55 protein-coding genes (1 of these 55 only partly in view) are annotated in these 55,350 nt (G+C 67.5%); 28 read left to right on the top strand and 27 right to left on the bottom strand.

The annotated features are described in order from the left end of the window. The 4 genes from AC1D2F_RS20045 to AC1D2F_RS20030 all read right to left on the bottom strand — a co-directional run. Nucleotides 1-713 carry the 5' portion of an asparaginase gene (locus tag AC1D2F_RS20045; protein ID WP_476967552.1) on the bottom strand. Its footprint begins 349 nt before the window's first position, so the window shows 713 of its 1,062 coding nt (coding positions 1-713); the start codon lies at nt 711-713; its stop codon lies beyond the left edge, outside the window. A gap of 89 nt (nt 714-802) precedes the next feature. After that, the gene (locus tag AC1D2F_RS20040; RefSeq protein WP_229996198.1) at nt 803-1,498 is read right to left on the bottom strand and encodes a FadR/GntR family transcriptional regulator; all 696 of its coding nucleotides are present in this window, start codon (nt 1,496-1,498) and stop codon (nt 803-805) included. Nucleotides 1,499-1,611: 113 nt separating this feature from the next. Then, complete coding sequence (locus AC1D2F_RS20035; RefSeq protein WP_476967551.1) at nt 1,612-2,373, bottom strand: YcnI family copper-binding membrane protein; 762 nt, start codon at nt 2,371-2,373, stop codon at nt 1,612-1,614. A gap of 115 nt (nt 2,374-2,488) precedes the next feature. Continuing rightward, entirely contained in the window at nt 2,489-3,100 is a 612-nt protein-coding gene (locus AC1D2F_RS20030) for a hypothetical protein (protein WP_364744772.1), read from the bottom strand. Between the two features lie 313 nt (nt 3,101-3,413). Between AC1D2F_RS20030 and AC1D2F_RS20025 the strand changes: the two genes are divergently transcribed. Further along, complete coding sequence (locus AC1D2F_RS20025; RefSeq protein WP_229996151.1) at nt 3,414-3,716, top strand: helix-turn-helix transcriptional regulator; 303 nt, start codon at nt 3,414-3,416, stop codon at nt 3,714-3,716. Continuing rightward, nucleotides 3,713-4,951, top strand: a complete 1,239-nt coding sequence (locus tag AC1D2F_RS20020) for a type II toxin-antitoxin system HipA family toxin (protein ID WP_229996150.1) — start codon at nt 3,713-3,715, stop codon at nt 4,949-4,951. Before AC1D2F_RS20025 ends, AC1D2F_RS20020 begins: the two co-directional genes overlap by 4 nt. A gap of 49 nt (nt 4,952-5,000) precedes the next feature. Here the strand turns inward: AC1D2F_RS20020 and AC1D2F_RS20015 are convergent, their stop codons facing one another. After that, entirely contained in the window at nt 5,001-5,618 is a 618-nt protein-coding gene (locus tag AC1D2F_RS20015; RefSeq protein ID WP_091564911.1) for a uracil-DNA glycosylase family protein, read from the bottom strand. Nucleotides 5,619-6,072: 454 nt separating this feature from the next. On the opposite strand from AC1D2F_RS20015, the gene AC1D2F_RS20010 reads away from it, so the two are divergent. Then, a complete protein-coding gene (locus AC1D2F_RS20010) occupies nt 6,073-6,288 on the top strand; it encodes a hypothetical protein (RefSeq protein WP_229996148.1) in 216 nt (71 codons plus the stop codon). A gap of 120 nt (nt 6,289-6,408) precedes the next feature. On the opposite strand, the gene AC1D2F_RS20005 is transcribed toward AC1D2F_RS20010, so the two are convergent. Then, nucleotides 6,409-8,064, bottom strand: a complete 1,656-nt coding sequence (locus tag AC1D2F_RS20005) for an HNH endonuclease (RefSeq protein WP_476967550.1) — start codon at nt 8,062-8,064, stop codon at nt 6,409-6,411. Between the two features lie 532 nt (nt 8,065-8,596). Between AC1D2F_RS20005 and AC1D2F_RS20000 the strand changes: the two genes are divergently transcribed. Both AC1D2F_RS20000 and AC1D2F_RS19995 read left to right on the top strand, forming a co-directional pair. Further along, the gene (locus AC1D2F_RS20000; protein ID WP_476967549.1) at nt 8,597-10,300 is read left to right on the top strand and encodes a serine hydrolase; all 1,704 of its coding nucleotides are present in this window, start codon (nt 8,597-8,599) and stop codon (nt 10,298-10,300) included. Nucleotides 10,301-10,364: 64 nt separating this feature from the next. Further along, nucleotides 10,365-10,874, top strand: a complete 510-nt coding sequence (locus tag AC1D2F_RS19995) for a hypothetical protein (protein WP_476967548.1) — start codon at nt 10,365-10,367, stop codon at nt 10,872-10,874. Between the two features lie 38 nt (nt 10,875-10,912). On the opposite strand, the gene AC1D2F_RS19990 is transcribed toward AC1D2F_RS19995, so the two are convergent. Continuing rightward, complete coding sequence (locus tag AC1D2F_RS19990) at nt 10,913-12,475, bottom strand: amidohydrolase (RefSeq protein ID WP_476967547.1); 1,563 nt, start codon at nt 12,473-12,475, stop codon at nt 10,913-10,915. 276 nt (nt 12,476-12,751) lie between these two features. Between AC1D2F_RS19990 and AC1D2F_RS19985 the strand changes: the two genes are divergently transcribed. The 3 genes from AC1D2F_RS19985 (at nt 12,752) to AC1D2F_RS19975 (ending at nt 15,877) form a co-directional block, all read left to right on the top strand. Next, a complete protein-coding gene (locus AC1D2F_RS19985) occupies nt 12,752-13,087 on the top strand; it encodes a hypothetical protein (protein ID WP_229994238.1) in 336 nt (111 codons plus the stop codon). After that, a complete protein-coding gene (locus tag AC1D2F_RS19980) occupies nt 13,084-14,139 on the top strand; it encodes a zinc-dependent alcohol dehydrogenase family protein (RefSeq protein ID WP_229994237.1) in 1,056 nt (351 codons plus the stop codon). Before AC1D2F_RS19985 ends, AC1D2F_RS19980 begins: the two co-directional genes overlap by 4 nt. 109 nt (nt 14,140-14,248) lie before the next feature. After that, nucleotides 14,249-15,877 (top strand): DUF4389 domain-containing protein, encoded by a 1,629-nt coding sequence (locus AC1D2F_RS19975; protein ID WP_476967546.1) that lies wholly within the window; start codon nt 14,249-14,251, stop codon nt 15,875-15,877. A 13-nt stretch (nt 15,878-15,890) separates the two neighbouring features. Here AC1D2F_RS19975 and AC1D2F_RS19970 read toward each other — a convergent pair whose 3' ends face one another. From AC1D2F_RS19970 to AC1D2F_RS19955, 4 genes are all read right to left on the bottom strand, one after another. Continuing rightward, nucleotides 15,891-16,778, bottom strand: a complete 888-nt coding sequence (locus AC1D2F_RS19970; protein WP_476967545.1) for an oxygenase MpaB family protein — start codon at nt 16,776-16,778, stop codon at nt 15,891-15,893. Then, on the bottom strand, nt 16,775-17,725 hold the full coding sequence (locus AC1D2F_RS19965; protein ID WP_476967544.1) for a hypothetical protein: 951 nt from the start codon (nt 17,723-17,725) through the stop codon (nt 16,775-16,777). The genes AC1D2F_RS19970 and AC1D2F_RS19965 overlap by 4 nt, the downstream gene beginning before the upstream one ends. Beyond that, a complete protein-coding gene (locus AC1D2F_RS19960) occupies nt 17,722-18,204 on the bottom strand; it encodes a hypothetical protein (RefSeq protein ID WP_476967543.1) in 483 nt (160 codons plus the stop codon). The genes AC1D2F_RS19965 and AC1D2F_RS19960 overlap by 4 nt, the downstream gene beginning before the upstream one ends. A 116-nt stretch (nt 18,205-18,320) precedes the next feature. Continuing rightward, nucleotides 18,321-18,773: a hypothetical protein gene (locus AC1D2F_RS19955; RefSeq protein WP_476967542.1), complete on the bottom strand. Its 453-nt coding sequence runs from the start codon at nt 18,771-18,773 to the stop codon at nt 18,321-18,323. Between the two features lie 335 nt (nt 18,774-19,108). On the opposite strand from AC1D2F_RS19955, the gene AC1D2F_RS19950 reads away from it, so the two are divergent. Continuing rightward, a complete protein-coding gene (locus AC1D2F_RS19950; protein WP_229994231.1) occupies nt 19,109-19,888 on the top strand; it encodes an SDR family NAD(P)-dependent oxidoreductase in 780 nt (259 codons plus the stop codon). Nucleotides 19,889-19,894: 6 nt separating this feature from the next. Here the strand turns inward: AC1D2F_RS19950 and AC1D2F_RS19945 are convergent, their stop codons facing one another. From AC1D2F_RS19945 to AC1D2F_RS19930, 4 genes are all read right to left on the bottom strand, one after another. Then, nucleotides 19,895-20,554 (bottom strand): GntR family transcriptional regulator, encoded by a 660-nt coding sequence (locus AC1D2F_RS19945; protein WP_476967541.1) that lies wholly within the window; start codon nt 20,552-20,554, stop codon nt 19,895-19,897. 102 nt (nt 20,555-20,656) lie between these two features. Further along, nucleotides 20,657-21,649, bottom strand: a complete 993-nt coding sequence (locus tag AC1D2F_RS19940) for a transketolase family protein (RefSeq protein WP_364744804.1) — start codon at nt 21,647-21,649, stop codon at nt 20,657-20,659. Beyond that, on the bottom strand, nt 21,646-22,548 hold the full coding sequence (locus tag AC1D2F_RS19935) for a transketolase (protein ID WP_364744807.1): 903 nt from the start codon (nt 22,546-22,548) through the stop codon (nt 21,646-21,648). The genes AC1D2F_RS19940 and AC1D2F_RS19935 overlap by 4 nt, the downstream gene beginning before the upstream one ends. Next, on the bottom strand, nt 22,548-23,885 hold the full coding sequence (locus AC1D2F_RS19930) for an MFS transporter (RefSeq protein WP_364744810.1): 1,338 nt from the start codon (nt 23,883-23,885) through the stop codon (nt 22,548-22,550). Before AC1D2F_RS19930 ends, AC1D2F_RS19935 begins: the two co-directional genes overlap by 1 nt. A gap of 192 nt (nt 23,886-24,077) precedes the next feature. Here AC1D2F_RS19930 and AC1D2F_RS19925 point away from each other — a divergent pair, with 192 nt between their 5' ends. The 4 genes from AC1D2F_RS19925 to AC1D2F_RS19910 all read left to right on the top strand — a co-directional run bounded on the left by AC1D2F_RS19925 (nt 24,078) and on the right by AC1D2F_RS19910 (nt 28,042). Then, nucleotides 24,078-24,902 (top strand): sugar phosphate isomerase/epimerase family protein, encoded by an 825-nt coding sequence (locus AC1D2F_RS19925; RefSeq protein WP_229994227.1) that lies wholly within the window; start codon nt 24,078-24,080, stop codon nt 24,900-24,902. 99 nt (nt 24,903-25,001) lie between these two features. Further along, nucleotides 25,002-25,775, top strand: a complete 774-nt coding sequence (locus AC1D2F_RS19920) for an SDR family NAD(P)-dependent oxidoreductase (RefSeq protein WP_229994226.1) — start codon at nt 25,002-25,004, stop codon at nt 25,773-25,775. Nucleotides 25,776-25,820: 45 nt separating this feature from the next. Next, nucleotides 25,821-27,563: a dihydroxyacetone kinase family protein gene (locus AC1D2F_RS19915; protein ID WP_476967540.1), complete on the top strand. Its 1,743-nt coding sequence runs from the start codon at nt 25,821-25,823 to the stop codon at nt 27,561-27,563. Beyond that, nucleotides 27,560-28,042 (top strand): RpiB/LacA/LacB family sugar-phosphate isomerase, encoded by a 483-nt coding sequence (locus AC1D2F_RS19910; protein WP_229994224.1) that lies wholly within the window; start codon nt 27,560-27,562, stop codon nt 28,040-28,042. Before AC1D2F_RS19915 ends, AC1D2F_RS19910 begins: the two co-directional genes overlap by 4 nt. 7 nt (nt 28,043-28,049) lie before the next feature. On the opposite strand, the gene AC1D2F_RS19905 is transcribed toward AC1D2F_RS19910, so the two are convergent. The 4 genes from AC1D2F_RS19905 to AC1D2F_RS19890 all read right to left on the bottom strand — a co-directional run bounded on the left by AC1D2F_RS19905 (nt 28,050) and on the right by AC1D2F_RS19890 (nt 31,814). Continuing rightward, the gene (locus AC1D2F_RS19905) at nt 28,050-29,183 is read right to left on the bottom strand and encodes a sulfite oxidase (RefSeq protein WP_414645475.1); all 1,134 of its coding nucleotides are present in this window, start codon (nt 29,181-29,183) and stop codon (nt 28,050-28,052) included. 92 nt (nt 29,184-29,275) lie between these two features. Next, nucleotides 29,276-30,130 (bottom strand): SDR family oxidoreductase, encoded by an 855-nt coding sequence (locus AC1D2F_RS19900; RefSeq protein WP_229994223.1) that lies wholly within the window; start codon nt 30,128-30,130, stop codon nt 29,276-29,278. Between the two features lie 3 nt (nt 30,131-30,133). After that, the gene (locus tag AC1D2F_RS19895; protein ID WP_229994222.1) at nt 30,134-31,138 is read right to left on the bottom strand and encodes an aldo/keto reductase family protein; all 1,005 of its coding nucleotides are present in this window, start codon (nt 31,136-31,138) and stop codon (nt 30,134-30,136) included. Between the two features lie 40 nt (nt 31,139-31,178). Then, a complete protein-coding gene (locus tag AC1D2F_RS19890) occupies nt 31,179-31,814 on the bottom strand; it encodes a hypothetical protein (protein WP_229994221.1) in 636 nt (211 codons plus the stop codon). Nucleotides 31,815-32,103: 289 nt separating this feature from the next. On the opposite strand from AC1D2F_RS19890, the gene AC1D2F_RS19885 reads away from it, so the two are divergent. Continuing rightward, nucleotides 32,104-32,508, top strand: coding sequence for a YchJ family protein (locus AC1D2F_RS19885; protein ID WP_229994245.1), 405 nt, complete (start codon nt 32,104-32,106; stop codon nt 32,506-32,508). Between the two features lie 24 nt (nt 32,509-32,532). Here AC1D2F_RS19885 and AC1D2F_RS19880 read toward each other — a convergent pair whose 3' ends face one another. The 4 genes from AC1D2F_RS19880 to AC1D2F_RS19865 all read right to left on the bottom strand — a co-directional run bounded on the left by AC1D2F_RS19880 (nt 32,533) and on the right by AC1D2F_RS19865 (nt 36,459). Then, the gene (locus AC1D2F_RS19880) at nt 32,533-33,315 is read right to left on the bottom strand and encodes a hypothetical protein (RefSeq protein WP_229994220.1); all 783 of its coding nucleotides are present in this window, start codon (nt 33,313-33,315) and stop codon (nt 32,533-32,535) included. A gap of 114 nt (nt 33,316-33,429) precedes the next feature. Next, nucleotides 33,430-35,361 carry an acyl-CoA dehydrogenase family protein gene (locus tag AC1D2F_RS19875; protein WP_229994244.1) on the bottom strand — a complete coding sequence of 644 codons (1,932 nt, stop codon included), beginning with the start codon at nt 35,359-35,361 and terminating at the stop codon, nt 33,430-33,432. A gap of 168 nt (nt 35,362-35,529) precedes the next feature. Continuing rightward, entirely contained in the window at nt 35,530-35,868 is a 339-nt protein-coding gene (locus tag AC1D2F_RS19870) for a hypothetical protein (protein ID WP_229994219.1), read from the bottom strand. A 204-nt stretch (nt 35,869-36,072) separates the two neighbouring features. Further along, nucleotides 36,073-36,459, bottom strand: a complete 387-nt coding sequence (locus AC1D2F_RS19865) for a PepSY domain-containing protein (RefSeq protein ID WP_476967539.1) — start codon at nt 36,457-36,459, stop codon at nt 36,073-36,075. Nucleotides 36,460-36,623: 164 nt separating this feature from the next. Between AC1D2F_RS19865 and AC1D2F_RS19860 the strand changes: the two genes are divergently transcribed. From AC1D2F_RS19860 to AC1D2F_RS19820, 9 genes are all read left to right on the top strand, one after another. Continuing rightward, nucleotides 36,624-38,096: a DUF3375 family protein gene (locus AC1D2F_RS19860; protein ID WP_364744821.1), complete on the top strand. Its 1,473-nt coding sequence runs from the start codon at nt 36,624-36,626 to the stop codon at nt 38,094-38,096. A gap of 2 nt (nt 38,097-38,098) precedes the next feature. Further along, on the top strand, nt 38,099-39,067 hold the full coding sequence (locus tag AC1D2F_RS19855; protein WP_476967538.1) for a DUF4194 domain-containing protein: 969 nt from the start codon (nt 38,099-38,101) through the stop codon (nt 39,065-39,067). Next, nucleotides 39,064-42,579 (top strand): ATP-binding protein, encoded by a 3,516-nt coding sequence (locus tag AC1D2F_RS19850; RefSeq protein WP_476967537.1) that lies wholly within the window; start codon nt 39,064-39,066, stop codon nt 42,577-42,579. Before AC1D2F_RS19855 ends, AC1D2F_RS19850 begins: the two co-directional genes overlap by 4 nt. A 145-nt stretch (nt 42,580-42,724) precedes the next feature. After that, nucleotides 42,725-43,831, top strand: coding sequence for an iron-siderophore ABC transporter substrate-binding protein (locus AC1D2F_RS19845; RefSeq protein ID WP_476967536.1), 1,107 nt, complete (start codon nt 42,725-42,727; stop codon nt 43,829-43,831). 11 nt (nt 43,832-43,842) lie between these two features. Then, nucleotides 43,843-44,910, top strand: coding sequence for a FecCD family ABC transporter permease (locus tag AC1D2F_RS19840; protein ID WP_476967535.1), 1,068 nt, complete (start codon nt 43,843-43,845; stop codon nt 44,908-44,910). An 83-nt stretch (nt 44,911-44,993) separates the two neighbouring features. Next, nucleotides 44,994-46,016 (top strand): FecCD family ABC transporter permease, encoded by a 1,023-nt coding sequence (locus AC1D2F_RS19835; protein ID WP_476967556.1) that lies wholly within the window; start codon nt 44,994-44,996, stop codon nt 46,014-46,016. A gap of 1 nt (nt 46,017) precedes the next feature. Beyond that, nucleotides 46,018-46,848, top strand: a complete 831-nt coding sequence (locus AC1D2F_RS19830) for an ABC transporter ATP-binding protein (RefSeq protein ID WP_476967534.1) — start codon at nt 46,018-46,020, stop codon at nt 46,846-46,848. Between the two features lie 104 nt (nt 46,849-46,952). After that, a complete protein-coding gene (locus AC1D2F_RS19825; RefSeq protein WP_476967555.1) occupies nt 46,953-47,960 on the top strand; it encodes a siderophore-interacting protein in 1,008 nt (335 codons plus the stop codon). Nucleotides 47,961-48,338: 378 nt separating this feature from the next. After that, entirely contained in the window at nt 48,339-49,193 is an 855-nt protein-coding gene (locus tag AC1D2F_RS19820; protein ID WP_476967533.1) for an SGNH/GDSL hydrolase family protein, read from the top strand. Nucleotides 49,194-49,203: 10 nt separating this feature from the next. Here the strand turns inward: AC1D2F_RS19820 and AC1D2F_RS19815 are convergent, their stop codons facing one another. Next, a complete protein-coding gene (locus AC1D2F_RS19815) occupies nt 49,204-49,491 on the bottom strand; it encodes a YciI family protein (RefSeq protein ID WP_229996064.1) in 288 nt (95 codons plus the stop codon). 103 nt (nt 49,492-49,594) lie between these two features. On the opposite strand from AC1D2F_RS19815, the gene AC1D2F_RS19810 reads away from it, so the two are divergent. Together AC1D2F_RS19810 and AC1D2F_RS19805 are read left to right on the top strand one after the other, a co-directional pair. Beyond that, nucleotides 49,595-50,074 carry a MarR family winged helix-turn-helix transcriptional regulator gene (locus AC1D2F_RS19810; RefSeq protein ID WP_229996065.1) on the top strand — a complete coding sequence of 160 codons (480 nt, stop codon included), beginning with the start codon at nt 49,595-49,597 and terminating at the stop codon, nt 50,072-50,074. A 74-nt stretch (nt 50,075-50,148) separates the two neighbouring features. After that, complete coding sequence (locus AC1D2F_RS19805) at nt 50,149-50,910, top strand: SGNH/GDSL hydrolase family protein (protein WP_476967532.1); 762 nt, start codon at nt 50,149-50,151, stop codon at nt 50,908-50,910. 9 nt (nt 50,911-50,919) lie between these two features. Here AC1D2F_RS19805 and AC1D2F_RS19800 read toward each other — a convergent pair whose 3' ends face one another. Genes AC1D2F_RS19800 through AC1D2F_RS19790 form a run of 3 tightly spaced genes read right to left on the bottom strand, consistent with a single transcriptional unit; the run spans nt 50,920 to nt 53,655 of the window. Beyond that, the gene (locus tag AC1D2F_RS19800; RefSeq protein WP_476967554.1) at nt 50,920-51,672 is read right to left on the bottom strand and encodes an FAD:protein FMN transferase; all 753 of its coding nucleotides are present in this window, start codon (nt 51,670-51,672) and stop codon (nt 50,920-50,922) included. Nucleotides 51,673-51,712: 40 nt separating this feature from the next. Beyond that, entirely contained in the window at nt 51,713-52,216 is a 504-nt protein-coding gene (locus AC1D2F_RS19795) for an FMN-binding protein (RefSeq protein WP_476967531.1), read from the bottom strand. After that, on the bottom strand, nt 52,213-53,655 hold the full coding sequence (locus AC1D2F_RS19790) for a ferredoxin reductase family protein (protein ID WP_476967530.1): 1,443 nt from the start codon (nt 53,653-53,655) through the stop codon (nt 52,213-52,215). Before AC1D2F_RS19790 ends, AC1D2F_RS19795 begins: the two co-directional genes overlap by 4 nt. A gap of 505 nt (nt 53,656-54,160) precedes the next feature. Here AC1D2F_RS19790 and rpmB point away from each other — a divergent pair. The 3 genes from rpmB to rpsN are packed head-to-tail and all read left to right on the top strand — an operon-like array spanning nt 54,161 to nt 54,874. Further along, nucleotides 54,161-54,397, top strand: coding sequence for a 50S ribosomal protein L28 (rpmB, locus tag AC1D2F_RS19785; protein ID WP_011693744.1), 237 nt, complete (start codon nt 54,161-54,163; stop codon nt 54,395-54,397). After that, a complete protein-coding gene (gene rpmG, locus AC1D2F_RS19780) occupies nt 54,397-54,564 on the top strand; it encodes a 50S ribosomal protein L33 (RefSeq protein ID WP_003798558.1) in 168 nt (55 codons plus the stop codon). Before rpmB ends, rpmG begins: the two co-directional genes overlap by 1 nt. Before the next feature lie 4 nt (nt 54,565-54,568). Next, entirely contained in the window at nt 54,569-54,874 is a 306-nt protein-coding gene (gene rpsN, locus AC1D2F_RS19775; protein ID WP_026266887.1) for a 30S ribosomal protein S14, read from the top strand. The last annotated feature ends 476 nt before the right edge of the window (nt 54,875-55,350 follow it).

Genomic DNA, 55,350 nt, shown 5'->3' with positions numbered 1-55,350 from the left:
GCGGCTTCCGCACTGGATCCCGCTACTGCACTGCCGCCGGCTCCGGCGGCCGCGGCCAGGCGGCCGAAGGCCCGTGCCATGCCGCGGAGGGTGAGTGCGAACAGCGGGGTGCCGCAGCCGTCAGTGGTGGTGGCCTGAGGGTCCTCGCCGGTCAGGTCCACCACGGTTTGGGCCACGAGTTGCTGGAGCGGGTGCGCCGGGTCAAGGTAACCCTGGACCGGCCAGCCGTTGATGACGCAGGTGGCAGCCATCGCGGCGTGCTTTCCGGAGCAGTTTTGCGCCAGCTGGGTCGCCTGGCCGCCGTCCCCGAGCCAGTCCTCTCGCTCGCGGGCGCCGTAGGGCAGGTCAGTACTGTTCTCGAGGTCCGCGGGCGTCAGGCCATGCAGGTCCAGGATGCGCCGCGCGCCGTCACGGTGGGTGGCGGCTCCGGAATGGCTGGCGGCTGCGAGGGCGAGGAGATCGTCCGGGAGCTCCAGCCCGGCACGGACCATGGCGACGGCCTGCAGGGGCTTCAGGGCGGACCGCGGGTAGAACGGGGCGAGGGGATCGCCGGCGGCCAGGAGGATCCGGCCGTCCGCTGCGGTGGCTATGACCGAGCCGTAGTGGACGCTTTCGACGATGCCGTCCCGGGTCTGGACCGCGAGCGGGGCGTGCTGCGGGAGCCGCTCCGGGGCCAGCGGCGTCGGGGCGTGCGCGAGAGCAGGGGAAATCATTGCGTCCTTTGGTGGCGGTCGGTGTGGTTGTGGTGGCTGGTCACTCTGTTGGTGCTTTTGGTGCTGACAACGGCGTCAGGAATCTGCCGTCAGGCGTTGAGGATCGAGTCGAGGGCGATGCCAACGGCATGGAGGTGCTGGCTCATGGCGATGCGCGCCGTCGCCGCGTCGCCGGCTTCGATCGCGGCCAGGATGCGCCGGTGCTCCTCGTCGGAAGCGTGCTGGCGGTCCGCCACCATGTTCAGGGTTTCGGACTGGTGGGCGAGGGCATCCCGGATGTCCGCGACGACGTTTTCGAACACCTTGTTCCCGCTGGCCCGCGCGATCATCGCGTGGAAGCTGGAGTCCAGGCCCACCCACACTTCCGGGTCGTCCTCGCCGCTCATCGCGGCAACGATCTCCCGCATGGTGTCCAGCTCCTCGGGTGAACGGCGTTCCGCGGCCAGTCCGGCGGCAGGAACCTCGATATGGGGACGGGCCTCGGTGAGGTCTCGTGCGGAGTATTGGCCCAGGACCAGGTCCTTGGCCACGTGGTTGGCGACGACGAACGTGCCCCGCCCGGTCTTGGTGACGGTCAGGCCCAGGGCGGTGCAGGAGCGCAATGCCTCGCGGACCACGGAGCGGCTCACGCCGTACTGCTGGGCGAGGCTGGCCTCGGAGCTCAGCTTGGCGCCGACGCCGAGCTTGCCGGATTCGATTTCGGAGCGGAGGACGTTGAAAACGGCTTCGGCGGCACTGAGGCGGGCCAAAGGCTGTCCTGCTGTCCGGCTGTCTGACAGGTTCACCCTTAAAACATGGCAGGGATCACACCGCGGTGTCAATTGTGACGGCGGCCCCGGATGTCCGGGGCCGCCGTCGTCTCTCGCGCCGGAGGTCCGGGGCAGGTTACTTAACTGCGTTACTTGCCTGAGTTACTTGACCCGGACGGGCGGGTGCGGGCCAGGGCCGTCAGGCCCGCGGCGAGTCCGAGCAGGCCTGCGGCCAGGCCGATCCAGCCGGCCACGGAGCCGGCATCACCGGATGTGCTTGCTTCCGCGACCGGGGCGGCGGACGGCGAGGGGGCCGTCGTAGTCGTGGCTGCGGCGGGGGCTGCGGCGTGGGCATCGGCGTCCTTGGCCGTGGTCACGAACGAGGGCGCCGGGTGCTCGGGTTCCGCCTGCCCCTCTACCGTCTTCTCGTCCCATTTCACGACAGTCCCGTCGGTGTAGGTCTGGGCCGTCGGCAGCGTCACCGTGGTTCCCGCGTCCGGCAGGACGCCGACGGAGAGGGAGAAGGCCTGGTATTCGTCTGGCCCGATCTGGTGGGCCTCGTCGGCCGTCCAGACCACGGAACTCGGAGCCTTGGTGACCGTGGCGCCGGCGATCGTGATCGGCTTCGGCAGCTCGCTCGTGGTGATTACGGCTTTCCAGCCCTCGACAGGCTTCACCGACACCGAAGTGAACGGCGTGCCCGTGGGCAGCGTGACTTCGAGCTTGCTGGTCTTGGCCGAGTCGGACTCATTGGGGACATTGAACGTCAGGTGGCTGTAGCCGCCCGCGGCCGGGTCGTCGGAGTCGACGTGGACGTGGGCGGAGGCGGCTGCAGCGCCGGCGGCGAGCAGGCCGGCGGTCATCGTGGCGGCCGCGGCGGTCTTGAGGGTGCGGCGGAGGGAGGATTTCATGGCAAAGGGGCCTTTCACTAACGAATAAACGGTGGGAACCGGCCGGTCCGGTGTTCGTCCGGCGGTAGCAGCGGGTGGCCGCCCGTGGCCCCCGTCCGTGTGTGAAAGGGGTTGGTCAGGCGGCGGGCAGCGGTTCCGGAGGTCCGCGCCGGGTCGGCAGGCGGAGGCCAACCCGGATTTTGGGGAGGGCCAGGTTGACTGTGCAGGGGCCGGGAGCGCGCATCGGCATTGCGGGGCAGGGGCGGGGCAGCTGCACGAGTGGGCGCAGCCAGGAGGCCAGTGCGGACAGTGCCCGCTCACCGCGGGCGAGCAGCAGCGCCGTGCCGAGGGTAGCCACCGCGTGGGCGGCGAACATGGCTCCGCCCATATCGGCCGCGGACACCGCCATGGACGGGTCGAGCATCTCCGGGGAAATGGCAGCCGCCGCATGGCCCGGATGGCCCTCGACCATCCGCGCCCGGCCGGCCGCGGGCGCCCCTGCGGACAGAGCGCCGAACGACCAGTGCAGCCACAATTGGCCCACTCCCAGCAGCCCGGCAAGGGCAGGAAAGGACAGTCGGAAGCGGGTCAGGATGGCCACCGGGACGATTGCCACGGCACACAGCGCCGTCACGATCACCGGCTCGGGCAGCCGCCCCCCGCCGGCCAGGTGGCCGCCGGCCGCCAGTGCCACGATGATGGATCCGATCAGCCCGGTGCGGAATAGCCGGAAGGAAGCGTGCGTCATGCTGAGCAGTCCTTTCCGGATTCCCTGGGCGGGCTGGTTTTCTTGGGCCCCTTAAATCCTAAGGGTCATTGTGCACCGCTACGCCCCCACCCGGCAGAGCCGTCCGTTCTGTGACTGCGGGCGCCATGAATCCCAGGCCTGCATCCCCAGCAGGCTGTCCCTGCCATTTGCACCCGCGCCGGTACGAACGTGCCGGAATAGCACTGTGCAGGCGCATTTGTTCGCTCTATACTGAAAATGCACGCAAAACGGCACGTTCGTACCTATGGGGGCAGGGTGGCTCGGGCGTATTTTGATCAACGGGGAGGCGGCCATGGAGAACTCGTTTCCGGACGAGCTCGCAGCCGACGTCCGGGCCCGGCGCGGGTCGCTCCGGTTGAGCCAGCGCGAATTGGCCGAACTGGCCGGGGTCTCAGAGCGCTTCGTCCGGTTTGTCGAACAGGGCAAACGCACGGTGCAGTTGGATTCCCTGCTGGCGCTCATTGACACGTTGGGGCTGGAGCTCCGGGTCCAGACCCGCACCAGCGCCGCCGCCCGGAGCCTCGCCGGCCCTCGGGACAACGACGAACTTCGGGCCCACAGCGAACTGCGGAACGGCCCGGAAGTCCGGCCATGAGGCACCGCATCGCAGACATCTACAAGGCCGGCGTGCTGGCGGCACGGCTGGAACGGCACGACGGCGGCACCAGGTTCAGCTACTTGCCGGCCTATCTGGCTTCCGGGGGACCAGCTGTCGCGAGTTCCCTGCCGCTGGCTCCGGACCCGGTGCTGTCCGCGGCGGGGGCAGCCCCGCCGTATTTCACCGGGCTCCTGCCGGAGGGCCGGCGGCTGAATGCACTGCGCCGCTCCATCAAGACCAGCGTGGACGATGAGCTGTCCCTGCTCATCGCGGCCGGTGCCAACCCGGTGGGTGACGTGCAAATCGTTGGCCATGGCGAGAAGCTGGACCCGGACGAGCACGCCGTCGAGCTTGACCCCGGGACGCCCCTGGATTTCGAGGCCCTTCTGGGGGATTCCGGGCTGATCGACCCGGTGGCGTTGGCCGGCGTGCAGGACAAGCTGTCCGCAGGCATGATCTCCATGCCGGTGGCCAGCGCCGGCCGACGGTACATCCTCAAACTCAATGCGCCCGAGTTCCCGCACGTCGTCGAAAACGAATTTGTGATGTTCCGCTACGCGGCCCGGCTGCGGATCCCCTTGAGCCGGGTCCAGCTGATCCGCGACGTCGCTGGCCGGCCGGGGTTGCTCGTGGAGCGCTTCGACCGGGTGCCTGTATCCGGTGCGCCCAAGGCGGCGGCCGGGGCGGTGCAGCGGCTCGCCGTCGAGGACGGGGCACAGGTGCTGGGGCTTTACCCTGCGGACAAGTACAACGTGGGATACGGGCAGGTGTGCCATGCGCTTGCGGCGTATTGCGCGGCGCCGCTGCCCGCGCTGCGGAATTTGGCCCTCCAGGCGGCATTTGCGTGGCTTACGGGCAACGGTGACCTGCACGCAAAAAACGTTTCCATGGTGCAGCAACCGGCCGGCGAGTGGTCCATTGCGCCGGTGTACGACATCCCCTCCACTGTGGTCTACGGGGACAAGACACTGGCCCTGACCCTGGACGGCAAACGGACGGGGATCTCCCGGAAGCACTTCCTGGGCTGGGCCGCGGGGATGGGGCTGACCGAGCGTGCGGCTGTCCAGGTGCTGGAACTCGCGCTGAGGGCGTCGGAGCCGCTGCTGGCGGACCTTCAGGCGGGCACGGCGTTCCGCTCCATGACCGACGACGGCGCCTCGCCGTTTTCGGCGCTAGTCACCCGCGACTGGGTCAAGGAACTCAAGCACCGGCGCAGGCTGCTGGCGGGCTGAGGCCGCCGGCGTCGGTTGTTGCCAGCGTCGGATGCTGCTGCGTGAAGCCTCAGAGGTGCTGGATGCCGGCCCGCTGCATGGCGTCTTTGTAGACTTCAACGTTCTTGGCGAGCAGCTCTTCCTGCTTGGCCGGAGAGACTGCGAAGGCGCGGCCGCCGAGCGCGGTGGCCTTGTAGATCTTGACGCCATGGTTCTTCAGCGAGGAATGGTAGGTCTTCTCGAAGAGCGTCAGGAAGGAGTGGGCGTCCGCGCCATGGGCAATAACGGCCGAGACGCGCTTGTTGATCTTGAGGAACTGGCGGAAGGGCCGAAGGCCGTCCGTCTTCTCCTGGACGTTCAGGGCCGAGGAAGCGTCCGGATCGCGGATCCACGGGTACGCGTTCCACGGCATCACATAGCGGGGATCGAGCTCTGCGGCCTCGTAGATGGAGGTGGCGCGGCGTGCGGCTTCATCGTCGTTGAAGTGCGAAACAAAGCCCGATTCTGTGCCCTTGCCGGGGCTGATATGCAGGCTGACGATCCGGCATTCGTCCTCATCATGGATGGGGTCGATGTACGGGACCACCGATCCAGGCTTCTTCTCCATGAGTTCGTCGCACAGTTGCGTCACGGCGGCGATGTTCGGCTCCTGCAGCAGGGTCTTTTTTTCGTCCCAGTCAATCGTCACGATTTCTCCCTCAGCACTTGGCGTCCAGAATCAGGCGGCTTCCTCCACTCTACGCTTTTGCGGCGGGGGGTGTTTCGGCCGGGGCCTTTGTGGCCGGGCCTCCATAGTGGGGTTGTCACGATGGTCTTCGTGGTGGGGCCGGTGGCTTTCGGCCTCTGGTGATGGAGTTGAGGCGGGCGTAGGCTTAAAGCGCCTGCAGGTAACCAACTGATGACGCCGGGTTGTTCGGGACATGGAAGTGTCCGAGCCGTCTCATAGCGAGATCGCGAAGGTACCTGCAGGCCTGACGTCAGCCCGCCACCCGGGGTGGGAGGGCGTTTTTCTTTGTCGCCGTCGCCGTCGCCGTCGCCGGGTCAAATTTGTCAGCGCGGCCAGAGGCTGGGACCGGTCGCTTTCCAACCGAACGTGGAGCCCCCGTCGCGGGCAGCTCCCCGTCCCAGCAAGGAGCATCGCCATGGCACTTTCCGTGGTTTTTCATAAGGTTGCCGACTACGACGAATGGCGCAAAGTCTACGATTCCGTGGCCGAACTGCAGTCCAGCAGCGGCGTTACCCAGCAGTCCGTCCACCAGTTGGCAGGCGACCCAACGCCGTCCTCGTGCTTCACTACTTCGATTCCGTCGACAAGGCGCGGTTTTTCTTTGCCAACCCAGAACTGCTGGACGCCATGAAGCGTGGCGGAGTCCAAGGCGAGCCGCGAATCGAGTTCTTCGAGTAGCGGCCCGTCGCCCGACCTCCGGTGGCCCGGCCAGCGTCAGCCGGGTCCCGCACGGCAGCCAGCTGACTGGTCCCTAGGCTGCAGCAACCACATTGAACCTCCCGCGCTTCAGCGTTTTGGCCTGGTGACGGAGCTGGCGCCGGTCGCGGGAGCCCGGCTGATCCGTGGCTGATCGGCGGAGCGGCGTGCCCGGCAGGGGTGGCGCGGTGGAGTGGTAGGTGTGGCTCGTGGGGGTGGTGAGTTCGAATGTGTGCCTGTCGCCGCTGTGCGCGGCCGCGGGTTCGTGTCCGGGCACGGGGTCTGCCTGTTCTCCGTTTGCGGGGCGGGCGGTCCAGCCGGGCGTTTCTTTGGTGTGGTTGCAGGCTTCGCAGAGTCCGGCGCCGTTGGCCAGGGCGGTGGGGCCGCCGTCGCGGTGGGGGATGATGTGGTCCAGGTGGCGGATGGGGGCGTCGCAGTACGGGGTGCGGCAGGTTTCGTCGCGGGTCTGGATGAGGCGGCGGAGTCCGGGCGGGAAGATCCGGGCGCGGGAGTCCATCGCGACGAGCCCGCCGGTGCCGGGGTGGGTGTAGAGCCGGCGGATCCACACGCCGAACGCGGTGTCATCGGCAGCCCCGTCCGTGCCACCGGATATTGGGGGACTGCCGGGTCCCGGGAAACCGCCGGCTATGCCGCCGGGGCTTGTGCCCGGGTCGGGACTGCCGCCGATGCCATGTCCTGTCTCCGTGTCCGTGTTCTGGGCCGCGCCGCCGCCGGGTTCCGGGGAACTGCCTGCCGAGCCACCGGGTGTAGGGGATCCGGCGGTTTCTGTGGCCGCTGTGCCGTTGATGAGGCTGCGGGCCCAGCCGGCGGGGACGGTGCCGTAGCCGGGGAGCCGGGCCGGTTCGGCGTCGGCCTGGAAGAGGGTGCGGTCGGTCATGACGAGCTGGATTTCGACTCCGGTGATCCCGCCGGGGGTGCCGGTGCTGCGTTCGACCAGGGTGTCGGCCATCAGCTGCCCGCGGCCCCTCTGGTCCCCGCTGTTCCTGAGGGTGTCGGCGTGCCGGGTCAGGGCGGTGTAGACGCCGACGCCGGCGGTGACCGGGAGCAGGGCGGTSAGATRGCACATGGTGTCCGGGGCSGGGCGGAGGCTGACRTGCCGCTCGGTGGCGGCGTGCGCGGCGCGTTCGGTGACGGTGCGCGCATCCAGCYGGTACGCGGCGGCACGGGCGGTGGCCACCAGCCGCCGGTCACCCACCCCGKCGARSGTGCCSGTGTCCGCGGCGAGKTCCGCGTCCACGGCGGACCGGTCAACCGTGGCCAGGCACGCGGTTTCGCGCACGAGCAGGGTGGCGCGCCATTCGTTCAGCTGTCCGGTCTGCAGCGCGGCGAGGGTGTGCGGCATCTCGGTGACCAGGGCTTTGGCCAGGCCCAGGAGCCGGCCGCCCTTGGCGGGGGATTCGCGCCGGGCGAGGGCGATCTGCGCGCCAATCCCGGCACCGAGTTTCGCGGCCGGGACCCCGGCGGCGGTCTGCTCGTGGCGTTGGAGCAGGTCGAAGGCGACGGCGTGCCGGGCCTGCCGGGCTGCCATGGCGGACTTCAGGTCCTCCAGGTCCAGGATCTCGTCGATCAGTGCGGCGGCGCTGTCCGGAGCCGGGAGGAAGGCCAGGATCCGGGCCAGTGCAGCGACCGTCACAGCATTTGCCGGTGCCGAGTCTGCCGGAACCACTTCGGGCCCCTTATTGCCGTCCATGAATCAAGTCTCCCAAGGGGGTCTGACATTAATAGGCACAGCCGGAGGAGCCCGCGAGGTTCGCGCCATACGTGGTTTCGCGGGCGGGTGTCGAGGTGGGGACGTGTGGGTCCTGCGGATGCCGGGACACCGCGGGGCGCCAGAATGATGCTGAGTCCAGAGCCAGAGGCGGAACCAGAGCCGGAGCCGGAGCCGGAGCCAGAGCCAGAGCCGGAGCCGGAGCCGGAGCCAGCGGCGGAACCGGAGCCGGAGCCGGAGCCGGAGCCAGAGCCAGCGGCGGAACTGGCGAGGGTGAAAATGTCTGAGTTTCCTACGGGCTGGCAGACCCGCAGAACGGCCGGCCGGCCCGAGTGCCCCCGCCTTCCGTCGGCCGGCCCGAGTGCCCCGCCTTCCGTGCCCAGCCTCGATGCCGCCCCGAGCACCCCGATAGTCCCTCGGACCCGACATCCCCTGTCTCAAACACCGGCGCGGGTCCATCATGGGAGAGGGCGTCAGCTCGACGCCCCAGGCGGTATCGGGCGGAGGGTTGTCCATGAAACAAAGGGAATCTATCGCGATGAGGGTCGGCTCGCTGCCCTCGGACCGCCGCTCGCTACTTAAGGCGGTCGGCGTCGGGGCCGCGGGCATAGCGGGGATGCCGCTGCTGGCCGCCTGCACGGCCCAAACTGCCCCCGCCGGTGCCGCAAGCAGTGGCCCCGGCGCCTCCGGTACGCCGTCGGCATCGTTGCTTCCGGCGCCGGAACCGCAGGTCAAACCACTCCTGGACCAACAGAAGGTCAACGACGCCTTGGCCAAGCTGGACGGGATGGTCCAGGGCGCGATGGAAAGTACCGGTGTTCCCGGGGTCGCCGTTGCCGTGGTCTACAGGGACCAGATGGTGTACGCCAAGGGATTCGGCGTGCGGGAGTCGGGCAGGCCCGAAACGGTGGACGCGGACACCGTCTTTCAGTTGGCCTCGGTGTCCAAACCCCTGGCCTCCACAGTGGCGGCCGTGGCCGTGGGCCGCAAGGCCATCTCCTGGACGGAGCCGGTGATCAACCACAGCCCCGGCTTTGCGTTGAAAGACCCCTACGTCACGCGAAACGCCACGGTCGCCGACTTGTTGTCGCATCAAGGCGGCCTAAGCACGGGGGCGGGCGATCTGCTCGAGGACCTCGGATTCGACCAGTCCTACATTCTCAGCCACCTTAACCAGGAGCCGCTGGACTCCTTCCGCTCGAGCTATAACTACAGCAACTTCGGCTACACGGCTGGCGCATTGGCAGTTGCCGATGCCATGAAACTGCCCTGGGCAGACCTCGCCGACGAAGTCTTGTTCAAGCCTCTGGGGATGACATCCACGAGCTATCGCCACGCGGACTACCAAAAGGCGTTGAACAGGGCATTGATCCACGTGCCCGCTGGTAATAAGACGTGGGTGGCCAAATACACCCGGAACGCCGACGCCGAAGCACCCGCCGGCGGGGCCAGCTCCTCCGTGCATGACCTGGCCCGCTGGATCCGCCTGCAGCTCGCCAACGGCAGCTTTGAGGGCAAAGAGGTTATCGCCACGGACGCGCTGGGTGTCACGCATGTCCCGCACGCGGTATCGGGCCCTCCCGGGACACCGGCCGCCCGCACCCGCTTCTACGGCCTGGGCTGGAATGTCTCCTACGACGACCACGCCCGGCTCTCGCTCGGGCACTCGGGAGCCTTCGACCTTGGTGCAGCGACCGCCGTCTCGCTGCTCCCCGGTGAGCAGTTAGGCATTGTGGCCCTGACGAACGGCCGGCCGCAGGGCATCCCCGAAGCTATCTGCGCCGCATTCCTGGACACGGCCCAGAACGGCGCCCCGACAGTGGACTGGTTCGGATTCACCGCGGGCGTTTTCCAGAAGATCGATGAGGCGGAGAAGCCAAAAGTCGATTACTCCCAGGTGCCGCCGCAGGTCGAACCGGCACGCGGCAACGATTTCTACACCGGAAGCTACGCGAACTCCTACTACGGTCCGCTCAAAGTTTCGGTGGAGAGCGGCGTGCTGACCCTGGAGCTGGGCCCGGACGGCAGGGCCACCAGGTTCGCACTCAAGCACTTCGACGGCGACACCTTCAGCTTTGAATCCATCGGAGAGAACGGCAACGGCCTTGCGGGGGCAATCTTCGCCCCCGGTGCGGACGCTGCCCCCGGCGGCACGGCGTCGAGCGTCAGGCTCGATTTCTACGATCAGACCGGACTGGGCACTTTCACTCGCGGCTGAGCCCGGACTTCCGTGAGCTTCTTCCGTAAGCTTCTAGGGCGAACACCCCCAAGCCAAGGAACCTATGCCGATCAACAGACGCTCACTCAAGGAAGACGGGTTTACGGGTTTTAGGACTCTCGCCGCACTGGACATCAACCGGATCCCGCAGCGGACCGGGATCTTCGCCTTGCTGCAGCCCCCAGGCTATGAGCCGCGGTTCCTGCCCAAGAGCACGGCGGGGGTCTTCAAGAAAAAGGACCCTTCCGTCACGGAACCCGCGCTGACCGCCGAGTGGATTGACGGCGCCGACGTCGTGTATCTCGGCAAAGCGGGAGCCGGCAGCAAAGGCAACCGCGGCCTTCGCCGGCAAATCCAGGAGTTCATCGATTTCGGCAAGGGCAAGCCGCCTGGCCACTGGGACGGCAGGCTCATCTGGCAGCTCGCCGATCCCGGTTCCCTCCTGATTGCCTGGAAGGAGCTCCCAGCGGAGGCAGTCAACGAAGCGGAGGCCGGATACCACGCCCGATTCCGCGACGACTACGGCCGGCTGCCGTTCGCCAACCTCGTCCAGGCCCGGGTCAAAGGCAAATAAGTCAAAGGCAAATAGCTCAAAGGCAAAACAGCAGGCAGCTATTGACCACCGTGGGTGAACCGTCCCGCCACCAGTGTGGCGGCTACCGGCATCGCGGCGAACTCCGCGTCGGGAACAGTCAGCGGGTCGCCGTCGAGCACTGCAATATCGGCGGGATCCCCGACCCGGAGCCGGCCGCGGCCGCGGGTCGAGGCCGTCAGGGCCTCCTGCCGGGTGAGCGCCTGCTCGGCATGCCACGGCCCGCGGCCATCCTGCCGGGCCCGCGCCGTGGCAGCGGACATGGCAGTCCACGGGTCCAGCAGGGACACCGGAGCGTCGGAGCCAAGGGCCAGCGCCGCACCGGCGGCCAACAGTGAACGGAGCGGGAAGGACCGGTCCGTGCGCCCCGGCCAGTTCGCCTCGGCGGCGTCCCGGTCATCGAGGGCATGCGCCGGCTGGACGCTCGCGGTCACACCCAACCGGCCGAAGCGGGCGAAATCCTCGCTCCGGACAAATTGGGCATGTTCCACCCGCCCGGCAATGCCCGCCGCCTCAAACGCATCCAAGGCGACCCGATTGGCCGCGTCGCCAATCGCGTGGACAGCCGGCACAAAGCCTGCCTGCCGCGCCCGGACCAGCAGGGCGAGCAACTCCGGCTCGCTTACCGTCAGCAGGCCGTGCCCGCCGTTCGGATAAGGGTCAACGCAGTAGGCTGTGCGGGTATTGAGCGAGCCGTCGATCAGCACTTTCAACGGGCCCACGGTCAGGAGCCCGCCGCTGCCCGCCACTGCCAAACCTGTCCGCAGGCCCTCGGCCACGGCCCGGTCCAGATCCTGCGGGTAGACCCCCGCCTCAACCTTCAGGGCAGCGAAGCCGCCGGAGATCCGCCGCAGCCAGGCGTCGCGGTTCCATGTCATCTCGAAGTCCACGATCCCGACTACGCCCCGCGCCGCGGCAGCCTGCCCCGCCTGCTGCACCCACTTATCCACCACCGCATCCGGCAGCCGGCCGAGCGCGCGGGTCAGGGCAAACGCCGGATCTTCCCGGAGCAGCCCGTCCGCGTCCACCCGCACTCCGTAGCGTTGGGCCGCTGCGGAGTTTAGCCAGACACAGTGGAGGTCGTGGCTGATCAGCGCCGTCGGCCGGCCGCGCGTCACGCCGTCGAGGAGGCCAAGGCTGGGCAGGTCCGGCCAGACGGCGTCGCGGAAACCGACGCCCACCAGCGTTTGTACATCTCCCGGAGCCCCGGTGCCGCTGCTGACGCCAGTGCCGCCGGTGAATCCGTCGCCGGCCCCGGTGACGCGGGATCCGGCGATATGGGACCCGACGACGGCGGCCGCCTCGCGCGCCGAGCCGGCGTCGGAAAGGTCCATCCGGTTGGAGGCCAGCGCCCACTGCGTCATGTGGACATGCTCATCCCACAGCCCCGGAATGACATAGCGGCCGTCCAGGTCCACCACACGGGTAGCGGCGGGGACCGCTGGCGCGTCCTGGCGCGACGGGATGATCGCAGACACGGCACCGCCGCGTAGATGAACGTCGAAGCATATTTCGTCCCCGGGTTGCCGCGCCGAGGCCAGCACGAGGTCCGGCGCGAGGCAGGGATCGAGCGGAGCAGACATAGAAACAGGCTAGGCGTGCGCCGCTCTTGAACCTAACGAGGAGCACCTAAACCAGAAGGACCTAAAACGCACACAAGGGACTTTTGCCCCTTACCCCTCCCAGACGTGCCCACCAAGCTAAATGTGGGGAGGTTCCTGCACGGCCACTTGGGGGAGGTCGCAGTTGAGGGAGGAACCACTTCATGGAATGCGGCACGGGTCTCACCGCGACTTGGGGAAGGAAATGGCGTTTGCACTTTCCGGCTTCAGCAGGAAAAGGCAGGAGACCACGGCCACATGACTATGCACCACCATTCGGGGGACCCCAAACTCAAAGTTTTCATACGCCTGAACGCCGACGCCGAAACAGCTCGAATCGACGTGCATGGCGTGGTGACTGTAGCCAACGTGCGGGCACTGTACGTTGTTTGCCGACGCGTCACCAGCAAGCTCCCCAGTTTCGAGCTCGTGCTCGACCTCGCGCACGCCCGCGTGTCGGCCGCCGCGATCGAGGAACTCCGTGAGCGCGCCCGCGCCTCGTTGATGTATTCGGGGATCGATGGCACTGAGACTCCGTGCCGTCTGCGCCTCGTGGACCCGCTGGTCATCCTCAAAGCCAAGGAGCACGTATGAAAGCCCTCGTCTACGGTGGGCCCGGACAGAAGTCGTGGACCGATGTCCCCGATCCCACCATTCAGAGCCCCAGCGATGTGATCGTCAAGGTGGACACGACAACCATCTGCGGCACCGATCTGCACATCCTCAAGGGCGACGTCCCGACCGTGGCCAAGGGCCGCATCCTGGGCCACGAGGGGGTCGGCACCATCACGGAGATCGGCGCGTCCGTCACCAGCCTCAAGGTCGGGGACCGTGTCATCATTTCCTGCATCAAGTCCTGCGGGCACTGCGCCAACTGCAAGACAGGCCTCTACTCCCACTGCCTTGGGGAGGAAGGCACGTCCGGCATCGGCTGGGTTTTCGGGCATCTGATCGACGGCACCCAAGCCGAGTTCGTACGCGTCCCGTACGCCGAGAACTCCCTGCACCTCCTGCCTGAGGGAGTCAGCGACCAACAGGCCGTGATGCTCTCCGACATCCTTCCCACCGGCTTTGAGATCGGCGTGCAGTACGGCCGGGTCAAGCCCGGCGACACAGTCGCCGTGATCGGCGCAGGCCCGGTCGGACTCGCCGCGATCTGTACCGCCGGACTTTACGGCGCCGCGACGATCATCGCCGTCGACCTCGACGCGAACCGGCTCGAAAAATCCCGCGAATTCGGCGCCACTGATGTGGTCCTATCCAGCGCTGCCAACTGGAAGGAACAGGTGATGGTCCTGACCGACGGGCAGGGCGTGGACGTCGCGATCGAGGCCGTCGGCATCCCGGCCACGTTCACGATGTGTACAGATATCGTGCGGCCCGGCGGCAACGTGGCCAACGTGGGCGTGCACGGCAAAGCCGTGGAACTGCACGTCGAGGACCTCTGGATCCGGAACATCAACATCAGCATGGGCCTGGTGAACACCAATACCACCCCCATGCTGCTCAAGCTCGTGGCACAGCAAAAAATCCCTGCAGACAGTTTCGCCACCCACCACTTCATCTTCGACGAGTTCATGGAGGCGTACGACACCTTCGCCCACGCCGCGGAGACGAAGGCCCTCAAAGTGGTGATCACGGCGTGAAAGCGTTCTTCCTCTGACTTCGCTCGGGCGGTAGCGGCCCGGGCCGCCAGCTTCCGGAAGTCCTGCCCATCCGGGCGTGGCAAACGGACCATCTGAAAGGACGGCGGCCATGAAAGCAGGCCGGATTGTCATGCTGGTGATCGGCTCGCTTTGCGCGCTGGTCGGTCTGGGACTGCTGGCGGTCGCCGGCTTCGCGGGCTGGGTCAATTACCAGCAGCGCGACGGCAGGTACTTCATCACGCCGTCGGAGCAGTTCTCAGCCAATTCCTACGCGCTGACGACCCCCCGGCTGGATCTCATGACCGGAGGCGGCGTGAACGACGGCGTCCCGGTGGACTTTGCGGGGAGCGTGCTGCTCCGCGGTTCCACCACTGATCCCGGCAAGGAAATCTTCATCGGAATTGCCCCGCGGGCCGACGTCGCGGCATACCTGGCCGGTGTCCGGCGCACCGAAATCGTCGACGTCCGTTTCAACCCCTTCCGCGCGCTGTACCGCGAAGTGAACGGTGCCAGCATCCCGTCCGATCCGGCGCAGCAGAACTTCTGGGCCGCGACTGCCACGGGCCCGGGGGAACAGGAACTGACATGGGACCTTCGCTCCGGAGCTTGGGCCGCGGTGGTCATGAACGCCGACGCGAGTTCACCGGTAAGCGTGAATCTGCAGGCAGGGGCACGCACCGATCTGTTCTTGCCGATGTTCATTGGCCTGCTGATCGGCGGCCTCGTGATGCTGCTGATCGGAGTGCCGCTGATCGTGCTGGGCGCCGCAGGACTCGGCCGTGGTGGGCCGGGCCAAGGCGGGACCGGCAGCGGAGTCCCTCCCGGCTACCTGCCAGCCCAGCCCGGCCAGCCGTATCAGGCCGGACCCTACCCGCCCGGGGCCGCCCCCGGCCAGCAGAACACCGCAGCCCCGCCGGGTGCTGTAGCGGCCTACGCTGCCGCGCCGGGACCTCAGTATCCGGTGACCCCGGGAGCGACTACCCCGTACGTCTACCCGGCGCGCCTCCACGGCTACCTCGACCCGAATCTCTCACGGTGGATGTGGCTCGTGAAGTGGTTCCTGGCCATCCCGCACTGCATCATCCTGTTCTTCCTCTGGTTCGCCTTCGGAGTGGTCACGATCGTGGCTTGGTTCGCGATCCTGTTCACGGCGCGCTACCCGCGCTCGCTGTTCAATTTCAATGCCGGCGTGATCCGCTGGAACTGGCGCGTGGCCTTCTACGCCTTCAGCGCGATCGGAACGGACGCCTATCCGCCCTTCACGCTGGCTCGCACGGATTACCCGGCGGACTTCGACGTCGACTATCCCGAACGGCTATCCCGCGGCCTGGTGCTGGTGAAATCGTGGCTGCTGGCCATTCCGCATCTGCTGATCATCGGTGTCCTGACGGGGACCGCGAGGACGTGGGAGTACCGTGACGGCCAGTGGGAGCAGCATGGAGTGGGCATCTCCCTCCTGGGGCTGCTGGTCCTCATTGCCGGTGTGATCCTGTTGTTCACAGGTCAATACTGGCGGGGGATCTTCGACCTCCTGCTCGGTCTGAACCGCTGGATCTACCGCGTCATCGCCTACGTTGCCCTCATGCGGGACGAATATCCGCCGTTCCACCTCGATATGGGTCCCGTCGACCCGGGCGAGCTGCCGGTACCGGCTTACGCAGGGCCTGCGGGTGGTCCGGCCGTCGGACCCGCGGCGAGCCCCGGCGGTGGAGGCCCGGGAGGGCCGCCCAGAATCTAGGGCCGTGCAGAATCTAGGGCCGTGCAGCGTTGAGGCCGGCCTCGGGTCCGATCTGGCCCAGCGTGTATCCGCCCGGGTAGACGGCAATGTTTGCGGTGCCCGGGACAAACGAAGGACTCGTCGGCAGCGGCCTGGTCCGGACTTCGACGGCCCGTGCGCGCAGAACAGTGTTGAACGCGAGCCTCAGGGCAGCCGGTGCCCGCTTCAGCCCGAGGGCATCGGCCACCTGGGGCCTGTCCATCATCAGGGCCAGGACGAGCGGGGTAAAGCGGCGAAGCCAGGCGGGCAGCCGGTTCTCCAGTGCCGGAACCGTGGCGGCGAGAAGGGCTGCCCCCTCCGGGCTGGGGCCCAGATTCCGGGCCTCGTAGTCGTCCAGGAAGCGGCAGGCGGCCTCGTAGGACGCCGGGACAGGGCCGAGGCCCATCCGGCTGCCCAGCTCGGTGTAGAAGGCGGTTGCGGCTTCCTTCTCGAGGTCGGTCAGCCGCCGCCAGCCATGGGCGTCGGCCCATCTCAACGGCAGGACGAGAAGTGTCATGAGCACGTAGACGAAGTCCTCGGCGCTGCCCGGAACGCCCGCATGGACACGACGGAGCAGCCCGATCATGGCGCGGCTGCGTTCGTCGTCAAAGCCGTTGGCGATGATTTCGTGGATGACGATCCCGGTGTCGTAGGAGCGCTTCAGCGGGCGGGCCGCCATCTCGCCTGTCCCCGCCAGGGTCCGGGCGATCGAGGGGACCGCGAAGTTGCGGTAGTAGGAGACAAAGAACCCGGCGTGGATCTCGGCCTGGAAGTCGAACAGCACCATGTCCCGGTAGATCGTGTACGGGTCGGTGCCGGCGGGCCGCGGGCGCCGGGTCGGATGGGTGAAGCGCGTCCGGATGGCCGCAGCGGGACCCGTCACGGGAGCCGATTCAGGTCAAGCTGCTCTTCGGCAGCCAGGAGGAAGGCGCGCTCCTGCGGGGTCAGGGTCCCGCCGGACGCCAGCTCAGCGTCCCAGACCTCGACGATCATCCGGTGAAGCCGGTCCCGGGCTGGTGCGGCGGGGTCGCTTTCGAGGAGGCGTTCCGGGTCAACATCCTGCAGGATCCGTTCCCTGATGGGTTCGACGCCGGCGAGCGTGTCGGCCTCCCAGCGGGCCCGCCGTTTGCGCCCGGTCCGGCCTGCCAGGGCTGGTACCGTCAGGCCTGCCCCGACCAGGACGATGGTGACCATTTCCAAGACTCCAATGGCGGACTGGGAGGGCACCGGAAGGGCCAGGAGCGCCGGGATCGGGACGGAGAGCAGCCCGATCGTGAACGTGACCACCACGAGCATGCCGACGACACAGCCGACGCCGACCATGGTGAAGCCGACCCTGAAGGACCGGCGCATCCGCGGGATGTAGCGGAAGCACGTGGCCGCGACGCCGGCGCAGACCCACCCGACAAATACGATGAGCATGGCCGAGAACAGGGCGGCGGGCAGCCGCTCGTGGTAGAGGCCCCAGGTGCCTGTCGTGGTGGTGGGGCCGGTCAGGACGAAGAACAGCAGCTGCAGGATCAGGGTGGCGGTCAGCGGCAGCGTGCGGATCAGGGCCCGCCGCGTGTCCGGGGGCATGATTGCCTCGAGGACTGCGCACCGGAGATACCAGAGTCCGACGATCATTGAGGAGTGCAGGGCCAGCTTGACGACGTTGGTGCCGCCGATGACGGCATCGACCGTGGCGTACACGGCCGGCGACATCAGCACCGAAGCGATCCCGGCGAACACCGCCGCAAGGAACACGGTGTCCCGGCCGTTCCGGACCACGGCCGGGATGCGGACCGCGGCGAGAACGAAGAGGACCGCCGCCATCAGGAGCTGGATCATCCGAAGACCGAACTGAAGTTGCCCGGCTGGCCACCGGAGCGGTCCTGGGAGTTGCGGATTCGCGCGGCGAGGCGGTCAGCCAGGAGCTCGGCGGTGACTTCGAGCTCATCGAGGAAATCCGTCCGCTTGAGCGCCTTGACTACGCGCTCCGGGTCGAGGTCCGGGAAGAACGTGCCGGCGTATTCGACGGACACGATCTCCTGCTCGTGGCGCAGGACCATGTGGGCGAACTCGTGGAGGACAATCTGTTGCCGGTGGACTTCGGAGGCAGCCCGGGCGTGCATGATGAGGTCCATGTGATCAAGGCCGAACCAGAGCCCGCAGACTTTATCGGTTGCCCCTTCGATCGGCTTGATGACGATCTTCCGGCCCCTCTGCCGTTCAAGGTGCGCCTGGATTGATGCCAGCGAAACCGGCTCGCTGAGGCGGAGGCTGGCCTCTGCTTCCCGTGCCCGCGACCGGGYGGCGTCGTAATCCATGTTCCGAGTCCTTGGCTGTTGATAGAGCGTCAGCGTGGACACGCCACTTCCTGACGGCCAGACCTCGCCAGAATCGTATCAGTGCAGGTCAAAGCGTAGTTAAGGACTCGGGGGCGTCAGTGCTGGCCGGAATCCCCGCGGGAGAGTTGCTCGTCGATCAGGTCCCGGATCTGGAGCAGGGTTTCCGGGGAAAGGCCGTCCAGTTGGCGGGCGGCGAAGTTGCGCACCTTATTCGCCCGCATGGAGGCGAGCAAATCAAGCTGCGCCTCCACCCGGGGCGGAAGTTCGTCGTTGCCGTGGATCAGGTAGTTCTCGTTTACGCCGAAGAATTTGGCCAGGTTCTGCAGGAGTTCGACTTTTTTGACGGCCGGCCCCGAGCCCGATCGCATGTAATGCCACCTGGCCCGCGAGAGCGGCGTCCCCGCCGCGGACATGGCGTCCCGGACGTCATTGAAGGTAATTTTCCGGCCCTCGGCTTCGGCGGTATCCAAGAGGATGTTCAGCTTGCGGGCCAGGGCTAGACCCGGCGCTGAGGTCGGCTGGTCGTCGCTCACAGTGGCTTCTTTCATCGGACAAATTTCATCAGGCGCGGTTTGTCACAAAACGTCAGGTCGCCTGCGAGTGTAGCAGATTGGACATGTCTAATCTGTTCCGGGTACGCTCACACAGAGAATTGGACGTGTCCAATTCTCTGTGTGCTGGGGCGGCAACAGTCCGCCGGCACGTCGTGGTTCGGCCAGGAGTGTGCTTTGGGGGGACGCCTGGCCGGGTCCCGGCGTGGCAATCGGCCCCGCCACGCCGCGGGCCGGGACAGTCCGCGCGGCTCCCGGTCCTCTTGCCACCGGCCCTCCGCAAGAACATAGTTGAGGGAATTCACGAACTCCGCGGCACTAGGCAGGCGACCATGCTGAATATCGGGATTCCGGAAAACGGCTTGCTTCACGGCAAGACCGCCCTGATCTACGGCGGCGGAGGTGCGGTCGGCGGGGCGGTGGCGAGGGCTTTCGCGGCCGACGGCGCCACGGTCCACATTGCCGGGAGGACCGAATCGCGACTGGAAAAAGTAGCCCATGACATTCGCGAGGCCGGCGGCACAGCCGAGACCGCCGTTGTCGACGCCCTGGACGAGGAGCAGGTGGATGCCTTCGTAAGCCGGGTGGCGAAGAAGAGCAAGAGGATCGACATCTCCTTCAACGTGATCTCGTTCGGCGACGTCCAGGAGCCGCTCATGGAAATTGATGTGGATGACTTCACCCGGCCCATCACCCTGGCCGCCCGAACGCACTTCCTTACCACCCGCGCGGCCGCCGCCTACATGGTCAAGCAGCGCTCCGGCGTCGTGCTCATGTTCGGCGGCTCGGGCCCGCAGACCATACCCGGCCTGGGCGGCTTCAAGGTGGCGCTCGACGCCATGGAGGGGCTGCGCCGGCAGTGGGCCCTCGAGCTGGGAAAACACGGCATCAGGGTAGTCACCATGGTCACCGGCGGCATTATCGAAACCATCCCCTGGCAGGCCGAGGGCCGCGAGGAGATCGTGGTGGAGATTGCCAAGGCCGCGCACTTGAACCGCACGGCCACGCTGACGGACGTCGGAAACGTGGCTTCCTTCATCGTCTCGGACAAGGCCGCGGCCATCACGGACGCGACCGTCAACATCTCCGCCGGCGCGATCGTGGACTACTGACGCCGGCTAAGCCACCAGGTTGGCTGCGGCGACATCCATGTGTTCGAGGACCGTGGTGCGGGCCAGCGTCGCGTTGCCCGTCTCGATGGCCGCGACGATGTCGTGGTGACGGTCCACGCTCATGTTCTTGACGGCCCGCTCGATCCCGGCAAACATGATGGACATCCGAATGGAGCCCTCAAGCGACTCCCAGGAGTGCAGCAGGGTCTCGTTTCCGGTAAGCCGGCACAGTTTCCGGTGGAACTCGAGATCGGATTCAATCCTTTCCTCCAGGCCCGCCTCGGCGGCCGCGGCCATGGCATCCACGGCCGAGCGCAGGGATGCAATCACCGAGGCCCGGTCCGGCAATTCACACAGCGTCCGGACCGCTAGCGATTCGAGCGCCGCCCGGACGGCGAAGATGTCCCGGATTTCCTTGCCGTCCAGGTGCCGCACGGACAGTCGGCCGCGCGGTCCTGCCGACAGCAGTCCTTCCTGTTCCAGCTGGCGCAGGGCCTCGCGCAGTGTTCCCCGGCTGATCTGGAGCATGTCGGAAAGTTCGGTCTCCACCAGATGCCGGCCGGGCTCCAATTCACCGCTCGTGATGGCCGTGCGCAGGGCGGATAGCGCCTGCTCGCGGAGGCTCTTCTTTTCCAGTCCGAGAAGCGGGGCTGTTGCTCCGGCCATGGTGTGTCCTCACTGTCAGTGGTCAACTGTCTACAGTTGGTGTGTTAACAGTTGATGGTACGGCACGGACGCGGGACCGGCAGCTGCCGGCCCCGCGCATCCTCAGGCAAGCTCGGCGAGCACCTGGGCGACGATCCTCTGCACCGAGAGCCCGTACCGTTCGTGCAGGGTGGGCAGCGCGCCGGCGTCGAGGAACTCGTCCGGCAGCGCCACCGGCACCACCCGCTTGCCGAGTCCGGCCGTGACCACAGCCGAGGCGACGGTCTCGAAGAGGCCTCCCACCACGCTGTGGTTCTCCAGCGTGACCGCGAGGCGGTCGGTGTTCAGCTCGGCGAGGACCGTCGCGGTGTCGAACGGCTTGATGGTGGGGGCATGGACGACGGCGACATCCACGTGGTGTGCCGCCAGCGCCTCGGCCGCCTGAAGTGCCCGCATGGTCATGAGCCCGCTGGCGATGAAGACGACGTCATTGCCCCCGCGCAGAACTTTGGCCCTGCCGAGTTCGAACGTGTAGTCGTATTCGTCCAGCACGGTGGGGACGTTGCCGCGCAGCAGCCGCAGGTATGTGGGCCCCTCGCTGGCCGCCAGTTGCGGGACGGCCTGCTCGATGTCCAGGGAGTCGCAGGGGTCCACGATGGTCAGGTTGGGCATGCCCCGGAAGATCGCCATGTCCTCCGTCGCCTGGTGGCTGGGGCCGTAGCCGGTGGTCAGTCCAGGGAGGCCGCCGACGATGTTGACATTGAGGTTCGGCTCGGCGGCGTCCAGGCACAGGAAGTCGTAGGCGCGCCGGGCGGCGAACACCGAGTACGTGGAAGCGAACGGGACCAGGCCCGTCTCCGCCAGGCCGGCCGCGGCGCCGAAGAGCAGCTGCTCGGCCATGCCCATCTGGAAGAAGCGTTCCGGGAACGCCTGGGCGAAGATGTGCATGTCCGTGTACTTGCCTAGGTCCGCGGTCAGTCCCACGATCTTGTCGTTCTCCTGCGCGGCCTTGACCAGGGCGTGCCCGAACGGCGCGGATGTGGTCTTCTGGCCCGGATCCGCGAAGGACGCGATCATGGCCGACGTCTTCAGCTTGGGTGTAGTGGCGGTGCTCATCGGGCGGCCTTTCCTTCGAATCCTGCGGTCAGCTGCTCGCGGCAGAGCTGCCATTCGTGTTCTTCGATGCGCATGAAGTGCGCCTTTTCGCGGTCTTCGAGGAGCGGAACACCGCGGCCCACCTTCGTGTCGCACAGGATCACGGAGGGACGTCCGACGGCGGCGGCCTGGGCGGCCGCGTTGTCGAACGCGGCCAGCAGCGCGCCGACGTCGTTCCCGTCCACGCGCTGGGTGTACCAGCCGAAGGCTTCCCACTTTTCGGTGACGGGCTCGGTGCGCAGCACGGTGTCGGTCTTCCCGTCGGCCTGCAGGGCGTTGATGTCCACCATCGCGGTGAGGTTGCCGAGCTGATGGTGGTGCGCGCCCATTGCGGCCTCCCAGGTGGAGCCTTCGTCGAGTTCGCCGTCGGAGAGGAAGTTGTAGACCCGGGCGTCCGATCCCTGGTACCGCAGACCCAGGGCGGCACCGACGGCGATGGAGAGGCCGTGGCCGAGGGAGCCGCCGGAGATCTCCATCCCGGGCGTGTAGGTGGACATCCCGGACATCGGCAGCCGCGAATTGTCGGAGCCGTAGGTCTCCAGTTCCGTGACCGGGATGATCCCGGCCTCGGCGAGAGCCGCGTAGTGGCCGATCGCGTAGTGGCCGGTGGAGAGCAGGAACCGGTCGCGTTCCTCCCACGCGGGGTCGTCGGCGCGGAACCGGAGCTGGTCCGCGTAGACCGCGGCGAACATATCGGCTGCGCCGAGGGCCTGTCCCACATAGCCCTGGCCCTGGACCTCGCCCATGTTCAGGGCATGGTGCCGGATCCGGAACGCTGCCGCCTGGACCCGTGCGGTCCGCTCCGATGTTGATTCCCCGGAGATCTTGCCGGGCTGGTGCAGTTCGTCGACGGAGGCCATCAGGCGTTCACCGCCTGCGCAGTGTTTTTGGTGGCCTCGTCCGCGAGCTTGCGCTCGCGCTTGCCCCAGGTTTCGCGGGTGGCGACGGCGGCCCACAGGCCGATGGCGGCGTACGTGCCGAAGAGCAGCGCCGGTCCCATCCAGCCGAAGCTGACGAACAGCAGCGTGGTGATGAACGGGGTGAAGCCGGAAACCATGGCCGAGATCTGGTAGGCCAGCGAGGCGCCGGAGGCGCGGGTCTTGGCCTGGAAGAGCTCCGGGAACCAGGCGCCCTGGGCGCCGGCCAGGGAGTTCTGGCACACGGCGTAGGAGATCACGAGGGTGGCGATGATGAAGATGAACAGGCCGGTGTTGACCAGCAGGAACATCGGGACGGCGAACAGCACGGCGAAGGCGCAGGACCAGATGTAGAGCGGCCGGCGGCCGATCCTGTCCGTCAGCCGTGCCCAGGCCTGGGTGGCGAAGATGCCGATGGCGGAGGCGATGCACAAGGCCACGAGCGTCTGGGTCTTGTCGGCCAGGTGCTGGCTGTTCAGGTACGAAATCATGTACGTGACTGACACGGCGTAGCCTGCGGTCTCGGCGATGCGGAGGCCGATGCCTTTCACGATATTGCGCCAGTCGGTCTTGAGGACCTCGGTGATAGGTGACTTCACGATGGAGCCGCTGTCCTTGACTTCGTCAAAGACGGGGGACTCGGGAACCTTGGACCGGATGATCAGGCCGACGATCACCAGCACGATGCTGGCAAGGAAGGGAATGCGCCAGGCGAGTTCGCCGCCGAGCTGGACGCTGACGAGGAACACCAGGTTGGCCAGCAGGAGCCCCACCGGGAAGCCGGCCTGCACGATGCCGGTGTATTTGCCCTTTGACTTCCAGGGTGCGTGCTCGTAGCTCATCAGGATCGCGCCGCCCCATTCCGCGCCGAAAGCCAGGCCCTGGACAATGCGGACGAACACGAGCAAAGCGGGTGCGAGGAGGCCGACCTGGCTGTAGGTGGGGAGCAGGCCGATCAGGAAGGTGGCGACGCCCATCAGGATCAGCGAGGCCACGAGGACGGGCTTGCGGCCGAGCTTGTCGCCGAGGTGGCCGCCGATGATGCCGCCGATCGGGCGGGCCGCAAACCCCACGCCAAGTGTGGCGAACGCGGCCAGTGTTCCCGTCACCGGATCGCCGGTGGGGAAGAACGCCGTGCCGAAGTACAGGGCGGCAGCCGTACCGAAACCAATGAAGTCATAAGTTTCGATGACGGCGCCGACGCCGGAGCCGATCGCGACGCGCCGGGCTTCCTTCGTGCCGTGCACCGGGCCCCGCATGGTGAGAGCTTCGTTGCTCATGTCAATCCCTTTCGAAGAGAGCTGCCGACGCTTACGCACCGACACTGTCGACTGTTAACAGATGATATGCCAGTGTGACCCGCGCCATAGGGAATGTCAACAGTCAACTTCAAAGGTTGACTGTTGACAGTCAAATTTGTAGTGTGGTCCATATCACCACCGCCTCAGGGCGCGACCAGAGGATCAACAACGATGTTCAATTCCCGACTCGGCTGCTCGTCCATCAGCTTCCGCCACCAGGACCTGCCTGAGGCCCTGCGCACCATCGCATGCCTCGGCTTCGAGGAAATAGATCTCGGCGCCCTCCCCGGAGTGTGCGACCACGTTCCCTACGCCCTCGATGCCGAGGCCGTAACCGCCGTGACGGCCGAGGTCGTTGCCTCCGGGCTGCGTGTCCGGTCGGTCAACGGGGACATTGGGGACCTGAACGCCGTGCTCGACGCCGACGCACAGTCCGCCCGGAACCGGCACCTTGACGCGCTCCTCACCTTGGCAGCCGGCACCGGCGCCAAGGCCCTGGTCCTGCCCTGCGGCGCCCTCGGCCACGAGCCCGTCCGCAGTCTCGACGAGGACCTGGACACCATTGCAGCTCAACTCATCGGGGCCAGGCGGCGGGCGGACGGGTTCGGCGTCGAACTCTGGACCGAGTCACTCCACTTCCTGCGGTTCTGCTGGAACCTGGAGCGCGCGGAACTGCTGGCCCGGCGGCTGGCCGACTCCGGCGTCGGGATCGTCATGGACTTCAGCCATATCGTGGCCGCCGGCGAGGACCCGCTGGACTACCTCAAGCGCCATCAGGGCCGGATCGCCCACGTTCACCTGCGCGATGCCGTGCCGGGGAACATTAACCTCAGCATCGGCAACGGCCAGGCCGATTTCGCCGCCGGCCTGGGCGCCCTCGCAGCCGTTGGCTACACCGGCCACTTCTCCCTGGAGTTGGAGACCCGGGACGTCACCCACGGGGAACGCCCGGCCGCGGCCGCCAAGGCCGCCAGCTTCATCACAGACCTTCTCTGACCGTCGATTGCTCCGTAACGGCCCTTTTGGACCCTCAAAACGGCGCTTGTGGAGCAATCGATTCCATCCACAGACACAACCAAGCAATCAAGGAGCATTATGAGCACCATCCAGCGCACCGCCGTCCTCACCGGGGCAACCTCGGACCGAGGCATCGGCATCACCACCGCACGCCGCTACGCCAGCCGGGGCTGGGCCGTGGTGATCCTGGACCTCGACGGCGAGAAGTCCGCCAAGGTCGCTACGGAGATCGGCAACGAGTTCAACGTTCCCGCGTTTGGCTACGAGGTCGACGTAGCCAGCGAGGACTCCGTCATCGCCGCCTACCAGGCTGTGGCGGCCGAGGTCCGCTCCGGCAACCTCCCCGCCGTCGGTGCTTTGGCGAACATCGCCGGCATCACCTCGCCGGTGCCGTTCCTGGAGACCACGCTGGAGCTGTGGAACAAGGTCATGGCCGTGAACTCGACCGGCACGTACCTGGTCACCAAGGCGTTCCTGCCGGATATGATCGCCAGCGGCTGGGGCCGGATCGTTAACATGTCCTCCGTCTCCGCACAGCGCGGCGGCGGCGTCTTCGGCAAGGTCCCGTACTCCGCAGCCAAGGCGGCCATCCTGGGCTTCACCAAGGCCCTGGCCCGCGAAATCGGCAGCACCGGCGTGACCGTCAATGCCATCACCCCCGGCGCCGTGGACACGAACATCCGCGTGGGCAGCACCGAGGAGCAGGAAGCCGCCATCAACGCCGGTATTCCGCTGGGGCGCAACGCCAGTACCGAGGAAATCGCGGCCGTCATCACGTTCCTGTCCTCCGAGGAATCCGCCTACCTCACCGGAACCACCATCGATATCAACGGCGGAAGCCACATCCACTAGCAGTCTCGCCGCTTAGAAGACCGAGAGCAGCTGAAAGAGCCCACGATGACCAGAATATTCAACGACCCGTCCGATTTCGCCGAGGAAGCCCTCGCCGGCTTCTGCGACGTCCATGCGAACCTGGTGCGCCAGGTGCCCGGCGGCGCCGTCCGCCGGCGCCGGCCCCGCCAACCGAAGGTGGCCGTGCTGGCTGGCGGCGGCTCGGGGCATTACCCGGCCTTCGCCGGGCTCATCGGCACCGGACTGGCCGACGGCGCCGTCGTCGGAAATATCTTTACCTCGCCGTCCGCGCAGCAGGCGTACTCCGTTGCGAAGGCCGCGGACAGCGGCGCCGGAGTGGTCGTCGCCTATGGCAACTACGCCGGCGACGTCATGAACTTCGGCCTGGCCAGCGAGCGGCTGGCCGCCGAGGGGATCCAGGTGGACAACGTGCTGGTGATGGACGACATCGCCAGCGCACCGCCGTCGGAAGCCGGCAAGCGCCGCGGCATCGCCGGTGACTTCACCGTCTTCAAGATCATGGGCGCGGCCGCCGAGGCCGGCGAGACACTGCCCGAGGTGGTTCGCCTGGGCCGGAAGGCCAACGATTTGACCCGCAGCATCGGCAGCGCCTTCAGCGGCTGCACCTTTCCCGGCGCCGACGCTCCGCTGTTCACGCTCGGGGACAAGATGATGGGGCTCGGCCTGGGCATCCACGGCGAGCCCGGACTGTTCGACACCGAGCTGCCGCCCGCGCGGAAGCTGGGACAGGAACTCGTAGCCCGTGTGCTGGCGGAGACGCCCCATGGTGCCGGCCGGCGGATCGCCGTGCTCCTGAACGGGCTCGGCTCCACGAAACAGGAAGAGCTGTTCGTTCTGTGGCTCAGCGTCGCACCGCTGCTTCGCGCCGCCGGCTACACGCTGGTGATGCCGGAAGTCGGCGAACTCGTCACAAGCCTGGACATGGCCGGCGTTTCCTTGACCGTGACGTGGCTCGATGACGAACTTGAGCCGCTCTGGACCGCTCCCGCCGAGACCCCCGCCTACCGGCGGGGGAATGCCGCCCTCCCCGACGGCGAGGCCGACGAGTCGACGCCGGCCGAGGACACTGCGGTGCCGGAGGCCTTCGCCGCGGCAAACCCTTCACGTGAGTACGCCGGGCAATGTGTCGCTGCCCTGCTGGCGGCCCGCGAGGCACTCCACGACGCCGAGAAAACCCTCGGCGACCTCGACGCCATCGCCGGCGACGGCGACCACGGACGGGGCATGGTCCGCGGCATTGATGCGGCCTGGGCCGCCGCCACCGGGGCCGCGTCCCGCGGCGCCGGTGCCGGGGCCGTCCTGGTCACCGCTGGCGACGCCTGGGCGGACAACGCCGGTGGCACCTCCGGCGTGCTGTGGGGCGCCGGCCTGCGGGCCTTCGGCGAGTCCCTCGGCGACGACCACGTGCCCGGAGCGGCCGAACTGGCGGCGGCCGTGACTGCCTTTGCCGCCCGGATCGCCGAGCTCGGCAAGGCCGACGTCGGCGACAAGACCATGGTGGACGCGCTAGTCCCGTTTGCCGAGACCTTCAGCCGGCTCGCCAGCGAAGGGGCGGGGGCGGATGCCGGCTGGGCGGAAGCGGCGAGCGAGGCTGCCTCCGCGGCGCAGGCCACCGCGGCCCTGCGTCCACTGAAGGGACGGGCGCGGCCCCTGGCGGAAAAGAGCATCGGCACACCTGACCCCGGAGCCACGTCCCTGGCGATGGTGTTCAATGTGTTCGGTCCACACCTTGCCGGTGTACGGCAGCCCGCGGGGGCACGCCCGTGAGCCCGGGGGCTGGGCTCCGGCTCATTGTGGGCGCGGACGAAGCCGGTGTGGACTACAAGGACCAGATCCTGGCGGACCTCCGGGCGGATCCGAGGGTCGCGAAAGTCATCGACATTGGGGTCAACCGTGGCGACGCCCCGGAGCACTTCGCCAAGCCTTACCCGTACGTGGGCATCGCCGCGGGGGAACTGATCCGGGACGGGCAGGCGGACCGGGCCATCCTGTTCTGCGGTACCGGGATCGGCGTCGCCATTGCCGCCAACAAGGTGGACGGCATCCGGGCTGCGACCGCCCATGACTCCTTCAGCGTGGAACGCTCCGTGCTCTCCAACGACTGCCAGGTCCTCACGATGGGCCAGCGCGTTGTGGGGCTGGAGCTGGCGCGGCGGCTCGCGCGGGAATGGATCGGCTACAGCTTCGATCCCTCGTCCGCCTCCGCGGATAAAGTCAAGGTGCTCACGGACTTCGAGGGCTGCTGAACCCCGGCTAGTCCACACTGACCATGATCCGCTGCACCACGTTGTTGCCCATGCCCTGGTAGTTCCACGCCGGTTCCAGCGGCTGCACCGCGCCGCTGGCGTCGGTGGCACGGCAGGAGAGCTCATGTTCGCCGGGATCAGCCACCCACGGCATCGACCACGCGCACCAGGCGAACGGCGCGGCCGGGTGCTCCAGATGGGCCGCGGCCCACTTCCCGTCGATCCCGACGTCGACGCGCTGCACGGCGCCCTCCCCGGACCACGCCCGGCCGGTCAGCATCACCGGTCCGCGGGGCAGGACCCGGCGCCGGGTGAAGAAATCCGGGACGCCCGGGGGAACCATGAGCGAGCGGACCTTTATCCACGTGACCGGGGTGCCGGGATCGTCAGCATCCTGCTGGTAGCGGTAGGCCACGGACTGCTGGAAACCGTCGTAGGGCTTGGTCAGTACCCTGATCGAGGACAGCCACTTCACGCTCGCCATGCCGTACCAGCCGGGCACCACCAGCCGGAGCGGATAGCCGTGCTGCGGCGGCAGGTCCGCGCCGTTCATCCGGTAGGCGAGCACGACGTCGGGCCGCAGGGCCTCGTCGATCGGCAGGCTCCGGGCGAACTGCTGGGCGACGCCGCCCTGGATGCCGCTGTCTGCCCCCGTGAAGAGCACCTCGACGGCGTCGTCCTCCACGCCGGCCTGGGTCAGGAGGTAGGCGAGCGGGACGCCGGTCCACGCCGCGGTGCCGACACCTTCCAGGACCCACGGCTGGCTCAACGGGCGGGGCCGCAGCAGGGACCGGCCGTTGCCGGCGCACTCCAGGGTGACCGGGAGGGTAATGCTCGGTGCCCGGCGCAGGGCCCGCATGCTCAGCTCCACGGCCCGCTGCACCGCGCCGCCGATCTGCAGATGCCAGTGCTCGACGTCGATGAACGGGATGTCGAAGTGCGTGAGCACATAGTGCAGCCCGGGCGGAGTGGTGTCGATCTGCAGGGCCTCGAGCGGCATGGAATGATTCCGCACGGCGAGCTGTAGCTCGTCCGCTGTCAGCGGGCCGTGGCTGGGCTCGCCGGAATGCGGCGCGAGTCTCCGGTCCTGCCGTCGCGGACTCTTCAGGACGCCGGAGCGTCTGGACATTTGCTTTGGCATGGCGTTGCGATTCTTCTCCGCACCGGCCCGTTTCTGGCCGATGTCACCTGAAATCAGGTCTACGCCGCAGCCCGGAAACCGTCAACACCGGGCTACAGCGTGTGCGCCTCGGCCAGGAACTGTTCCAGGCTCAGCGGTTCCCGCCCCGTCAGCTCATGCACTGCCGACGTCGGGCCCGCCAGCTCTCCGGCCGCGATGGCCGTGTACGTGCTCACCCAGGCGTCCACCTGCCACGGCGGCGCACCGAAGGAGGCGCGCGACGCGTAAGCCTCCTCGAGGGTCTCGTTGTGGAACGTGATGGCCCGGCCGGTTCCGGCGGTCAGCAGTTCCGCGCCGCGGGCCAGCGAGATGTTCTCCGGGCCCGTCAGATCATAGGTCCGTCGCACGTGCAGGGCCGGGTCCCGCAGCACGGTGACGGCCGAGCGGGCAACGTCCGCCCGCGCCACGGCCGCCATCACGCCATCCCCGGCCGGGCCGCGGATGACGCCGTCTTCCCCGGCCAGCAGGGGCAGGAAGTCCAGATAGAAGTTGTCCCGCAGGAACGTGTAGTCCATACCGGAGGCCTTGATGCGCTCCTCCGTCGCGAAGTGGTCCCGGCCCAGCGTGAACGTGGAGTCCGGCGCCGCGCCGAAGAACGAGGTGTACACGATGTGCCGGACGCCCGCCGCGGCCGCTGCGTCGACGAAAGCGTAGTGCTGCTGCAGCCGGTCCTCGGCCTCGGCGGCGGAGACCATGAACAGCGTTGTCGCCCCGACCAGCGCCGCCTTCGTCCGCTCCTGATCGGCGTAGGTGGTCACAAAGGGGACGGCACCTTCGAGGTCAGGCGCCCGGGCGGAGTCCCGCACCAGGAGCCGTTGTCGGCTTCCGGCCGCGGCCAGCAGCCTGGCCACCAGGCCGCCCAGGTGGCCGGTGGACCCGGTGACGGCGAGTTCGGGCGCGTTGGGCATGGCCTAGGCCTCGCGGGATGCGGGTGATTTGGTCTGCGCGGGGTCGCGTTCGGCCAGCGGGCCGATGACGGCGTCGATCTTGTCCATGATCACCGGGTCCAGCTTCACGCCCGCGGCGGCCACGTTTTTCGCGATCTGCTCCGGCCGGGACGCGCCCATGATCGCCGAGGCCACGTTCTTGTTCTGCAGCACCCAGGCGATGCTGAGCTGCGCCATGGTCAGCCCGGCCTCCTCCGCGATCGGTTTGAGCTGCTGGACGCCGGTGAGGACCTCGTTGGACATCCAGCGCTCGATCATCCGCGAACCGCCCTTTGAATCCGTGGCGCGGCTGCCCTCGGGGGCCGGCCTGCCGGGGTGGTACTTGCCGCTCAGCACGCCCTGCGCGATCGGGGACCAGACGATCTGGGACAGGCCCAGCTCGGCCGACGCCGGAATCACCTCGGCCTCGATCACCCGCCACAGCATGGAGTACTGCGGCTGGTTGGAGATCAGCTGGAAGCCCAGTTCCTTGGCGAGGGCATGGCCGTCGCGGATCTGGTTGGCCGTCCACTCGCTGACCCCGATGTACAGGGCCTTGCCCTGCCGCACGATGTCCGCGAAGGCCTGCATGGTCTCTTCCAGCGGCGTCTCGTAGTCGTAGCGGTGGGCCTGGTAGAGGTCCACGTAGTCGGTCTGCAGCCGCCTGAGGGAGCCGTTGATGGATTCCATGATGTGCTTGCGGGACAGGCCAAGATCGTTGTGGCCCTTGGGCCCGGTGGGGCCGAACACCTTCGTGAAGACTTCCAGCGACTCCCGGCGCTCGTCCTTCAAGGCTGCGCCGAGGACCGTCTCCGCCGCGGTGTTGGCGTAGACGTCGGCCGTGTCGAAGGTGCTGATACCGGCGTCGAGCGCCGCCCGCACGCACTGGGTGGCGACGTCGTTCTCCACCTGGGAGCCATGGGTCAGCCAGTTGCCAAACGTAATTTCTGAAATCTTGAAGCCGCTGTTCCCGAGGTATCTGAATTCCATGGGTTCCAACGTAGCGGACTTGCCTGCCCGGGGTAAGGGCTCAGCCGGCCTTGCGCTCCTGGGCCGGCTGTTTAGCCTTCCCGGCCGGAAGAGTGCCGCGCAACGACACCAGGGAGCCGGTATCCAGTAGAGACTTCGCCGCGGGCATGGGCGGCTTTTTGAACGCCCGCGGGACGACGCCAAGCGTTCCATTGGTGTCCGTGGCCGACTGCACGAGGGCTGAGACTTCCTTGATGTCCCGTGCCGGTGCCATGGGGTTGGGCAGGTCCCGGACGGTGACACGGACGGCCGGGCCGGCTTCGGCCCTGGCCCTTGCGGCGGCGCGGGCATCTGCCCGGGCCACGGCGGCCGCCCACTCCGGCGACAACGCCGGCTCCTTCTTGCCTGTATTCCGGGCAGGGCGGCGCGGTTTCATCGTCGCGGCCGGGCGCGCGGGCTTTGCGGTCTTGGCCGGCTCGTTACGAATCCGCTCTTCCCGTACTGCATGTTCCCGTGCTGCGGGGATTCCGCGGAGGAGCCCGGCGGCGGCCAGGACCACGACAGCAGCCAGCCGGCCGATGCCTGCGAGCACGAGGGTGGCGGCGAAGACCATGAAGAGACCGAGGAACATGAAGAACGCCACGCCGAGGGTCCCGAAAAAAGTCAGGTTCAGCGCAATGGTTGTTGGATCTTCCATGTCACCTCTCCTTGCCGGCCTGCTGCAGCGTGGTCCCTGCCGCAAGCACGTGGCAGGCAGGAGCCCCCTTAACAATACGTACTTTTCGCCGGCTCCGTGCCGCCCCGGGCGGTCCCGGCGAAGATGTGTCGAAGCCGTTATCCGCGGGCGGGGCACGGCCCTGCCGCCCCGGCGTCTATAGTCAAAGACAGCCCCGCCGGCGTCGTCCGGCCCGCCGGAAGGACACCTTGTGACGCACGCCGCAGCAGCCGATTCCGAGCGCGCCGGCGCGTCTGGCGCGGACCGGTCCGTGAACCGTCCGGCCGCGCTGTATGAGGGGAACTGCCCGTGCCTGTCCGGCGAACAGTATGTGCACTGCTGCGGGCGGTTCCATCGCGGAGATGCCGAGGCGGCGACGGCGGAGCAGCTCATGCGCTCCCGGTACAGCGCCTTCGTGGTCCGGGACGCAGGTTACTTGCTCCGGACCTGGCACCCGGACACGCGGCCCGCGGAGATGGAGTTTGATGCCGGCATGCAGTGGCGCCGCCTCGACATCCTCTCCACCAGCCGGGGCGGCCCGCTGGACAGTGAAGGCGTGGTGGAATTCGCCGCGCACTACCGGCACGAGGGCGAACGCGCTGTGCAGCGCGAAACCAGCCGTTTTGTCCGGGTGGGCGGGCGCTGGTATTACCTGTCCGGCGTCGTGTCCGGCTGACGCCTCCGGGCTAGCGGCGCCAGGCTAGCGGCGCGCAGATGAGGAGTCCCCGGCTGGGGAGTCACTGACAGAGTGCTCCTCGACCGCCGCCGGGCTGAAGCCGGCCCGATCCACCTTGCGGTGAAAATGCATGCCCGCGAGGCCGCCCAGCACCGCGCCCACCAAAGCCACCAGGGCCACGACAATCGCCGCGATGATGCTCAGGGTGTTCAGCTGGCCCTCGTTGATCGGGATCCGCGGGAAGCTGTTCAGGTTTGCCAGGATGTTGAAGCGCTGCCCGGCGACCAGGCCCAGCACGGCGACCACGATCGCGGCGATCAGGGCCCAGATCCAGACCATGAAGCCTTGCCTGGCGCCGTTGAAGCGGGCCATCCGCCCGGCCACATACCCGCCGCAGTAGTAGGCGATCAGGAGGATCACGAGCAGCACGATGATGCCGGCCAGCCCGACCGTCTGGTTGTTGGAGGCCTGGTCTACGGCATCGTTCACATCGGTGTTGGTGGCCAGTCCGACGGCGGTGCCGCCGGCCGCGACCAACGCGGTGAGCAGCACGGCCGTACCAGTGGCCGCCAGCCAGCCGAAGAATGCCGAGCCGACTTGGATGCCGCCGAACTGTTCCTTCTCGCGGGCCACGACAGTTGCGCGGGTGGGGACCTCTTCGACGACGGTTTCGTGGAGGGGTGCGTCGTGATGGTGTGAGTCACGGACGGGGTCGTCGTGGCGGACCGCTGTAACCGGCGCGGCCGTGGCGTCGTCCTGCGTGGTGTGGCGTGTCGTCTTGTCGTCGGGGCCTGCCGTGCTGCTCATGAGGGCTGCTCACTTTCGCTGAATGACCGGGCACCGTAGGGGTGACAGTCTGGCATCCACCTAACCACGGCGGAATCCGGTTAGCAAGGATGCTTACTATCCGTCGTGGGAGGTTCAGCGGTACTTGCGGTGCAGGTCTTCCCGGACCGAGGCGCGCCGGCTGGCGTCCGCGATCCACGGACCGGTCCCTTCGGACTGGTCAAGGACCCCGGCCTCCAGCCAGGCGTAGTCGCCGGCCAGGGTCTTGCGGGCCAGGGCGTGGTCGGCGTCGTCGGTGTTCCGCCACAGCCGGTCGAAATATTCGTCGACGCGAACACGGGCCTGTTCGCAGTAGGCCTCCGCGAGTTCGTAGGCCGAGGCGCCGCGTTCCGGCTGCGTCCGCAGCAGCATCTCGGCGCGGGAACAGCAGGCCGCCATGGCAAACAGCTCCGCACCGATGTCCACGATCCGGCCCAGGAACGCCTGCTTGTGCTCAAGCTTCGCCTGCCAACGGCCCATCCCGTAGAAGGTCTGCCGCGCCAGGCGCCGGGAGGAGCGCTCCACGTAGCGCAGCTGTTTGGCCAGCCGGCCGAAGTCGCTGTAGGACCGCGGATCCATGCCCGCGCCGGCCACGAGTTTGGGCAGCCACTTCGCGTAGAAGCCGGAGGCGCCGACGGCGGCCTTGGCCTTGTCCGACAGCCGGGCGTCCTCCGAGGCGAGGTCTCCCGCGGCCGCCAGGTGCGCGTCCACGGCTTCGCGGGCGATCAGCAACTTCATGATTTCCGAGGACCCCTCGAAGATCCGGTTGATCCTCATGTCGCGGAGCTGCTGTTCCGCGGCAACGGCGCGCTCGCCGCGGGCCTCGAGCGAGTCCGCCGTTTCAAAGCCCCGGCCGCCGCGGATTTGCACGAGTTCGTCCGCGATGAGACAGCTGATCTCCGTGGACCACAGCTTGGCCAGGGCCGCCTCGATCCGGATGTCCTTCTGCCCGGCGTCGGCCATTTCCGCGGAGAGTTCGAACACGGCATCCAGGGCGAAGGCGCTGGCCGCGATGAAGGCGATTTTCTTGCCCACGGCCTCGTGCTGGCCGATCGGCCGACCCCACTGCGTGCGGGCGTTGGACCATTCGCGGGCGATCTTCAGGCTCCACCGGCCCGTGGCGACGCACAGCGCGGGGATTGAGAGCCGGCCCGTGTTGAGTGTGGTGAGGGCGATCTTCAGGCCCTGTCCTTCCCGGCCCAGCCGGTTGGCGGCGGGGACCCGGACCTGATGGAAGCGGGTGACGCCGTTTTCGATCCCGCGGAGCCCCATAAAGGTGTTGCGGTTTTCCACGGTGATGCCGGGGGAGTCCATTTCCACTACGAACGCGCTAATGCCGCCTTTGTGGGCGGTGCCGTCCGCATCGGTGTGCGGCGGCACGAGGGCCATCACCACGACGAGTTCGGCGATGACGCCGTTGGTGGTCCACAGCTTGACGCCGTCCAGGACGTACGACTCGCCGTCGTCGGAGAGGACGGCCGTGCTGCCCATCCGGGCCGGGTCGCTGCCGACGTCAGGCTCGGTCAGCAGGAACGCGGTGATGGCTCCTGCGGCGCAGCGGGGCAGATATTCCCGCTTCTGGGCCGGGGTGCCGAAGACCTTGACCGGCTCGGGGACGCCGATCGACTGGTGCGCGGAGAACAGGGCGCCGAGGCTTGGGTGAACCGAGCCAAGCAGGGCCAGTGCGCGGCCGTAGTACACGAGGGTGAGGCCCAGCCCGCCGTATTCGCGGGGAATCTTCATTCCGAACGCGCCGAGCTCGGCAAGCCCCTTGAGATAGTCGTCGGGGATCCGGTCATCGCGCTCGATGTCGCGCCCGGACATCGTGCGGCAATAGTCGGTCAGCCGGGCCATGAAGGCTTCGCCGCGTTCGACGTCGTCAGCGGGGGCCTCGGGCCACGGGTGGATCAGGCTCAAATCGAAGCTGCCGAGGTAGAGGCCCTTCGCGAAGCTGGGCTGGTTCCAGCTGGTCTCGCGGGCGGCCTCGGCAATGGCCCGGGCGTCGGCGGCAGTCGCGTCGGGGCCGATGTGGTCCGGCGCCCCGGCGGTCTCCTGCGCCGGGGCGCCGGGTGTAGCAGTGCCTGGTGTTGGAACGTCGGATGCGGTGGCGGGGTCTTCAATGGCGGAGCTCACGGGGCATCTCCTCTAACCGGGTGGCCGGCTTGAGCCCTGGATCCGCCGCGGGTGGAGGACCCTTCAGCTGTCCCGCAATACTACTCGCGGGTAAGTGCCTGTGCTAGGGGAGGCCTGGCCCGGATAGTCGGGCCGGAGGTCCGTGCCGAAGTCGACCTGGAAATCGGCGGGCAACTCCACGGTTGAGGCGTGGTGGACCAGCCGGTCCCAGCCGTGGTTGATGCCGTGGACCAGGCCAACCACCGCGCCGGCCACGAGATACCAGGCGAGCCGGCCCACGCCGACCAGAACCATGGCCGCGAACGCGGACACCATCATGAAGGCGCCGATCATCAGGGCGAACACGAGGGTTCCGATCACCACCATCGTGCCCGTCTCCACTGCGCTTAGGTCGAACTGCATTCTTCCCCCTGCACCATTGCTTCGGTTGAATCAGTAGCCCGAGCGTAGAGTGCCGGAGACGTGCTGAACTAGGGTCCTTTGGACGTTCCCGGCCTCTTGATGCGGGATCGAAATGCTACCCGGGCGTAGGTCACGGCCCGGTCGCGGCAGCCCCACCAATATCAGGCGTTACGCCGGTTGTTCTTGTCGGGACCCGTCGACGGCTCAGTCGTCGTCGTCGTGTTCCGGGGCGCTCTGGTTCAGGACCTGGAAGTCCGCGCCGAGGGCGACTTCGACCTCGGATCCGTCAGTCAGGCGCACTTCCACCTCATAGCCGGACGCGCCGTCGTCGGCCCGCTCCACTTCGGTGACACTGCCCTGGCCTACCTTCGCCAAGGCGGCGCTGCTTGCCATCGCGCGGTCGGCGTCGGTGAGGGCCGGCCCGTCGGAATCGTCGCCCAACTCAAGGTTTCCAATGCTGACTGCGAGGGCGCTCATGCGCTCGGCCTGGAGATCCCTGCCCTGCTGGGTCGCCGCGACCGCGATTGACGCTCCCCCCAGCACCACCGCTGCAGAGGCTGCCCCCGTGATCCACATCGTTCTCTTCCGCATGGTGGTCTCCTTTCAGCTGGTCATTCAAGTGTGCGCCGACTTCCGGGAGCAGACAACGATGAAATTCGGCCGGAGCCCTGCGTTAACCTTGTAGCTGGCAGTTTTTCGAATCCGCTGCCCCGCAGTACCACCCCAAACCATCCTTGGCAGCTGAAGGAGAGTGCGTGTCCCGCTCCGCCGTGTCATCAGCCGACGCCATCAGCGCCCGGCTCCGGGACCTCGAGCTCCTCACCAAAGGACCTGCCTGGGCGCTGACGCGCTCGGCGCCGTGGGTGATCGCCGTGCTCCAGGCCTCCTTCACCCGCACCCGCGCCCAGCTGCCTCTGGAACAGTTCCACGCCGACGTCGACGCCTTCCTCGAGCAGCTCCGCCGGCAGGCCCCGGGCACGGGAGAGCAGCACAGTGGCTCGGCCAACGGCGCACTTTCCGGAAAGAAATATGCGGACGAGTGGACCCGCAAAAACTTCCTGACCCGCCGGAACCAGTCGGGCCAGATCGTGTACGAAGTCACCGAGCCTGCTGCCCGCGTCCTGGCTTTCCTGGACAGCCTCTCGAGCGAGCGGTCCACCCTGAACGGCTCCCGGCTCGGCACACTGCTCGGCGATGTGGAGAAACTCGCCAACGAGACCAACCCGGACCAGAGCGCACGGATTGAATCCCTCGAAGAGGAGATCGACGAGCGCCGCCAGCTGATGGAGGACATCAGCTCCGGGGACTTCGACGGGCTGCTCGACGACGACGAGGCTGTGGAGGCCGCCGGCAACATCCTCGATCTCGCCGCGAGCCTGCCCGCTGACTACAAGAAAATGCGTGACCGGATCGAAGAGCTCGTGGGGGAGCTGCGGAACCAGATCATCGAGGAATCCCTCAGCAAAGGCGCCACCATGGCCCAGGTGCTCGAGGCCGACAAGCGGCTGCGGCAGAGCCCCGAAGGCCGGACGTTCCGCTCCTTCACCGCGTTCCTGGAGGACCCGCAACAGCAGCTGAGGTTCCGGTCGGCGATCGGCGAGGTGCTGAGCCGGCAGTTCGCGGACGAGCTCAGCCACGACGAACGCGAGACCCTCAAGAACCTCGTGGCCGAACTCCGTAGCCAGCACAGCCAGATCCAGAGGATTTACGGCAAGCTCAGCGAGAGCCTCAACACCTACGTCCAAAGTGACGACTTCCGGCAGTCGGTCCGGCTCCGCAAGGTCCTGCGGGAGGCCGAGCAGGCCATCCGCTCCCTGCCCTACGAGCGCGAACGGCCCGGCCTGGTCCGCGGTCCGGTGTTGTTCAGTGCCGGCTTTGAGTCCCTGGCCATGGTCAAGCTCTTCGACCCGGACGAATTCGCGGCTCCGCCCAAGCTGGCCGATCCCATCGCGTTCTCCGACTCGGACCGTGCGCGCTCGCCCCGGACCGCCAAGGCCAAACCGGAAGCCATCCGCGCCGCGCTCGCAGGGGCCTCAACCCTGACCGAGGCATGGGCGCAGCTCCCGGCCGGGGAACGCCACATCAACTCCATCCGGGCCCTGCTGTCGCAGACCCTGCACGAAGGCGCCGGCTTCGACCGCGGGGCCTGGGGTCCCATCGAATTCGAACAAATCGACGGCACCACCCGCACCGCCTACCTGCCCGTCGTCACGCTCGCGAAGGATTGACCATGACTGAAGAGACCGCGACATTGACCATGACTGAAGAGACCGTGACAGAGACCGTGACAACGGACCTGCAGCCCGCACCAGCGCCAGCGGACAACGACGGCGGCCGCGTCCGGAGCGACTCCTTCACAGTCACCCCCCGGGACACATTCGTCGACGGCGCCGCCCTCTACCCGGGCGACACCGGCGTGCTCCCGATGAAAGTCCGGCAGGCGCTCGTGAAGCTGCTCAAGGGCCCGTACATCGACGGCGGCCGCGAGGAAAAACTCTGGACCACGCTCCTGGACAACCAGCTGATCCTGCGCAGCCGCCTCTCCGAACTCTTCCTCACGCTGCAGCTGGACCACGAACGTAAGGTCGCCGTCCTGCGCCCCGTAGATCCCGAAGCGATCGGCGGCAGCACCCGTTCCAGCATCCTGCGCCAGCAGCGGGCACTGAGCCGGGTCGAAACAATCGTCCTGCTCCGCCTGCGCCTGCTCCTGGACCGGCACGTCACCGCCCAGACGGACCCCACGATCACGCGCGAGGAAATCGCCGAACTCGTGGCCCACTATCAGCCCACCGGCCAGCAGGACGCCCTGCGCGATGCCGACGTCGTCAACCGCGCCATCACCAAGCTCCTGGCCCGCCAACTCCTCCTCACCACGGGCCTGGACGACGTCTACACCATCTCCAATGCCCTCCCCCTGGCCCTCCCGTTCGAAAACATCGGCGACATCCCGGCCCAAATCGAAGCCCTGGTCGCGGCCAGCACAGACCAGTCAGGAACAGAACCCCTGCTGGAGCTCGACGCCGACACCCCTGCGACTGTGGAGGATGACTCGGACGACGACGCCGATGCCGTCCCGGGAGTGGCATCGGGCCTGTCGGAGCCGGACGGCCTGCTGCTTGCAGCAGAGCCGTCCGGCGAAGGGGCGGGGGCGGCATCGCCGTCGGCGTCCACCGCAACCACGAACGAAGGAGCCAAGTGAGCATCGCAACCATGCTGCCAATGGGCGAGCTCACCAACCCCGGCCAGATGCGCCTGGCCCTCGTCCAGGTGGTCAACTGGGGCACATTCCATGGCGCCCACACGATGCACGTGGACCGCAACGGCACCCTGCTGACCGGCAATTCGGGCGTCGGGAAGTCCACGCTGTTCGATGCCATGCTTCGGGTCTTCGACGCCCGTCCCCGCTCCAACGAAGCCGCGGCGCAGCGGGCCGGAGGCGCTGTCGAGGACAAGCGCACCACGTTCACGTACATGCGCGGCAAGGTGGGCGACAAGGCCGTGGGCGAGGGCTCGGCGAGTGCGTTCCAGCGCCCCGGCGCCACCTGGTCCGCCGTCGCGCTCACCTTCGACAACGCCGCCGGCACCCGGATGACGGTCTCGGCGCTGTTCGACCTGCCCAAGAACGGCACGGAGTCCAGCGTCGGCCGGTACTACGTGATCGACAACAAGCCGCTGGACCTCGCGGCGATCGAGGGCATCGCGGAGAAGCGGTTCACCAAGTCCGCGCTCGACGTGATCTTCCCGGACGCCCAGATCTTCGACGTCCACAAGGCCTTCGCCGAACGCTTCCGCCGGCTTCTCGGCATCAACTCGGATCAGGCCCTCCCGCTGCTGCGCGTCATCCAGGCCGGCAAGGGACTCGGCGGCAGCGTCAACACTTTCTTCCGCGACCAGGTTCTCGATGCCCCCGCCACACTCGCCGCAGCGGACGACGTCGTCGAGGAATTCAGCAACCTCATGTCCATCCGGCAGCGCCTCGAGGACGTCCGGCAGCAGCGTGACCAGCTGGCTCCCGTCCCCGGGCTGAACAAGGAATACGCGCAGGCGCTGCTGGACGCGAACCGGCTGCGGGACCTGTCCGGCGAGGAATTCGAGGCCTATAAGCAGCAGCTCGCTGTCACGGTCCGTGAGAAGACCCTGGCCCGGTTGAAAGAGCTCGCCCAGGCGAAGGCCAGTGACCTTGCCGCCGAACGTGCTGTCCGCGATGGCTTCGCCAAGGAACTGCGCCAGCTGGAGGGGGAGTACAACAACCAGGGCGGCAATGCGATTTCCGCGATAGAGCAGTCCCGGGAGAACGCCCGGGTGGGGCTCAAGCTCCGGCAGGAGGTGGAGGAAGCGACCCGCAAGGCGCTGACCGACGCCGGGCTCGAACTCCAGTGGTCGGCCGCCGGCTGGGAACAGGCCCATGAGCACGCCGCGGCACGCTCGGCCGAGCTCCAGGACGATTCCGAGGCGCTTAAGGAACTGCGCTTCGAGGCCTTTGACGGCCACGCCACCAGGAAGCGCGAGCTTGCCGCGGCCCAGCAGGAGCTTGTCTCGCTGAAGACGCGCAAGTCGCTGCTGCCGCCGTCGAGCATTGAAAACCGCAGCGCCATTGCGGCCGCCACAGGCGTGCCCGAGGAGCAGATGCCCTTCGGCGGCGAGCTGATCGACCTCGCCGAGGGCCAGGAACAGTGGCGCCCGGCCGCCGAGCGCGCGCTGCGGAGCCTGGCCACCACGCTGCTGGTCCCGGGAGAGCACTTCGCGGCAGTCACCCGGTTCCTCAACGACCACTCCGTGCGCGGTGCGCTGCGTGCCGTGGACGTCTCGCGGCCCCTGGCCGGCGGCGCGCTGGCCGTCGAGGACGTGGCCGATGGCGATCTGCTGACCAAGCTCAGTTTCCTCACCGACGCCGGACCCCACTCGGAGGCGCTTGCGCAGGCCAGTGCCTGGCTCCGCGAACGGATTGCGCTCGACTTCGCCTACCCGTGCGTGGAAGACCCGGACCAGCTCGCCGGCCTGGAGAAGGGCCTGAGCCTGGGCGGCGTGGTCAAGCGCAACCGCCACACGGTGGAAAAGGATGACCGCTTCACGTCACGGCAGGACTACGTCCTCGGGTTCGACAACGCCGCCAAGCTTGAACTCGTGGCGGCCCAGGTGGAGGACCTGCAACAGGAACTTGCCAAGGCTGCCGAACTGGCGCAAACCCGGGAAGAGTCACACCAGGGCATGACCCGGCAGCTCGATGCCCTGCGCCGTGTGGCCGACGACCACCGGCCCTGGGAGCAGGTCTCGGCAGCGGTGGCCGCGGAGGAGCTCGCCCGGATCGAGCAGCGCCTCAAGGATGCCCTCGCCGCACAGGCGGACCTCGAACCGCTGCGCGCCAGCATCGAAGCCGCGCGGCACAAGCACCAGTCCAGCACTGAGGCCGCGGCCGTGCTGCAGAGCGAGTACAAGGCCCTCGATGCGCGCATGACCGCCGCTGATTCGCTGCTCGACGCGGCACGGAACCGGCTGGGGCAGGCGCCGCCGTCGGACGCCGGCGTCGCCGCCCTGGAACCGTACTTCACCGGTTTCGGCGACGTCCTGGAGATGCACGAGCTCGACAACCTCGCCAACCAGGTCCGCACCAGGCTCCTTGCAGAACTGCATGGGGCCGAGTCCCGCGGGCAGGCCACCTCGGAGCGCCTCACCCGGATTTTCGAGGGCTTCGTCCGCGAATGGGGCACGGCGATTTCCGCGGACCACGGCACGTCAATCGGCGCCGCGGGGGAGTTCGAATCCCGTTACCACGCGATTGTCAGCGACGGGCTGCCCGCACAGGAGGCCGAGTTCCGGCAGTTCTTCAACCAGCGGACCCACGAATCCTTTTCCACCCTGCTGCACCTTCTGGACGAGGAGCGCCGCGCCATCACCAGCCGCATTCTGCCGCTGAACGGGATCCTGTCCGAGGTCAACTTCCACGAGGGCAGCTTCCTGGAACTCGACATCAAACAGACGCTGCCGGCGACGGCGAAGCAGTTCAAGGACGCCATTCAGAACGCGCTCAAGGTCCGGCACACCAGGCCGGGCAAGCCGGTCAATGCGGCGTCCGCCGCCGTGTCCGGGGCGGAGACGGACGCCGACGCCGAGCTCACCACCCGCTACAAGTCGCTCGAAACGCTCGTGAAGCGGCTCGGCTCGCAGACTCCCGAGGACCGGCGCTGGCGTGCCGAGGTGCTGGACGTCCGCGGCCATCTGTTCATCCAGTGCAAGGAGCACCGCGACGTGCAGGGTACCGGTGCCCAGGGCGCCGGCCCCAAGGGGGCGGGGAAGGGTGCGAAGAAGACCGAGGTCTACATGCACGCGGACACCGGCTCCATGTCCGGCGGCGAGCGGCAGCGCTTCACCGCGTTCATTATGGCGGCGGCGCTGAGCTACCAGCTGGGCATCGCCGAACAGGGCTTCACTACCTACGGCACCGTGATGATGGACGAAGCCTTCGTGCTCGCCTCCGAGGAATTCGCCGGCGCCGGCATCAAGGCGCTGCACGAGTTCGGCTTCCAGCTGCTGCTGGCCGCGCCGGAGAACGTGATTGACCTCTCCCGGCACCTGGGGTCGGTGACGGAGATCCTGCGGGACAAGCGCACCAACCGCTCCGGCGTCCTGACCGCCCCGGTGATTGCCCCACGTCAAGGCATGGAGGGCTCCTGGCGGTCCGAGGCGAACCCTGTGGACATCGTCCTGCGCTGACACAACCCTCCCCGCGTTGCCTTTTTGGCGGCTGGATCTGGTGCCGCACCACCGATTGAGACAATTACGTTACTCAAACCTTTCTTAATTGCTCAAAGGATAGGCTAGCCTTACTTAGGTTTGCATCACTTACCTAAGGAGTTCCGTGGCTTCCGCCGTCTTCCCCCGTTCCGCCGGCCGCCCGGCCGGCCGCCGCCTCCGCAAGACCGCAGGGCGGGCCGCGGTTCTTCTGGCCGCCGTCGCGCTGACCCTGACCGCCTGCTCCACCGGGCCGGCAAGTTCGACGGCGGCGGACGCCCCCAGCGAGCCGGTCAGCATCGCCTTCCCGGTCACCATCAAGCACCTCTTCGGCGAGACCACCATCAAGGAACAGCCCAAGCGCGTGGTTACCGTTTCCTGGGTCAACGACGACGTCGCTATCGCCCTCGGAGTGGTTCCCGTGGGCGTCCCCAAGAACGAATGGGGCGGCAACGACAAGGGCTCCACGCCGTGGAAGGACGCCGCGCTGGAGAAGCTCGGCGCAGGCTTCGGCTCGGCGAAGGCCCCCGTCCAGTTCTCCGAGGCCGACGGCATCAACTTCACCGAGATCGCCAAGCTCAACCCGGACGTCATCCTCGGCGCCTACTCCGGCCTGACGGAGGAGGACTACAAGAAGCTCAGCGAAATCGCACCGGTCGTGGCCCAGCAGGAGGTCGCCTACGGTACCTCCTGGCAGGATTCCACCACCATCATCGGCAAGGCCCTCGGCAAGGAAGCCGACGCCGCCAAGCTGGTCTCCGACACCGAGGCCACCATCAAGGACAAGGTCTCCAAGTACCCGCAGATCGCCGGAAAATCCTTCATCTACGGCAACCTGGAGCCGGACAAGAGCGACGGCGTCAACGTCTACACGGCCAACGACAACCGCCCGCGCTTCCTCAGCGAAATCGGCATGAAGCTCGCATCCGTTGTGGAGGACAACTCCAAGGGTTCCAAGGAATTCTTCATCCCGTGGTCCGCCGAAAAGGCCAACGAACTCAACTCGGACATCTTCGTGACCTGGGTGCCGGATGCGGCCACCGCCGGCTCCATCAAGGCTGACCCGCTGCTGGGCCAGATCCCGGCCATCAAGAGCGGCGCCCTGGTTGCCGACTCGGACAACACCCTGACGCTGTCCATCTCCGCTTCCTCGCCGCTGAGCCTGCCGTGGTCACTGGATACGTTCCTGCCGCAACTGGCCACCGCAGCGGACAAAGTCACCGCAGCGAAGTAACACCCTCCCCCATGACGAACAGTACGACGACGGCGCCCGCCGCCAGTGCGCCCGGCGCACCCCCGGCCCCCACCGGGAAGAAAGCCCCCGCAAAGCAGGCCGCCTGGCTGCTGGCAGCCGTCGTCGTACTTGTTCTGGTTTGTGCAGCGTCGCTGGCTGTCGGGGCCCGCGGGGTTCCACTCGGCACGGTCTGGCAGGCGCTGACGCAGTTCAACCCCACCGACGGCAACCACGCCGTCATCCACGCCCGCATCCCGCGCACCGTGCTGGGCCTGCTCGCCGGCGGCGCACTCGGGCTGGCGGGCGCGGCCATGCAGGGGGTAGCCCGCAACCCGCTCGCCGACCCCGGCATCATCGGCGTCAACGCCGGCGCCGCCCTCGCCGTGGTCACCGGGATCTACGTCTTCGGCGTTTCGGCCCTGACCGGCTACATCTGGTTCGCGTTCATCGGCTCCGCAGCCGCCGCCGTCGTGGTCTATCTGATCGCGTCCATAGGACGCGACGGGGCGACGCCGGTCAAGCTGGCACTGGCAGGCGCGGCCCTGAGTGCGGGGCTGTATTCGCTGATGAACGTCGTCCTGGTCTCCAGCCAGGACACCCTGGACCGGTTCCGTTTCTGGCAGGTCGGCGGGATCGCCGGCCGGGACTGGTCGGTGGTCCTGCCCGGGCTGCCGTTCCTGGCCGCCGGGGCACTCATCGTCCTGTTCACCGGGCGGATCCTGAACAGCCTCGCCCTCGGGGACGACATTGCCCGCGGCCTGGGCCAGCGCGTCGGCCTGGCCCGCTGCATCACCGCGCTGGGCATTGTGCTGCTTTGCGGTTCGGCCACGGCACTGGCCGGCCCGATCGGATTCGTCGGCCTGGTGGTTCCGCACGCCGTCCGCTTCCTGACCGGCCCGGACTACCGCTGGATCCTGCCCTTCTCGCTGGTCCTGGCGCCCGTGCTGCTCCTGCTCTCGGACGTGGTGGGCCGTGTCATCCTGCTGCCCGGCGAAGTCCCCGCGGGCATCATGACAGCCCTGGTGGGTGCGCCCGTCTTCGTGTGGCTGGTCCGCCGCGGGAAAGGGGCAGGGCTGTGAGCAGGGCAGACCTCGCCAACGTCAGGCACGAGCTGGGAGACAACGCCCCCGTGGAGCGCCAACTGGCAGGCAATGCCCGGTTCATGAGCCGCACGGCCCTCCTCGCCTTCGCCGTCGTGGTGCTCCTCGCCGTCAGCATCCTGCTGGGCAGTTACACCGTCACCATCCCGGACTTCTTCAGGATCCTCACGGCCCACCTCACCGGTGGCGGGAAAATCCCCGGCGCCAGCTTCATCGTGATGGAGAACAAGCTCCCGAGGGCCGTCGTCGGCACCATGATCGGGATTGCCTTCGGGCTCTCGGGCACGTTGTTCCAGACCATGCTGCGCAACCCGCTGGCCAGTCCCGACGTCATCGGCATCAGCTACGGGGCCAGCGCGGCCGCCGTCACCGCCATCGTCGTCTTCGGGGCCTCCGGCGCCGCCGTTTCCGGCGCGGCGCTGTGCGGGGCCATGGCAGTAGCCGTCCTGATCTACACAATCTCCCGGAGCGGTTCCCTCGGATCAGGCGGCAGCAACCGTGGCAACGCAGCCGGGAGCCGACTCATCCTGGCTGGCATCGGCATCGCCGCGGCACTGAACGCCGTGGTCAATTTCCTCATGACGCGGGCCGACATCCGCACCGCGGCCGAAGCCCTGATCTGGCTGAACGGATCCCTGAACTCCGCCAGCTGGGACCGCGCCAGTGTGCTGGCACTCGCGCTGCTGGCCCTGATGCCCGCCGTCGCCGTCCTCGCCGGCCCCCTCCGGATCTTGGAACTGGGTGACGATGCCGCCGCCGGACTCGGCATCCGGGTTGGCATCACCCGGCTCGGCGTGGTGGCCGCTGCCGTCGCCCTGGCCGCCGTCGCCACGGCAGCAGCCGGGCCCGTGGCCTTCGTGGCTTTCCTGGCGGGGCCCATCGCGCGCCGCTTCACCGGCAAGTCGAGCCTCCCGGCCGGCGCGTTCGTCGGCGCCCTGATTGTCCTCGCCGCGGACTACTTTGCCGCCAACATCGCCCCCCTGCTGCTGGACGGCACGGTCCTTCCCGTCGGCGTGGTCACAGGCGCGCTGGGAGCCCCGTTCCTGCTGTGGCTCCTGGTCACAGCCAACCGAAAGGACGCCTGACATGGCAGTTCTCAACGCCAAGAACCTTACGCTGCAGTACGACCAGCGCCGGGTGGTGGAAGACCTCACGGCGGAGATCCCCGAGGGCAAAGTGACGATGATCGTGGGCGCCAACGCCTGCGGAAAATCCACGCTCCTGCGCGGCCTGTCCAGGTTGCTGAAGCCAGCCCGCGGTACCGTGACCCTCGACGGCAAGGACATTCATTCCCGCCCTGCCAGGGAACTCGCCCGCATCCTCGGCCTGCTCCCGCAGCACCCCACCGCCCCGGACGGCATTCTGGTCCGGGACCTCGTGGGCCGCGGCCGCTACCCGCACCAGGGCTTCTTCCGCAGCTGGAGCGCAGCCGACGATCTAGCCGTGCAGCGGGCGCTCGAAACCACCGAAACGCTGGAACTCGCCGGGCGGAACGTCGACGAACTCTCGGGCGGGCAACGCCAGCGCGTGTGGATCGCGATGGCGCTTGCCCAGGAAACCGAGGTGCTCCTGCTCGACGAGCCCACCACCTACCTGGATCTGGCCCACCAAGTGGAGGTCCTGGACCTGGTCACCGACCTGAACCGGCAACGCGGCACCACCGTGGCAATCGTCCTGCACGACCTGAACCTGGCGGCCCGGTACGCGGACCACGTGATCGCCATGAAAGGCGGCAGGATCGTGGCCGAGGGCACCGCCGCCGACGTGGTCACCGAGGACCTGGTCCGTGACGTCTTCGGCCTCGACTCGCGGGTGCTGCCCGATCCCATTTCCGGCACGCCACTGATCATTCCGCTCGGCCGGCACCACACCGATTTCCCACAAGCCGAAACAGCAACCCTGGAGTTGGTCCCATGAGGGCAGTTAGCAGCAAGGCAAAAGACAGCACGACAGTAGACCTCAACCAGGCGCGGGCACGCCGCGCGCCTTCGGCGGTCAGGGACCAACCGGCCACCCAGCCGATGACCCTGGCGTTCGACGTGACGGTCGCCGCGGTGCAGCAGCTCAGCCCCAACTTCCGCCGCGTCACCTTCGGCGGGTACTCGCTGCGTGACTTCGGCGTCCACGGGGGAACCCTGGACCTACGCGTGAAACTGATGATCCCGTCCCTCGCCGAGGACGGCACGGCGCTGCCGCTGCCGGTGTTCGCGATGGAGCAGTCCGGCTGGTACCAGGAATGGCTGGCCATGGATCCCGCGATCCGCGGCTCCATGCGCACCTACACCGTGCGGCAGGAACGCCTCGACGCCGTCTACCCGGAGATCGACGTCGACTTCGTGCTGCACTTCGATGCCGCCGGCAACGGCGGACCCGCCGCGAACTGGGCCCTGAACGCCAAGCCGGGGGACGCCCTCACCATCATCGGACCCAACAACCGGGCCGCGCACTGTGTCACGGCGGAGACCTACTCCGGCATCGAATGGCGGCCGGGCCTGGCCCAGCGGGTACTGCTTGCAGGTGACGAGACTGCCGTTCCGGCCATCAGCGCCATCCTGGAAAGCCTTCCGCCGTACATGAGCGGGCACGCGTTCCTTGAAGTCCCCGAGGCCGGCGACTTCCTGGATCTGTTGTCGGACGCGGACGTCGAAATCACCTGGCTGGCACGCGGCGCCTCGATTGGCCGCTCACTCCCGCACGGCGAACTCCTGCAGGAAGCCGTCCGCGCCGCTGTTCCCGAACCTGGCTGGGTAGGCATCAAGGCCGCCGCCGGCGGGGCCGGGCCGGAGCCCGATGACGTCAACGTGGACCGGGACATCCTTTGGGAGACCCCCGCCCGGATGGACGCCGCGGCGATCGGAGCCAGCAAAAACCCTGACAAGCCCGCCGGCGCCCTGCCGTTCTACGCCTGGATTGCCGGCGAAGCGGGCACCGTCAAGGAGCTGCGCCGGTACCTTGTGCGGGACGTGGGGATCGACCGGAAGCAGGTTGCGTTCATGGGGTACTGGCGGCAGGGCAAGGCCGAGCTGTAAACCGACGCTCCCGCAGGTTCTGCGGTTCCCACTGCGACGCTCCTGCACTTTTCGCGGTTCCCGCTGCGACGCTCCCGCAAGTTCTTCCGGGCTTCGCCCGCCACCGCTGCTTTGCCGTCGCTTAGACACCTCCTTCGGCCGCGGGCGGCCTCAGTCGGCGATGCGCTCCTTCGCAAAGCACCGGCGTCGGCCTTGCGGTCGGCTCACGTTCGGTGCGCTCCTTTGCAAAGCGGCGATTGCGGTCCTGCGGCCGGCTCACCTTCGGTGCGCCCCGTGTGGGACAAACGACACTCACCATGGCCGCCGCTCGCTGGGCCTATCACCTTGGGTTAACCTTCCCTTTCCCTGTCCGCTTTTTGGGGTGGGTAGTTTGGTTGGGTGGGTTCATTTCCTTTGCTTCCGGATCGAGGTGGGCGGCGGGTCTTCGTTGCCTTGGGGGATTCCTTCACCGAGGGCGTGGGGGACTACGATCCGCGGTTCCCGAACGGCGTGCGGGGCTGGGCGGACCGGGTCGCGGAAAAGCTGGCCAAAGCGCAGCCGGGGTGGGAGTACGCCAATCTGGCCATCCGCAGCAAACGGCTGCGCCACATCATCACCGAACAGCTCGGTCCCGCCCTGGCCATGGAGCCGACCCTCGTCACCCTGTACGCGGGCGGCAACGACATCCTGGATTTCGGCACCGACATCGGCTCCCTCATGCAGGACTACGAGACCCTGGTGGCTGCGCTCGCCGGCACAGGGGCAACCTTGGTGCTGTTCACCGGCTTCGACGTCAAGGTCTCCGCGCTGCTGGAGCCGCTGAAGAAACGCAACGCCTTCTACAACCGGCGCGTCCGCGAGATCGCCGGCCGCTACGGCGCGGTGCTGGTGGACTACTGGTGCTTCGACGCATTCCATGACCCGCGGATGTGGGATTTGGACCGGCTGCATATGTCCAAGGCAGGCCACAAATACCTTGCCTCACAGGTCCTGGACCACCTCGGCGTGCCCCACAAGATCAAGCCCAAGGAGTGGGAGCCGCAGGTGAAACCGGGCTGGCGGGAGTGGGAACGCCGGCAGCGCCGCTGGGTCCACGACTGGGTGCTGCCCTTGTTTGGACGCAAGCTCCGCGGCGTCACCCTCGGCGACCAGCTCCGGCCGCGCTGGCCCGAACCCGTGAAGGTCCCGCGCAAGGGTGGCCTGAAGAAGCTGCTGCAGAATCAGCGCGACGGCAGCCAGGCGGGCGCCGGGTAGCCGCCAGGGCTCAGCTGTCCAGCAGGTTTTCGTAGCCCGGAGCCACCCTGTTGGCGTGGAACTCCATGACTTCGAAATCAGCCACACCATTGACGTAGAAAGGGTCCTTGGCCAGGGAAGCGTCAAGGCTGGCCCGGTCCGCGTTGGAGAGCAACAGGCCGCCGGTGCGGGGGATTTTGCGCCCAGCGACCATGAAGACACCCTCGTCGAAGGCCGTCTGCAGCCACGTCACGTGCGCCGAAAGATGGAACTCCACAATGTCGTCGGGGACCTTGTATGTCAGGGAGACTACGTACATGCGGCCAGCCTACCGGTAGCAGGCCGCGGACAGGCGGGAACTTTTCTGGAATTCCCCAGCCTGAAGTTGAATCGTCAAGCTTCCAGTCTCCTAGAATGTAGCCATGACCGAACCCCGCTGGCTCAACGCCGACGAACGCCGGGCCTGGCTTGCCCAGCTCAGCATCAACACCATGCTGCCAGCAGCCCTGGACACCCAGCTCCATGCCGCGGGCAAGCTTTCCCTGTTCGACTACAACGTGCTGGCGATGCTCTCCGAGGCCGAGGGGCGCTTCCTGCCCATGAGTGAGCTCGCGGCGCGCACCAGCGCCTCCCTGTCCCGGCTCTCCCATGTGGTCACCAAGCTGCAGAACCGCGGCTGGCTTGAGCGCCGGCCGCACCCCGGCGACGCCCGCGTCACCACGGCGCACCTGACCGAAGCCGGCATGGAGACGATTGTGAAGCTCGCCCCGGGCCACGTGGAGGCCGTCCGGTCGCTGTTCCTCGACGCCTTGAGCCCCCAGGACGTCGCGGACCTGGCCCGGATCGGCGAAAAAATCGTCGGCCGGCTCGACGACGACCACTGGATCCTGCGGGACAGCTAAGCGCGACGCTGACTGCGCCGCCGTCGGGCAGCCCCGTCTTTGTTGCTCGCGGCAACTGCTGGCAGACTTGAACCATGGATTTCACGTCCCGCTATGTAGCCCTTGGAGACTCCTTTACGGAAGGCGTCGGCGACGACGACCCCACCCGGCCCAACGGCGTCCGGGGCTGGGCGGACCGGGTGGCAGAGGGGCTCGGCGCTGCCGATCCGGGCTTCGGGTACGCGAACCTTGCCATCCGCGGCAGGAAACTCCGCCAGATCATGGCCGAACAGGTGGATGCCGCCGTCGCACTCCAACCCACCCTGGTCAGCATCTACGCCGGCGCCAACGACATCCTCCGGCCCAAGGTCGACATCGATGACCTGCTGGCCGAGTACGACGCCGGGATCCGCAAGCTCACGGCCACTGGCGCCACTGTGGTGATGTTCACCGGCTTCGACGCGCGGGGCTCCAAAATTTTCGGCACCATGCGCGGCCGCACGGCCATCTACAACGAACTGGTTCGCGGCATCGCCGGGGACCACGGCGCCCTGCTGGTCGACTACTGGCGTTTCAGCGAGTACTACGACTGGGGCATGTGGGCCACGGACCGGATGCACATGTCCGCCGCCGGCCACGCGAACATGGCCAAGCGCTTCCTCACGGTCCTGGCCCACGAGCACTCGATAGACGTCCCGCCCATGACTCCGGTACCTGAACTGAGCCGCATGGACGCCATCCGTGCGAATGCCCGATGGGTCCGCGAATTCGCCGGCCCGTGGGTTGTCCGGCGCGTCACCGGCAAGTCGTCCGGCGACGGCCTGGAGCCGAAGTACGGCCAGCTAACCCACGTCTAGAACGGCAACCTAGGCGCGGAATCCCGGCGTTGCGAGCAGTTCCCCGGTCCGGCGGACGGCGAGCACATCGACGTCCCAGCCGTCAGTGGCCCGGTGCAGCATCGCGGTCCCGCCCGCAACGATCGCCGTCGCGAGCACATCGGCCGTGACAATGTCTGCCGCGGCCACGGAGACCTGGGTGAACTCGACTCCGCAGCAGCCCGCAGTCCAGATGTGGTCACCCCGCTCCGCCGAGCCCGACGTCGCAAGGGCCCGCCGGGTGCCTGGCCCGCCCAGTCCGTAGGCGGAAAGCAGCGCCGAGCGGTCCAGCGGATCAACGATGCCGGCCGCCCACGAAGCTCCGCTGCCTGGCACGGGCGAGCCCATCACCAGCACATCACCGCCGGCATTCAGGCACCAATCAGTCATCCCCCGGCTTCGCAGCGCCTCACCGGCCTGCCCGATCGCGTGGCCCTTGATGATCCCGGAAAGGTCCAGCACGCCGTCGGGCCGTTCCGGGGAGAATGAGCCCTCCGTCATGAGCCGCCAGCTGAGCGCCTCGGCGTAGCGATCCCGCATCCCGGCGGATGAGTCCCGAAGAGAAAGCTCCCCGCGGGCTAGCCGGCTGGCCTCCGAATCGGGGCGGTACAGGCTGAATGTCTCATCCGCGCGGGCAAACACCCGTTCGACGGCGGCAGCTGTGGCGTCGAGTTCGCGCTCCCCGTCCCCCGCTATTCCCGGAACGGCCCCGGCAGGAACGGTCAGGCTGATGACGGTGCCCATGGAGCCAAAGGTCCTGGCCTTCAGGGCAGAGCCGCCCAGCTCAGAGGTTGGCTGCATCGAGGGCCGCCTGCAGGGAGTTCAAGTACGCGTCGGAAGTCACCGTGGCACCGCTGATGGTCTGCACGTCCGCGGATTGGGATTGGAGCACCTCGGCGCGCAGGAGCGGGGCCGCCCGGTTGCTGATTTGTACGGACTTGCGTTCAGCATCGGTCAGCTGGAGCGCCGTGACGTCAGTGATCTTTCCGGCCTGCACGGTGATCTGCACCTGGACGGAGCCGAACCGGGTCTGGACGACTGAGCCGGCGTACGTCCCCACTGCCTTGGCCGAGGCCCCCGTGGTGCCCGAGGCGCCTGTAGTGCCCGCGCCCGACGAGCCGGACGAAGCCGTTGAGTCGTCCGTGCCGAGCGCTTCGGCGCCGGTGGTGCCAGTCGCCGCGCTCGCGACGGAGCTGCTTGTATCGGCCGTGTGGACGCCCGACTGCCAGCCTGCGATGAGGATGCCGGCGGAGGCCAGGGCTGCTGAAACTGCTGCGCGGGTTCTCACCAGTCGAACCTTTCGTAGTGGAGTTGGTCTTCCCGGACGCCGGCGGCGCGGGCGTCCTCAAGCACGCTTTGCGCCCAGGCGGCGGGCCCGCAGACGTAGACATCTGCATCGGCGACGTGCGGGTCAAAACTGGCCAGCCGGTGGCCGGCACGCGCGGAACTCTCCGGCAGCCAGGTCCGGACGCCGGCCGGGCGGGAGCCGGTCAGATGGAAGAGCGTGGCTCCCCGCTGCCGGCAGAGGTCGAGGATTTCCTCGCCCAGGTAAAGCTCGGATTCGCTGTGGCCGCGGAGAATGACAGTGGCGTTCCCGGGCTGGAATGGCGTGCTCTCCAGCAGGGCACGGATTGGGGTAATGCCTATCCCGGCACCGACCATGACCACGTGGTTGCGGCTCCGCGCGGCCGTGCTGAACAGCCCGTACGGACCCTCCAGCGCCACCTTGGTGCCGGGCCTGAGTGACGCGAGCTGGGCCGAACCCGCGCCCAGGTTGCGGACCGTGATCCTCAGCGTCCCTTCGCCGGCGGCGTCGAAACTGACGGGATCGGCGGACAGGCTGAACGGATGCGGGTGCCACCACAGTCCGGGAGCCAGGAACCGCCAGATAAAGAACCGGCCACCGCTGCCTGCCAGCTGGTCCAGGCGCAGGCCGGACATCTCGATGCTCACCACTCCGGGGGCCACCCGTACCACCCGCCTGACGGTCAGCTGGTGCCTGAACGTTGCTGCCAGCGGCTGGGCCACCCGGTAGTAGAGCAGGGCGGCGCCGGTTCCGATGCACAGTGCCAGCCAGTACCAGCGCTGCCAGGTGCCTTCGGCAAAGAGGCCGCCCACACTGAACTGGTGGGGGAGCGCGGTCAGGACCGCCGCGTACGTCAGGAGGTGGACGGCGTACCAGAATTCGTACGGAAACCGCCGTCGGACGGCTACCAGGGAGGTGACGACGACGGCGATGAACAGGAGCATGGAAATGTAGGCCAGCCACATGTCCGGCACGAGGACCCACAGCGCAACCGCCTCGCTGACAGGATCCAGCCCTTCCGCCATGCCGTAGCCGATCGCAATCAGGATCCCGTGCGCGAGCAGCAGGTACAAGGCAGGCTTGCCCAGCTTGCGGTGGAACTCAAGGGCGCGGTCGTGGCCGACTGTGAGGTCGATGAGCGGGATACGGGCCGCCAGAAGCAGCATGAGAAGCACCAGGTCCATGCCGGCGAGGCCGGCCACAATCCCCAACGCGGTGAAGGAGCCGGCTGGAGTCGAGAAGCCGGCCATGCCGCCGTCGGCCAGCCACAAAGCGATGGCGCCCGCCAGGGACGCCCAGAAAAGAACCGTCAGCAGATCCGCTCTCAGCAACCGCCGCCGGTGCTGCCCCCTGAAGGGGTTCACAGCGCCACGGGAGCTGCGGCGAACCTCGGGTCGGCTCGTCAGAAGTTGTGTGTTCATGGACCCAGAATCGCCTCGCTGCCTATCATTTGGCTGTGAAATTGCTTCGTCGGGCATATGACCTCGGAGGGTTCCGGCCCACTGCCCGGGCTGGCCGACGGCTGCTGCCCTATACACCATTCAGTGACGGATTGGTCTTTAATTCGCCGAACTCGTAGACTTGGTAGGCGCTAGGTGGCGCGGAGCGTGCGCAATTGCTCCGGTTGGCAGGACCCGTGAAGAGAAATCGACGGTCTTGGAGGCCGGTAGTTAGGGGCTCAAGTTGCGCGCATTCCTGTATTCGCCCAGCATCCCGGCACTTCGCAATGGCTGTCCAACGGACCGCCATCGTCAGGTGCCCGTGGCCCACAATCTTCGCCGCAGTGAGGAAACCAGACGGTTTGCGCCGTCTGCCTGAATCCCGCGGACCCGGTGATTGGGGCGGGAGCCGGATGCGGACGCCGCCCAACGCACGGTCAGCGGGAACTCCGTTAGCCGTTTCATTTATTTTTTGAGGAGAGTCGTCATGGCAGCACACTGCCAGGTGACCGGAGCCGAGCCGGGCTTTGGACACAGCATTTCGCACTCGCACCGTCGCAACAAGCGCCGGTTCGACCCGAACATCCAGAAGAAGCGCTACTGGGTTCCGTCCCTGCGCCGCAACGTCACGCTGCAGGTCTCTGCTCGTGGCATCAAGACCATCGACGTACGCGGCATTGACGTAGTCGTCGCCGCCATCCTGGCACGAGGAGTGAAGCTCTAATGGCAAAGGATAAGGACGTACGTCCGATCATCAAGCTGAAGTCGACCGCGGGCACGGGCTACACCTACGTGACGCGCAAGAACCGTCGTAACGACCCGGACCGCCTGGTTCTGAAGAAGTACGACCCCAAAATCCGCCAGCACGTCGAATTCCGAGAGGAGCGCTAAACACATGGCTAAGAAGTCAATGATCGCTAAGAACGAACAGCGTAAAGTCATCGTCGAGCGTTACGCTGCAAAGCGCCTCGAACTGAAGAAGGCTCTGGTTGATCCCAACTCAACCGACGAAGTACGCGAAGCTGCTCGCCTCGGCCTGCAGAAGCTTCCCCGCAACGCCTCTCCGGTACGTCTGCGTAACCGCGACATCATCGATGGCCGTCCCCGCGGTACCTTCCAGAAGTTCGGCATCTCCCGTGTTCGCTTCCGCGACATGGCTCACCGCGGTGAGCTCCCGGGCATCACAAAGTCTTCCTGGTAATTCAGCACTCCTGAAGCCAGTGGCTTGAAGAAGGGCCGGCAACCGTTTGGTTGCCGGCCCTTCTTGCGTTTAACGCCTGGGAGCGAATGCCGGGGCGCGAATTCCCGGGTGCCAATCGAGGGCCCGGCCGCGGGGCCTGGCCGCGAGCGGCGGGGGTGTTCTTTCGGTGGTGCCGGCGGCGGTGTTGTTGGCTGCGGTTGGTGCTGTGGTGATGCAGTGCACAGTGCCGGGTTACGGGGCCGGAGCCCCTGGCCGGGTGTTTTTGGGTGGTTGTGGCCTGTGGTGGCGGGGTTTTGGGGTGGTGGGGCGGGTGTGTGGGGTGGAGTTGCGGTGGGGCGTGGGTGGGTGTATTGTTTTCTAAGTCGCCGAGAGGGAGACCAGCGGAAAGCTGGGAACCGGAGGCGGCCAATCCCCTAAATTTCAAGACCGGATCTGGTCGGCGTTTTGTGCGCTCCGGGTTCGGGATGGGGCGGGTC

The sequence above is a fragment of the Arthrobacter sp. P1_B3 genome (assembly GCF_056406615.1).
This window is presented reverse-complemented; position numbering and strand designations above follow the sequence as displayed.

What these genes read in the sequence shown, in the direction of transcription:
- AC1D2F_RS20035 (WP_476967551.1), bottom strand. Translation starts at nt 2,373, where the DNA reads ATGAAATCCTCCCTCCGCCGCACCCTCAAGACCGCCGCGGCCGCCACG.
- AC1D2F_RS20030 (WP_364744772.1), bottom strand. Translation starts at nt 3,100, where the DNA reads ATGACGCACGCTTCCTTCCGGCTATTCCGCACCGGGCTGATCGGATCC.
- AC1D2F_RS20025 (WP_229996151.1), top strand. Translation starts at nt 3,414, where the DNA reads ATGGAGAACTCGTTTCCGGACGAGCTCGCAGCCGACGTCCGGGCCCGG.
- AC1D2F_RS20020 (WP_229996150.1), top strand. Translation starts at nt 3,713, where the DNA reads ATGAGGCACCGCATCGCAGACATCTACAAGGCCGGCGTGCTGGCGGCA.
- AC1D2F_RS20010 (WP_229996148.1), top strand. Translation starts at nt 6,073, where the DNA reads ATGGCACTTTCCGTGGTTTTTCATAAGGTTGCCGACTACGACGAATGG.
- AC1D2F_RS20000 (WP_476967549.1), top strand. Translation starts at nt 8,597, where the DNA reads ATGAAACAAAGGGAATCTATCGCGATGAGGGTCGGCTCGCTGCCCTCG.
- AC1D2F_RS19995 (WP_476967548.1), top strand. Translation starts at nt 10,365, where the DNA reads ATGCCGATCAACAGACGCTCACTCAAGGAAGACGGGTTTACGGGTTTT.
- AC1D2F_RS19990 (WP_476967547.1), bottom strand. Translation starts at nt 12,475, where the DNA reads ATGTCTGCTCCGCTCGATCCCTGCCTCGCGCCGGACCTCGTGCTGGCC.
- AC1D2F_RS19985 (WP_229994238.1), top strand. Translation starts at nt 12,752, where the DNA reads ATGACTATGCACCACCATTCGGGGGACCCCAAACTCAAAGTTTTCATA.
- AC1D2F_RS19980 (WP_229994237.1), top strand. Translation starts at nt 13,084, where the DNA reads ATGAAAGCCCTCGTCTACGGTGGGCCCGGACAGAAGTCGTGGACCGAT.
- AC1D2F_RS19975 (WP_476967546.1), top strand. Translation starts at nt 14,249, where the DNA reads ATGAAAGCAGGCCGGATTGTCATGCTGGTGATCGGCTCGCTTTGCGCG.
- AC1D2F_RS19965 (WP_476967544.1), bottom strand. Translation starts at nt 17,725, where the DNA reads ATGATCCAGCTCCTGATGGCGGCGGTCCTCTTCGTTCTCGCCGCGGTC.
- AC1D2F_RS19955 (WP_476967542.1), bottom strand. Translation starts at nt 18,773, where the DNA reads ATGAAAGAAGCCACTGTGAGCGACGACCAGCCGACCTCAGCGCCGGGT.
- AC1D2F_RS19950 (WP_229994231.1), top strand. Translation starts at nt 19,109, where the DNA reads ATGCTGAATATCGGGATTCCGGAAAACGGCTTGCTTCACGGCAAGACC.
- AC1D2F_RS19945 (WP_476967541.1), bottom strand. Translation starts at nt 20,554, where the DNA reads ATGGCCGGAGCAACAGCCCCGCTTCTCGGACTGGAAAAGAAGAGCCTC.
- AC1D2F_RS19940 (WP_364744804.1), bottom strand. Translation starts at nt 21,649, where the DNA reads ATGAGCACCGCCACTACACCCAAGCTGAAGACGTCGGCCATGATCGCG.
- AC1D2F_RS19935 (WP_364744807.1), bottom strand. Translation starts at nt 22,548, where the DNA reads ATGGCCTCCGTCGACGAACTGCACCAGCCCGGCAAGATCTCCGGGGAA.
- AC1D2F_RS19930 (WP_364744810.1), bottom strand. Translation starts at nt 23,885, where the DNA reads ATGAGCAACGAAGCTCTCACCATGCGGGGCCCGGTGCACGGCACGAAG.
- AC1D2F_RS19925 (WP_229994227.1), top strand. Translation starts at nt 24,078, where the DNA reads ATGTTCAATTCCCGACTCGGCTGCTCGTCCATCAGCTTCCGCCACCAG.
- AC1D2F_RS19920 (WP_229994226.1), top strand. Translation starts at nt 25,002, where the DNA reads ATGAGCACCATCCAGCGCACCGCCGTCCTCACCGGGGCAACCTCGGAC.
- AC1D2F_RS19915 (WP_476967540.1), top strand. Translation starts at nt 25,821, where the DNA reads ATGACCAGAATATTCAACGACCCGTCCGATTTCGCCGAGGAAGCCCTC.
- AC1D2F_RS19905 (WP_414645475.1), bottom strand. Translation starts at nt 29,183, where the DNA reads ATGCCAAAGCAAATGTCCAGACGCTCCGGCGTCCTGAAGAGTCCGCGA.
- AC1D2F_RS19900 (WP_229994223.1), bottom strand. Translation starts at nt 30,130, where the DNA reads ATGCCCAACGCGCCCGAACTCGCCGTCACCGGGTCCACCGGCCACCTG.
- AC1D2F_RS19895 (WP_229994222.1), bottom strand. Translation starts at nt 31,138, where the DNA reads ATGGAATTCAGATACCTCGGGAACAGCGGCTTCAAGATTTCAGAAATT.
- AC1D2F_RS19890 (WP_229994221.1), bottom strand. Translation starts at nt 31,814, where the DNA reads ATGGAAGATCCAACAACCATTGCGCTGAACCTGACTTTTTTCGGGACC.
- AC1D2F_RS19880 (WP_229994220.1), bottom strand. Translation starts at nt 33,315, where the DNA reads ATGAGCAGCACGGCAGGCCCCGACGACAAGACGACACGCCACACCACG.
- AC1D2F_RS19870 (WP_229994219.1), bottom strand. Translation starts at nt 35,868, where the DNA reads ATGCAGTTCGACCTAAGCGCAGTGGAGACGGGCACGATGGTGGTGATC.
- AC1D2F_RS19865 (WP_476967539.1), bottom strand. Translation starts at nt 36,459, where the DNA reads ATGCGGAAGAGAACGATGTGGATCACGGGGGCAGCCTCTGCAGCGGTG.
- AC1D2F_RS19855 (WP_476967538.1), top strand. Translation starts at nt 38,099, where the DNA reads ATGACTGAAGAGACCGCGACATTGACCATGACTGAAGAGACCGTGACA.
- AC1D2F_RS19840 (WP_476967535.1), top strand. Translation starts at nt 43,843, where the DNA reads ATGACGAACAGTACGACGACGGCGCCCGCCGCCAGTGCGCCCGGCGCA.
- AC1D2F_RS19835 (WP_476967556.1), top strand. Translation starts at nt 44,994, where the DNA reads ATGAGCCGCACGGCCCTCCTCGCCTTCGCCGTCGTGGTGCTCCTCGCC.
- AC1D2F_RS19830 (WP_476967534.1), top strand. Translation starts at nt 46,018, where the DNA reads ATGGCAGTTCTCAACGCCAAGAACCTTACGCTGCAGTACGACCAGCGC.
- AC1D2F_RS19825 (WP_476967555.1), top strand. Translation starts at nt 46,953, where the DNA reads ATGACCCTGGCGTTCGACGTGACGGTCGCCGCGGTGCAGCAGCTCAGC.
- AC1D2F_RS19815 (WP_229996064.1), bottom strand. Translation starts at nt 49,491, where the DNA reads ATGTACGTAGTCTCCCTGACATACAAGGTCCCCGACGACATTGTGGAG.
- AC1D2F_RS19810 (WP_229996065.1), top strand. Translation starts at nt 49,595, where the DNA reads ATGACCGAACCCCGCTGGCTCAACGCCGACGAACGCCGGGCCTGGCTT.
- AC1D2F_RS19805 (WP_476967532.1), top strand. Translation starts at nt 50,149, where the DNA reads ATGGATTTCACGTCCCGCTATGTAGCCCTTGGAGACTCCTTTACGGAA.
- AC1D2F_RS19800 (WP_476967554.1), bottom strand. Translation starts at nt 51,672, where the DNA reads ATGGGCACCGTCATCAGCCTGACCGTTCCTGCCGGGGCCGTTCCGGGA.
- AC1D2F_RS19790 (WP_476967530.1), bottom strand. Translation starts at nt 53,655, where the DNA reads ATGAACACACAACTTCTGACGAGCCGACCCGAGGTTCGCCGCAGCTCC.
- rpmB (WP_011693744.1), top strand. Translation starts at nt 54,161, where the DNA reads ATGGCAGCACACTGCCAGGTGACCGGAGCCGAGCCGGGCTTTGGACAC.
- rpmG (WP_003798558.1), top strand. Translation starts at nt 54,397, where the DNA reads ATGGCAAAGGATAAGGACGTACGTCCGATCATCAAGCTGAAGTCGACC.
- rpsN (WP_026266887.1), top strand. Translation starts at nt 54,569, where the DNA reads ATGGCTAAGAAGTCAATGATCGCTAAGAACGAACAGCGTAAAGTCATC.